57 protein-coding genes, 2 tRNA genes, 1 riboswitch and 1 other annotated feature (2 of these 61 running past the window's edge) are annotated in these 57671 nt (G+C 31.6%); of the genes, 42 read left to right on the top strand and 17 right to left on the bottom strand.

Features of this window, described 5'->3' with window-relative positions; translation table 11 throughout:
- Together BN1075_RS09415 and BN1075_RS09410 are read left to right on the top strand one after the other, a co-directional pair.
- Positions 1-17: transfer RNA gene (locus tag BN1075_RS09415), tRNA-Phe, on the top strand (it extends 59 nt beyond the left edge of the window).
- A 4-nt stretch (positions 18-21) separates the two neighbouring features.
- Positions 22-96, top strand: a tRNA-Cys gene (locus BN1075_RS09410).
- Between the two features lie 39 nt (positions 97-135).
- On the opposite strand, the gene BN1075_RS09405 is transcribed toward BN1075_RS09410, so the two are convergent.
- Positions 136-1287, bottom strand: a complete 1152-nt coding sequence (locus BN1075_RS09405) for a zinc-binding metallopeptidase family protein (RefSeq protein WP_040192844.1) — start codon at positions 1285-1287, stop codon at positions 136-138.
- Positions 1288-1573: 286 nt separating this feature from the next.
- Between BN1075_RS09405 and BN1075_RS09400 the strand changes: the two genes are divergently transcribed.
- The 8 genes from BN1075_RS09400 (at position 1574) to BN1075_RS09365 (ending at position 7237) form a co-directional block, all read left to right on the top strand.
- Entirely contained in the window at positions 1574-1780 is a 207-nt protein-coding gene (locus BN1075_RS09400) for a sigma factor G inhibitor Gin (RefSeq protein WP_040192843.1), read from the top strand.
- On the top strand, positions 1762-3210 hold the full coding sequence (locus BN1075_RS09395; RefSeq protein ID WP_040192842.1) for an aminotransferase class I/II-fold pyridoxal phosphate-dependent enzyme: 1449 nt from the start codon (positions 1762-1764) through the stop codon (positions 3208-3210). Before BN1075_RS09400 ends, BN1075_RS09395 begins: the two co-directional genes overlap by 19 nt.
- 44 nt (positions 3211-3254) lie before the next feature.
- Entirely contained in the window at positions 3255-3878 is a 624-nt protein-coding gene (tmk, locus tag BN1075_RS09390; protein WP_040192841.1) for a dTMP kinase, read from the top strand.
- An 18-nt stretch (positions 3879-3896) separates the two neighbouring features.
- Entirely contained in the window at positions 3897-4226 is a 330-nt protein-coding gene (locus tag BN1075_RS09385) for a cyclic-di-AMP receptor (RefSeq protein ID WP_040192840.1), read from the top strand.
- Between the two features lie 110 nt (positions 4227-4336).
- On the top strand, positions 4337-5266 hold the full coding sequence (locus tag BN1075_RS09380; protein ID WP_040192839.1) for a DNA polymerase III subunit delta': 930 nt from the start codon (positions 4337-4339) through the stop codon (positions 5264-5266).
- A gap of 1 nt (position 5267) precedes the next feature.
- Entirely contained in the window at positions 5268-6176 is a 909-nt protein-coding gene (locus tag BN1075_RS09375; RefSeq protein WP_040192838.1) for a PSP1 domain-containing protein, read from the top strand.
- Positions 6177-6186: 10 nt separating this feature from the next.
- On the top strand, positions 6187-6390 hold the full coding sequence (locus BN1075_RS09370; RefSeq protein ID WP_040192837.1) for a cation transporter: 204 nt from the start codon (positions 6187-6189) through the stop codon (positions 6388-6390).
- A 169-nt stretch (positions 6391-6559) separates the two neighbouring features.
- Positions 6560-7237 carry a LysM peptidoglycan-binding domain-containing protein gene (locus BN1075_RS09365; RefSeq protein ID WP_040192836.1) on the top strand — a complete coding sequence of 226 codons (678 nt, stop codon included), beginning with the start codon at positions 6560-6562 and terminating at the stop codon, positions 7235-7237.
- Between the two features lie 183 nt (positions 7238-7420).
- Here the strand turns inward: BN1075_RS09365 and BN1075_RS09360 are convergent, their stop codons facing one another.
- Positions 7421-8080: a type II toxin-antitoxin system VapC family toxin gene (locus BN1075_RS09360; RefSeq protein ID WP_040192835.1), complete on the bottom strand. Its 660-nt coding sequence runs from the start codon at positions 8078-8080 to the stop codon at positions 7421-7423.
- A 608-nt stretch (positions 8081-8688) separates the two neighbouring features.
- On the opposite strand from BN1075_RS09360, the gene BN1075_RS09355 reads away from it, so the two are divergent.
- The 3 genes from BN1075_RS09355 to BN1075_RS20755 all read left to right on the top strand — a co-directional run bounded on the left by BN1075_RS09355 (position 8689) and on the right by BN1075_RS20755 (position 11608).
- Complete coding sequence (locus BN1075_RS09355) at positions 8689-9438, top strand: tRNA1(Val) (adenine(37)-N6)-methyltransferase (protein ID WP_040192834.1); 750 nt, start codon at positions 8689-8691, stop codon at positions 9436-9438.
- Positions 9439-9479: 41 nt separating this feature from the next.
- On the top strand, positions 9480-10322 hold the full coding sequence (gene rsmI / locus BN1075_RS09350; RefSeq protein WP_040192833.1) for a 16S rRNA (cytidine(1402)-2'-O)-methyltransferase: 843 nt from the start codon (positions 9480-9482) through the stop codon (positions 10320-10322).
- A gap of 173 nt (positions 10323-10495) precedes the next feature.
- Entirely contained in the window at positions 10496-11608 is a 1113-nt protein-coding gene (locus BN1075_RS20755; RefSeq protein ID WP_052406491.1) for a C40 family peptidase, read from the top strand.
- A gap of 192 nt (positions 11609-11800) precedes the next feature.
- On the opposite strand, the gene BN1075_RS09340 is transcribed toward BN1075_RS20755, so the two are convergent.
- Positions 11801-12049, bottom strand: a complete 249-nt coding sequence (locus BN1075_RS09340; protein ID WP_040192832.1) for an AbrB/MazE/SpoVT family DNA-binding domain-containing protein — start codon at positions 12047-12049, stop codon at positions 11801-11803.
- Positions 12050-12821: 772 nt separating this feature from the next.
- On the opposite strand from BN1075_RS09340, the gene BN1075_RS09335 reads away from it, so the two are divergent.
- The 11 genes from BN1075_RS09335 to BN1075_RS09285 all read left to right on the top strand — a co-directional run bounded on the left by BN1075_RS09335 (position 12822) and on the right by BN1075_RS09285 (position 22272).
- Positions 12822-13454, top strand: coding sequence for a DUF1836 domain-containing protein (locus BN1075_RS09335; RefSeq protein WP_042387126.1), 633 nt, complete (start codon positions 12822-12824; stop codon positions 13452-13454).
- A 138-nt stretch (positions 13455-13592) separates the two neighbouring features.
- A complete protein-coding gene (locus BN1075_RS09330; protein ID WP_040192831.1) occupies positions 13593-14477 on the top strand; it encodes an HD domain-containing protein in 885 nt (294 codons plus the stop codon).
- Between the two features lie 897 nt (positions 14478-15374).
- Positions 15375-16298 carry an aspartate carbamoyltransferase gene (gene pyrB / locus BN1075_RS09325; RefSeq protein ID WP_040192830.1) on the top strand — a complete coding sequence of 308 codons (924 nt, stop codon included), beginning with the start codon at positions 15375-15377 and terminating at the stop codon, positions 16296-16298.
- A gap of 22 nt (positions 16299-16320) precedes the next feature.
- The gene (locus BN1075_RS09320; RefSeq protein ID WP_040192829.1) at positions 16321-16755 is read left to right on the top strand and encodes an aspartate carbamoyltransferase regulatory subunit; all 435 of its coding nucleotides are present in this window, start codon (positions 16321-16323) and stop codon (positions 16753-16755) included.
- A gap of 14 nt (positions 16756-16769) precedes the next feature.
- Positions 16770-17963 (top strand): dihydroorotase, encoded by a 1194-nt coding sequence (locus BN1075_RS09315; protein WP_040192828.1) that lies wholly within the window; start codon positions 16770-16772, stop codon positions 17961-17963.
- A gap of 16 nt (positions 17964-17979) precedes the next feature.
- Positions 17980-18855 carry an orotidine-5'-phosphate decarboxylase gene (gene pyrF / locus BN1075_RS09310; protein ID WP_040192827.1) on the top strand — a complete coding sequence of 292 codons (876 nt, stop codon included), beginning with the start codon at positions 17980-17982 and terminating at the stop codon, positions 18853-18855.
- 67 nt (positions 18856-18922) lie between these two features.
- Complete coding sequence (locus BN1075_RS09305) at positions 18923-19672, top strand: dihydroorotate dehydrogenase electron transfer subunit (RefSeq protein ID WP_040192826.1); 750 nt, start codon at positions 18923-18925, stop codon at positions 19670-19672.
- Between the two features lie 10 nt (positions 19673-19682).
- Positions 19683-20579 carry a dihydroorotate dehydrogenase gene (locus BN1075_RS09300; protein ID WP_040192825.1) on the top strand — a complete coding sequence of 299 codons (897 nt, stop codon included), beginning with the start codon at positions 19683-19685 and terminating at the stop codon, positions 20577-20579.
- A 48-nt stretch (positions 20580-20627) separates the two neighbouring features.
- Positions 20628-21200, top strand: coding sequence for an orotate phosphoribosyltransferase (gene pyrE / locus BN1075_RS09295; RefSeq protein ID WP_040192824.1), 573 nt, complete (start codon positions 20628-20630; stop codon positions 21198-21200).
- Positions 21201-21432: 232 nt separating this feature from the next.
- Positions 21433-21654 carry a hypothetical protein gene (locus tag BN1075_RS09290; RefSeq protein WP_040192823.1) on the top strand — a complete coding sequence of 74 codons (222 nt, stop codon included), beginning with the start codon at positions 21433-21435 and terminating at the stop codon, positions 21652-21654.
- Positions 21655-21777: 123 nt separating this feature from the next.
- Positions 21778-22272 (top strand): YhcN/YlaJ family sporulation lipoprotein, encoded by a 495-nt coding sequence (locus tag BN1075_RS09285; RefSeq protein ID WP_040192822.1) that lies wholly within the window; start codon positions 21778-21780, stop codon positions 22270-22272.
- 76 nt (positions 22273-22348) lie between these two features.
- Here BN1075_RS09285 and ispF read toward each other — a convergent pair whose 3' ends face one another.
- The 4 genes from ispF to cls form a co-directional block, all read right to left on the bottom strand.
- Positions 22349-22825 carry a 2-C-methyl-D-erythritol 2,4-cyclodiphosphate synthase gene (gene ispF, locus BN1075_RS09280; RefSeq protein WP_040192821.1) on the bottom strand — a complete coding sequence of 159 codons (477 nt, stop codon included), beginning with the start codon at positions 22823-22825 and terminating at the stop codon, positions 22349-22351.
- 545 nt (positions 22826-23370) lie between these two features.
- Complete coding sequence (gene rluF / locus BN1075_RS09275) at positions 23371-24099, bottom strand: 23S rRNA pseudouridine(2604) synthase RluF (protein ID WP_040192820.1); 729 nt, start codon at positions 24097-24099, stop codon at positions 23371-23373.
- Positions 24100-24132: 33 nt separating this feature from the next.
- Positions 24133-24699: a hypothetical protein gene (locus BN1075_RS09270; RefSeq protein ID WP_040192819.1), complete on the bottom strand. Its 567-nt coding sequence runs from the start codon at positions 24697-24699 to the stop codon at positions 24133-24135.
- A gap of 86 nt (positions 24700-24785) precedes the next feature.
- Entirely contained in the window at positions 24786-26240 is a 1455-nt protein-coding gene (cls, locus tag BN1075_RS09265; protein ID WP_040192817.1) for a cardiolipin synthase, read from the bottom strand.
- Between the two features lie 224 nt (positions 26241-26464).
- Here cls and BN1075_RS09260 point away from each other — a divergent pair, with 224 nt between their 5' ends.
- Both BN1075_RS09260 and BN1075_RS09255 read left to right on the top strand, forming a co-directional pair.
- Positions 26465-27322 (top strand): YitT family protein, encoded by an 858-nt coding sequence (locus BN1075_RS09260; protein WP_040192816.1) that lies wholly within the window; start codon positions 26465-26467, stop codon positions 27320-27322.
- Positions 27323-27429: 107 nt separating this feature from the next.
- The gene (locus tag BN1075_RS09255; RefSeq protein ID WP_040192815.1) at positions 27430-28908 is read left to right on the top strand and encodes a leucyl aminopeptidase; all 1479 of its coding nucleotides are present in this window, start codon (positions 27430-27432) and stop codon (positions 28906-28908) included.
- 58 nt (positions 28909-28966) lie between these two features.
- Here BN1075_RS09255 and BN1075_RS09250 read toward each other — a convergent pair whose 3' ends face one another.
- Together BN1075_RS09250 and BN1075_RS09245 are read right to left on the bottom strand one after the other, a co-directional pair.
- On the bottom strand, positions 28967-29152 hold the full coding sequence (locus tag BN1075_RS09250) for a hypothetical protein (protein ID WP_040192814.1): 186 nt from the start codon (positions 29150-29152) through the stop codon (positions 28967-28969).
- A 98-nt stretch (positions 29153-29250) separates the two neighbouring features.
- Entirely contained in the window at positions 29251-29457 is a 207-nt protein-coding gene (locus tag BN1075_RS09245; RefSeq protein ID WP_040192813.1) for a hypothetical protein, read from the bottom strand.
- Between the two features lie 200 nt (positions 29458-29657).
- On the opposite strand from BN1075_RS09245, the gene BN1075_RS09240 reads away from it, so the two are divergent.
- Both BN1075_RS09240 and BN1075_RS09235 read left to right on the top strand, forming a co-directional pair.
- Positions 29658-30233 (top strand): nucleoside recognition domain-containing protein, encoded by a 576-nt coding sequence (locus BN1075_RS09240; protein WP_040192812.1) that lies wholly within the window; start codon positions 29658-29660, stop codon positions 30231-30233.
- A 12-nt stretch (positions 30234-30245) separates the two neighbouring features.
- A complete protein-coding gene (locus BN1075_RS09235) occupies positions 30246-30776 on the top strand; it encodes a spore maturation protein (protein WP_040192811.1) in 531 nt (176 codons plus the stop codon).
- Between the two features lie 35 nt (positions 30777-30811).
- Here the strand turns inward: BN1075_RS09235 and BN1075_RS09230 are convergent, their stop codons facing one another.
- The gene (locus tag BN1075_RS09230) at positions 30812-32191 is read right to left on the bottom strand and encodes an MATE family efflux transporter (RefSeq protein WP_235777772.1); all 1380 of its coding nucleotides are present in this window, start codon (positions 32189-32191) and stop codon (positions 30812-30814) included.
- A gap of 370 nt (positions 32192-32561) precedes the next feature.
- Positions 32562-32811 (top strand) — a binding site (T-box leader).
- 82 nt (positions 32812-32893) lie between these two features.
- Between BN1075_RS09230 and metG the strand changes: the two genes are divergently transcribed.
- The 8 genes from metG (at position 32894) to BN1075_RS09190 (ending at position 41470) form a co-directional block, all read left to right on the top strand.
- Positions 32894-34834, top strand: a complete 1941-nt coding sequence (gene metG, locus BN1075_RS09225) for a methionine--tRNA ligase (protein ID WP_040192810.1) — start codon at positions 32894-32896, stop codon at positions 34832-34834.
- A gap of 109 nt (positions 34835-34943) precedes the next feature.
- Positions 34944-35705 (top strand): TatD family hydrolase, encoded by a 762-nt coding sequence (locus BN1075_RS09220; protein WP_040192809.1) that lies wholly within the window; start codon positions 34944-34946, stop codon positions 35703-35705.
- 289 nt (positions 35706-35994) lie between these two features.
- Positions 35995-37020 (top strand): 3D domain-containing protein, encoded by a 1026-nt coding sequence (locus BN1075_RS09215; protein WP_040192808.1) that lies wholly within the window; start codon positions 35995-35997, stop codon positions 37018-37020.
- Positions 37021-37175: 155 nt separating this feature from the next.
- On the top strand, positions 37176-37718 hold the full coding sequence (gene rnmV / locus BN1075_RS09210) for a ribonuclease M5 (protein ID WP_040192807.1): 543 nt from the start codon (positions 37176-37178) through the stop codon (positions 37716-37718).
- A 1-nt stretch (position 37719) separates the two neighbouring features.
- Complete coding sequence (gene rsmA / locus BN1075_RS09205) at positions 37720-38562, top strand: 16S rRNA (adenine(1518)-N(6)/adenine(1519)-N(6))-dimethyltransferase RsmA (RefSeq protein ID WP_040192806.1); 843 nt, start codon at positions 37720-37722, stop codon at positions 38560-38562.
- Positions 38563-38665: 103 nt separating this feature from the next.
- Positions 38666-39889, top strand: coding sequence for a hypothetical protein (locus BN1075_RS09200; RefSeq protein ID WP_040192805.1), 1224 nt, complete (start codon positions 38666-38668; stop codon positions 39887-39889).
- Positions 39890-39993: 104 nt separating this feature from the next.
- Positions 39994-40575, top strand: coding sequence for a hypothetical protein (locus BN1075_RS09195; RefSeq protein WP_040192804.1), 582 nt, complete (start codon positions 39994-39996; stop codon positions 40573-40575).
- Positions 40576-40666: 91 nt separating this feature from the next.
- Positions 40667-41470: a YhfM domain-containing protein gene (locus tag BN1075_RS09190; RefSeq protein WP_052406490.1), complete on the top strand. Its 804-nt coding sequence runs from the start codon at positions 40667-40669 to the stop codon at positions 41468-41470.
- A 65-nt stretch (positions 41471-41535) separates the two neighbouring features.
- Here BN1075_RS09190 and thiT read toward each other — a convergent pair whose 3' ends face one another.
- The 4 genes from thiT to BN1075_RS09175 form a co-directional block, all read right to left on the bottom strand.
- A complete protein-coding gene (gene thiT / locus BN1075_RS09185) occupies positions 41536-42198 on the bottom strand; it encodes an energy-coupled thiamine transporter ThiT (RefSeq protein WP_040192803.1) in 663 nt (220 codons plus the stop codon).
- Positions 42199-42283: 85 nt separating this feature from the next.
- Positions 42284-42381: riboswitch (TPP riboswitch) on the bottom strand.
- 51 nt (positions 42382-42432) lie between these two features.
- On the bottom strand, positions 42433-42606 hold the full coding sequence (locus BN1075_RS21555; protein ID WP_156132780.1) for a hypothetical protein: 174 nt from the start codon (positions 42604-42606) through the stop codon (positions 42433-42435).
- Between the two features lie 142 nt (positions 42607-42748).
- Positions 42749-42949, bottom strand: a complete 201-nt coding sequence (locus BN1075_RS09180) for a cold-shock protein (protein WP_040192922.1) — start codon at positions 42947-42949, stop codon at positions 42749-42751.
- A 203-nt stretch (positions 42950-43152) separates the two neighbouring features.
- Entirely contained in the window at positions 43153-44583 is a 1431-nt protein-coding gene (locus BN1075_RS09175; RefSeq protein ID WP_052406489.1) for a C40 family peptidase, read from the bottom strand.
- 420 nt (positions 44584-45003) lie between these two features.
- Here BN1075_RS09175 and BN1075_RS09170 point away from each other — a divergent pair, with 420 nt between their 5' ends.
- Entirely contained in the window at positions 45004-45564 is a 561-nt protein-coding gene (locus BN1075_RS09170; RefSeq protein WP_081911537.1) for a folate family ECF transporter S component, read from the top strand.
- Between the two features lie 17 nt (positions 45565-45581).
- Here BN1075_RS09170 and BN1075_RS09165 read toward each other — a convergent pair whose 3' ends face one another.
- A complete protein-coding gene (locus BN1075_RS09165; protein ID WP_040192802.1) occupies positions 45582-46214 on the bottom strand; it encodes an MBL fold metallo-hydrolase in 633 nt (210 codons plus the stop codon).
- A 528-nt stretch (positions 46215-46742) separates the two neighbouring features.
- Here BN1075_RS09165 and ileS point away from each other — a divergent pair.
- Both ileS and BN1075_RS09155 read left to right on the top strand, forming a co-directional pair.
- Complete coding sequence (ileS, locus tag BN1075_RS09160) at positions 46743-49844, top strand: isoleucine--tRNA ligase (protein WP_040192801.1); 3102 nt, start codon at positions 46743-46745, stop codon at positions 49842-49844.
- 138 nt (positions 49845-49982) lie between these two features.
- Positions 49983-50975 (top strand): LacI family DNA-binding transcriptional regulator, encoded by a 993-nt coding sequence (locus BN1075_RS09155; protein WP_040192800.1) that lies wholly within the window; start codon positions 49983-49985, stop codon positions 50973-50975.
- 47 nt (positions 50976-51022) lie between these two features.
- Here the strand turns inward: BN1075_RS09155 and BN1075_RS09150 are convergent, their stop codons facing one another.
- A complete protein-coding gene (locus BN1075_RS09150; RefSeq protein ID WP_040192799.1) occupies positions 51023-52510 on the bottom strand; it encodes a 4Fe-4S dicluster domain-containing protein in 1488 nt (495 codons plus the stop codon).
- Between the two features lie 187 nt (positions 52511-52697).
- On the opposite strand from BN1075_RS09150, the gene BN1075_RS09145 reads away from it, so the two are divergent.
- Entirely contained in the window at positions 52698-53438 is a 741-nt protein-coding gene (locus BN1075_RS09145; RefSeq protein ID WP_040192798.1) for an acyltransferase, read from the top strand.
- A gap of 113 nt (positions 53439-53551) precedes the next feature.
- Complete coding sequence (locus tag BN1075_RS09140; protein WP_040192797.1) at positions 53552-55279, top strand: phospho-sugar mutase; 1728 nt, start codon at positions 53552-53554, stop codon at positions 55277-55279.
- Between the two features lie 114 nt (positions 55280-55393).
- On the opposite strand, the gene BN1075_RS09135 is transcribed toward BN1075_RS09140, so the two are convergent.
- The gene (locus tag BN1075_RS09135; RefSeq protein WP_052406488.1) at positions 55394-56545 is read right to left on the bottom strand and encodes an LCP family protein; all 1152 of its coding nucleotides are present in this window, start codon (positions 56543-56545) and stop codon (positions 55394-55396) included.
- Positions 56546-56790: 245 nt separating this feature from the next.
- Here BN1075_RS09135 and BN1075_RS09130 point away from each other — a divergent pair, with 245 nt between their 5' ends.
- On the top strand, positions 56791-57671 hold the 5' portion of the coding sequence (locus BN1075_RS09130; protein WP_040192918.1) for a mannose-1-phosphate guanylyltransferase. 187 nt of this gene lie beyond the right edge of the window; 881 of the gene's 1068 nt are visible here — the first part of the coding sequence; it begins with the start codon at positions 56791-56793; its stop codon lies off the right edge, out of view.

Genomic DNA, 57671 nt, shown 5'->3' with positions numbered 1-57671 from the left:
TCCTGCTCGAGCCACCAGTTTGGCGCCATAGCCAAGTGGTAAGGCAGAGGCCTGCAAAGCCTTTATTCCCCAGTTCAAATCTGGGTGGCGCCTCCAAAAAGACCTTGTAAAGTAATTTACAAGGTCTTTTTCTTTTTATTTGATACTTTTATAAAGTTCAGAAGTACTTTCACATATTAAATCTTTGCGTTCGATTAGATCTAAGCCTGTAATAGCTAATGCTTCTATAGCTTTCCATATGTTTTCTTTTGAGAATTCTGATATAGTTGCTTCTTTAAATTCTAAAGAAGGACACTTAATAGAAGAATCACTTACTATGTTAATTGATGGATAAATAGTCGCTGTAGTATGGCTTACTGTTCCGATACCAACTGGATAAAGCATCATTTTACCAGATGTTATGTTTATCAATCCACACTCCTTAAGATTAGATTCAAATAATTTGTTTATTACATGATTATCTATTAGTTCTTTACAAGGAAGTTCAAGTAAGGATAATTTACAATCGATATTCATGACCTCTTCAATACATTTAATATATTTTCGAACATTAGATTCAATTTTTTCTCCAATACAATAATTTTTAGTTTTAATTTCAAATCTTACTTTTGCTGATGATGGATATTCATTTAATGCATTATCACATATTAGTTGTAAATGATCCATAAAGCAGTGATTGCATGTATCTTGGATAAGCTGATTTATAAAATGTACATTCTGAAGACATACATCCAGTGAAGATAGATTTGCTTTTCCATTTTCTAACCACAAGTTTGAGTAAGCTAACTCCATAGGAATTGAAGATAATGAAATATTATTTAAACAAGTTACATTATCAGCATGAGGAGCAAAAATAACATCTGTTTCCTCAAATACTTTTTCTCTTGTCATTATAATTTCAGCACCATTTGAATATTTACCAGGACAGCCAATTATAATTATCGAGCCTCCAACTTTATCAATTACATGACTTAAGCCTATTGCAGCACCTATACTCATAGCAGCATTAGCATTATTACCAAATACGTGACCAGATTCATCTCCTGTACTATATTTGCAGATAAAGCATACTTCAGGATGGCCAGTTCCTATTTGAGCTTTAAATGATGTTGAGATATTTTGAAAGTTACTTTCGACTTTAAAATTATATTTTCTTAATAAGTTAGTTATATATTCGCAAGATTTATATTCATTAAAACAATTTTCGCTAATATCATATAAGTATTTATTTAAAGAGAAAATATCCTCTTTTATGGTGCATAAAAAGCTTAGGATGTTTTGTTTCAAAGAAAACCCTCCTTAATGTTTATTTATATAAATATAGATTTCGATGATTTACTACATTAGTATATCCATAAAAATTATGATTTATAGGCTTATTGGAGAATTGTATATAATTATAGAGTGAAATAAATTTTTGGGACAACATAAAAAAAGCCCTTCAATTGAATAAAATATAGTATAAGAGGCGAAAATTTAGATGGTTCTAGTTAAATAAAATTTAGTTAAATTTTATTTTAATAAAAGTTTTTAATAGCTAAAAGCCAAATGATAAATTTTGAGGGGGATAAGTATGTGTAGGACGTGTATTATATGTAGAAAGCCTCTAAATGATGGTATAATTGTATATGGAAAAGGAATTTGTGAAAGCTGTGAGAAAAGGCTATTGATAATAGATGAAGAAACAGATTTCTATGATTTCTATAAAAACTGTATAAAGAAAAATTTAGTACGACTTATACCAAGAGGAGTGAATGAGAATTGCCGAGATTACCAATAGTGGATGCACTATTAAGATATAAAGAGGAGAATAATAGTTATTTTGCTATGCCGGGGCATAAATGTGGAAAAGCATATGAACAAACAGACGAAGGAAGGCTTTTTCTGAGCAATATGATTGATTTTGATGTTACAGAAGTTGACGGTATGGATAATTTTCATAATCCAGAAGGCATAATTAAGGAAGCCCAAAAGGAATTAAGTAATTATTATCAAAGTAAGAAATCTTACTTTTTAGTAAACGGAAGTACATCAGGAAATATGATAATGATTTTTTCTGTGTTTAATGAACATGATAAAATCATTGTAGAGCGTAATTGTCATAGATCTGTATATAATAGTATTGTTTTAAGAAAGTTAAAGCCTATATATATAAGAAACAAAATCAGTGAGAGTTATGATGCTCCTTTTTCTATTGATAAGGAGCATTTGTTTTCTGTTATGGAAAAGAATAAGGATGCAAAGGGAATATTACTTACATATCCCAATTATTATGGATTATGTTCTGATTTAGAAGAGATAATTGAAAAAGCTAGAGAATACAAAATGAAGGTTCTTATTGATAGTGCTCATGGGGCACATTTTGGAGTTTCAGAAGAATTGCCTGTTAATGCTGTTTCTTTAGGAGCAGATATGGTTGTTCATAGTGCGCATAAAACTTTACCAAGTCTTACTCAGACATCATTTTTGCATTTGAATTGTGAGGAGCTAATTGAAAAAGTAGATTATTTTACAAGTGTATTTTCAACTACAAGTCCGTCTTATTTATTTATGGCATCATTAGATTACAGCAGATACTACTTACAAAAGTATGGTACTGAAGCATATGAAAATCTAATAAAGTTAAGTGATGAGTATAGAGAGAAGATAAATAGAATAGGAATTTTTCATGTCATAGGAGAAATGGATATAAATAAAGAATTCAGTAATGAGGAAAGTTACTGTAGCAGAGTGAAAATAGATAAATCAAGGTATATAATTAATTTACCAAGAGGATATAGTGGTCATGCTTTATCAGAGTATTTAAAAACACAAAATATTCAAGCTGAGATGAGTGATCATAGGAACGTTATACTATTATTTGCAACAAGTCATACAAGAAATGATTTTGAAAAACTATATGGAGCTTTAAAGAGATGTAATGTTAGTTTAATTAAGGACGATCATACTATTCCGGTGGATTGTCCTATTCCTATGATGAAAGTTATGCCTTGGGAAGCTATTGAGTTAAAAAAAGAAAGGTGTATGGTGGAGGATGCTTTAGATAAAATATGCGGACAAGCTATTGTTCCATATCCACCAGGAATTCCACTGGTAATGCCTGGTGAATTAATCAGTCAAGAAGTGGGTAAAATTATTAATTATTATATAGAAAATCATGTTACATTACTAGGAATTGAAGAGGGAATGATAACGGTATTAAAGAAATAGAATTTAAGGGTACATAGTATTATACATATTGGAGGAGTTTATAAATGAACAAGGGATTATTAATTGCACTAGAAGGTCCAGATGGTAGTGGAAAGTCTACTCAAATAGCACTATTAGAAAAGTATTTTTTAGATAAGGGGATTGAAGTAGTAAGAACAAGGGAGCCTGGCGGAACTAAAATAAGTGAGAAGATAAGAGAGGTTATTTTAGATAATGATAATAAAGAAATGGATGATATGTGCGAAGCGCTTCTTTATGCAGCCTCTAGAGCACAGCTTGTAAGCCAAGTTATTAAACCAGCAATAGCTGCAGGAAAAGTAGTTTTATGTGATAGATTTGTTTATTCATCTATAGTGTATCAAGGGATTGCAAGAAATCTTGGCGTAGAAAAAATAAAGTCAATTAATGATGCTGCACTTAGTGGATTAGAAGCAGATTTTGTGTTTATGATTACAATTCCTTATGATAAAGGCATTGAAAGGAAACGAAATCAAAAAACTTTAGATAGGTTAGAAAATGGTGGAGATGATTTTCATAAAAAAGTTTTTGAAGGATATACAAAAATTAGTGAAATATATGATAAAATAGAATTAATAGATGGAGACAACACTATTGAAAACATTCATAAGGAAATTATAAGTAAGGTTGAATCCATTGTTAAGATATAACACGTAGGAGGGGTTTAAGTGAAGCTAATAATTGCAATAGTACAAGACGATGACGCTATGGACTTAGTTGACATTTTAACAGAGAATGGGCTAAGGGTAACAAAGCTAGCAACTACGGGGGGATTTCTTAAAGCTGGAAACACAACATTAATGATTGGTGTTGAAGCTGAAAAAGTTGATACTGTTTTAGGTTATATTGAGGAAATATGTAAGGTTAGAAAACAGCTTGTATCATCACCTTCTCCAGTGGCTGGTTCTACAGGAGTATATATTCCATATCCAATAGAAGTAAATATAGGTGGTGCAACTATATTTGTTGTTGATGTTGATAAGTTTTTAAGAGTATAATATACTTAGGCTGATACGATGTACAATAGGCTTGGCTTATTGTACATTTTTCATATAAAAGAAAGTAGTTAAGCTAAAGCGTATTATATAAAAACCACAGGAGGAGAGCCATGATAGGGCATGAAAAGATTAAAAATAATTTAATTGAAGCTATAGAAAATAATAAATTTACTCATGCTCATATTTTTGTTGGAGAGAAGGGTATAGGAAAAAGTATTTTAGCAGATGAGATTTCAGCTAGGTTGCTAAATCTTAATCATCCGCGTGATCATGTTGACATTATTCATTGGACGCTTGATAAGGGAAAGAGTTCTATTGGTGTTAATACAATTAGAACAATAATAGAAGAGTGTAACAAGAAACCATTTGAAGGCGATAGGAAGGTTATAATAATTGATAGTGGGGATAAGATAACTTTTCAAGCTCAAAATGCATTTTTAAAAACAATTGAAGAACCGCCAGCTAATGTATATATATTTATATTATGTGAGGAGCTTGATGGAATTTTAGATACTATAAAATCAAGATGCTGTATACATAAATTAAGACCCTTAGCAGATAAGGAAATGAATGATTTTATGACGAGCAAGTTTCCTGATTTATCAGAAGAGGAGCTTAAGTTAGCAAAGGCTTTTGGCAAGGGTGTACCAGGTCAGGCTGAAAAGCTTATAAAAAATAAAGATTTTGAATTAATAAGAAGTACAATTTGTGAGTTGATTAAAAGAACAAAGGAAATTGATAGTGAAATTTCACTAAGCTATGAGAGCTTTTTTTCAACCTATGGAAGTATGGAGGATGACATACTAGATATAATTATAACTGTGATAAGAGATGTTATTATATATAAAGAAATTGGAGATGAGGATTTATTAATTAATAGTGATAAAACTTCAGAGATCAAAGATTTGGCTAATATATTTTCATCAAGTAAATTAAATGATATGATTAGAATTGTAGAAGAAACACGAAATACTCTAAAAAATAATGTAAACTCATCATTGGCATTTATAACAATGGTTTTGAGAATGCAGGAGGTTTAAAATGATAACAGTAATAGGGGTAAGGTTTAAAAAGGCGGGAAAGATATATTATTTCAATCCTGGTGAGTTAAATATAAAAAAAGGTGACTTTGTAATAGTTGAAACAGCTAGAGGAATAGAATTTGGAGAATGTGTAGTTGGTATAAAAGAGCTTAAGGAGGGAGAAATTGTTGCTCCTCTTAAGAATGTTATTAGAAAGGCTACAGAAGAAGATATAAATTTAAACATTGAGAATAAGTCTAAGGAAGAAGAAGCTCTTAGAATATGCTTAGAGAAAATTAAAGCCCATGACTTAAGAATGAAGTTAATAGATGTTGAGTATACATTTGATAATAATAAAGTTATATTTTACTTCACAGCCGATGGAAGGGTTGACTTTAGAGAGTTAGTAAAGGATTTAGCCTCAATTTTTAGAACTAGAATAGAGTTAAGACAAATCGGGGTAAGAGATGAAGCAAAAATGACAGGTGGTCTTGGCCCTTGTGGAAGAAGCTTATGTTGCTCTACATTCCTAGGAGAATTTGCTCCAGTTTCTATTAAGATGGCTAAGGAACAAAACCTTTCTTTAAATCCAACTAAAATTTCAGGAATTTGCGGAAGACTTATGTGCTGTTTAAACTATGAACAAGAAACTTACGAAGGCATAAGAAAGAGACTTCCTAAGGTTGGTTCTATAGTTAACACACCTTATGGAAAGGGTGAGGTTGTTTCAAGCAGCGTAGTTAAAGAAGCTGTTAAAGTTAAGGTAACATTAAAAGAAGGCGAAGATGATATAAAGGCTGTTGGAATTAATGAATTAACATTAATATCAGGAAGCTTTGAAGATGTTATTAATGATGTGGATATAAAAGAACTAGAAAAACAAATCGAAGATCCATCGATAATTAAGGAACTATTTAAAGAAAATTAGGGGGATAGATATGAAGAGTACTCTAAAAATTTGTGATATGATAACATCAAAAGATGTCACAAGGATTAAGAATGCTATATCTACTAATGAAGGTGTAATTGCTTGTGGTATTCACAAAGCAAAGAAGGAAGCAGAAATAGTTTATGATAATAATTTTATATCTATAGAAGAGATAATTGAATCTATAGAAAATGAAGGATATATGGTAATTTAATTTTAAAACCTAGAAAAAGCTTTTAGGAAGATTGTAGTTTGAACTGCAATCTTCTTTTTTTATAAAAAAATATAAAAAAATATTAAATTGACATTCCAACATGTATAATTTTTACCATTTTGGTCCATAAATTAAATATAATTCATTAATTTTATGAGAGGTGTTAATAATGAAATTTAAAAAACAAATAGGAATAATTATAAGCTGTATAGCAATATTAGCTGTAGTATTTCTTGCAGTTAGCTACATTGGAGATAAAGACAATACTGCTTCAAATAAGAACGATTCAAACGTAATTGAAACAGGATCTAATACTAATGACAAAACTGATAAAGAAACAGCTAATGAGACATCTAATGATGAGACTACTACAGTAAGTAAAACAGATGATGAAAAAGAAACAGCACAAAAGGAAGAAGATTCTAAAGTAAGTGAAGGTATTAAAGAAGGGTACTATACTGTTAAAGAAACAGATACATTATTTAGTATTGCAAAAGCTTATATGCCTAATTCTGATCCAACAAAGGTAGTAGAAACAATAAAACAAAGAAATAATTTAACTGATGATGTAATTTCACAAGGGCAAAAGTTAATTATTTCTTATGAAACAGCATTAGAAAATCAAAGCAATGATTCTAAAGATAGTGCTACTGCAACAGGAGATCATGCAAGTCATAAGAGTTATGTTGTAAAAGAAGGAGATACATTATTTAGTATTGCACAAAAGAATATGACATCAATGAATGTTATGGATGCTGTAGAAGCTATAAAAGCACATAATAGCATAGGAGATTCTGATGTTATTAAGGTAGATCAAAAAATTTGTATTCCAGCCTCAGAGCAATAGTTTATTAAAGCTTTGAATTGGAAGATAGAAATAAAAACAAAAAATATAACTAAAGAGTCTGTTAGATAACTAATAACTGTGCAAAAAACAAACGAATAAAAACAAATGAATAAGAATTAAATATAAAAATTAAATATAATGATTAAAAGTATTAAAGGTATAATCACTAGAGAATGTAGTGTGTTATATCTTTAATACTTTTACAGAATCACAATCAGCGTAAATAAAGTCACTATCTAAAGTTAAAAGGTATTCAATGTTATTACATATGCAGGATGCCAAATGGGTTGCATCATTTATAGAGAGCATATTCTTAACCATTAATTCTTTAGTTTTAATCATACACTGTTTATTAATATCAACATAGGAGTACTTAACTGTGTTTTCAAGTTGATTATGCATGGCAACGGCAGTTTTATAATATATGCTAAGAAGATCACGTTTTTTAGTATTTTTAGATATATTGTCAAAGTATTTTTTATAAGGTATCTCTCTTAATTTATCAATTCTCTTATCCTTTATGATTTTTTTATCATATTTACTGAAGGAGGATATAATATCCTTTATATTAGTTTGAGAGTTAAATGGATTTCTTTTATCCATTTTATGACGTATATCAAGCATAAAAACCCTATACATAATTTGATTTAATACTTCAGCAGATATTATATTTGTTATAAATAGTTTGGTTTTTTTATTTATTAATATCCTAAATACTTCAATGCATTCTGCATGATGAATGTCATCATCATATACTAAACTAAGTAAAAAGGATGCATCCAGGAGTATGGTAGTATTGGAGTTAAAATCTATAGAGTTAAAAGGATATATTAGTATTTCCATAATGCAGTCCTTTCCGTTATATTACTTATATTAAGTTTATTAAGCTTATTGAATCCTTATTACATGTAAATATATAAATTAATCATTTTATATAATATGATTGTCATGAATTAAGTGCATGTATAATTAGGATTTTAGTGGAAACAATATTAATGACAAGTAAATCATAAATATAAACCCTTAAAGCAATATGCAGATGAAGAATTTATGAAGATAAATTTAAAGTCGACATATTGCTTCCCCCTATATGTAATATAGATTCCTTAAGTATGTAAATGCTTAAGGAATTTTTACGTTATACTAAATTCAATATAAAGAACTGTTGTAAGATGTGAGATACTTTCTAAAAATGTTCCATAAGATGAAAAAACAAAGATATTAGTATATAATAGGAGAGATACTTTAAGTTTGTATTTCAAAAGGATTCTACTGTTGGTTAATTTGATTAGATGAAATTTGACAGTGAAGATTTTTGAGTTAGTTACAAAGAAAGTAGCTTGTTGAATATTTACTAAAAGGTTTGTAATAAGAATAAGAGGCTTCATTATATTGGTTTATAATTTAAATAAGTTGATAATAAAGTAAGGATGTAAGAAAGGAATAAAAAAATGAATCTTGTTAGAGATGATGAAACTTTAGATGATTTACAATTGAAGGGAATACATATAATACAAAAAAAGAAAGGCTTTAGATTTGGAGTAGATGCAGTTTTACTCGCTAATTTTGCAAAGGTTAAGAAGAATGGAACAGTCATTGATTTATGTAGTGGAACAGGAATTATTCCATTTATTATAAAAGGAAAAAGCCAATGCGGGCTAGTTAGAGGTATAGAAATACAAAAGGAATTTGCAGAAATGGCAAATAGGTCTTCAGAGTACAATAAATTTGAGGATGAAGTTAAATTTATTGAAGGAGATTTAAAGGATAAAAAGCTGCTAAAAGAGTTGGGAAGAGTTGATGTGGTAACTGTTAATCCACCGTATAAGCTTCATAATGCTGGAATACTGAATGAGACGGATAGAAGCACAATAGCAAGACATGAGGTATGTTGTAAGCTAGAAGATGTTATTTCTGCAGCGAGGGACTTATTAAAGGATAATGGCAGGTTTTTTATGGTCCATAGACCTGAACGATTAGTTGATATTTTATCATTAATGAGAAAATATAAAATAGAACCTAAAAGATTAAGATTTGTACACCCTAAGCCAGGCAAAGCACCAAACATTGTCTTAGTTGAGGGTCAGAGAGATGGCGGAGAATTTCTGAAAATAGAAGATCCATTATATGTACACCTAGAGGATAATTCATATTCTAAAGAAATCCAAGAGATGTATAATTCACAGTCACTGGGGGTATAGAAAGTTATAACTAGTCTGAAGAGTATTAGGAGGAATAGAGGATGAGTGGAAAATTATATTTAATACCTACTCCAATAGGGAATTTAAAGGATATAACATTAAGGGCATTAGAGACATTGAAAAGTGTAGATTTAATTGCATGTGAGGATACTAGACAAAGCTTGAAGCTATTAAATCACTTTGGAATAAAAAAGACATTAGTTAGCTATCATAAGCATAATGAAAATGGTAAAAGTGAGGATATAATCAAAAGGTTATTAGAGGGTCAGAATATAGCAATTATTAGTGATGCAGGAACACCGGGAATATCAGATCCAGGTGCAGTAATAGCTAAAAGATGTATAGAGGAAAATATTGAGTTTGAGGTTTATCCAGGAGCTACAGCAATAACAACAGCTTTAGTATACTCAGGATTAGACACAGATAAATTTATCTTTGTAGGATTCTTATCCAGAGAAAATAAGGATAGAAAAGAAACTATGAACAGCTTAGTCGATAGACAAGAAACAATCATTTTATATGAAGCACCACATAGGATTCAATCAACATTAAGCTTTATAAGAGAAGTTCTTGGAAATAGAAGGATAGCTGTATGTAAGGAGCTTACTAAGTTACATGAAACTATTCTTAGGGGTACCGTGGATGAGTGCATAAAGTATTATGAGGAGAATGCACCTAGAGGTGAATATGTAATTGTTATTTCAGGAAAAAGCAAAGAAGAGATTATAGAGGAGAAAAAACTTCAGTGGGAAGAACTTACAGTGGAAGAACACATAATGAAGTTTATTAGTGAAGGGAAGAATAAAAAAGAAGCTGTTAAATTAGTTGCAAAGGAAAGAGGCTTACATAAGTCCGAGATTTACAAGTATTCTTTAGATTTGTAGGGTTGATTTATAATATTTTTAGTAATTAAGTTTATTTTTAAGAATATATTTAATATATAGCCATATGAATATATATGGCTTGTCTTATTTTTTGAAGTAAAATACTTGTAGTAGGTATAAATATAGTGTTATAATTGTAAGAGAAAAGTAAGAATTAGAGGGGGGGATTTTTTTTGAAAAAGAAGAGCATATCACTAGTACTTGCTTTAGCTTTAAGTTTTGCATCGATTAGTACTGGTGTGCTTGCTGACCCATATAGTGATAAGGCAGCATACGAGCAGGAATTAGCAGAAAATAAAAAGAATTACAAAAGTGCCCAAGAGCAAGTTGATGAGATTCAAGCTAAAATACAAGAAGTCAACTCTAGAATGGAAGATATAACTAGTGAGATAGAGGGTTTAGAGAAAGAGATTTCGGGTGTTCAAGGTAAGATTGATGAGAGCAACAAGAAGGTACAAGCTACAGAAGAAGATATAGAAGAAGAAAGTGATTTATTTGGTAAAAGAATGAGAGCTATGTATATCAATGGATTGGATAGCTATGTAGAGGTTCTTTTAGAAGCAGATAGTTTTTCAGATTTTTTATCTAGATTAACTAATATAAAAACAATTATTAATCATGATACTATGGTTATTAATAACTTAGTTGAAAAGAAAGAAGTAATTGTAGCTGAAAAAGCTGTTATAGAAGAAGAAAAGGCTAAATTAGATGTATTACAAGCTGAAAATAATGCAAAATTAGACGAGCTAGAAGCTCAAAAATCAGAAAAAGAAGTAGCTCTTTCTGAAGCAGAAAAAAATAAAGATTTATTTGAAGCAGCTATGAAGGAGTCAGAGCAACAATTAAATCAGACTTTAGCATTAATTAGTTCATACACTGGTGGAGGAAATGACAGACCTAATAGAGGTGATAGTTTTGTACCACCAAGCGCAACAGGTAATGCTATAGTAGATTATGCTATGCAATTTTTAGGTGTTCCATATGTTTGGGGCGGAAGTAGTCCAAGTGGATTTGACTGCTCAGGATTGACAAGCTATGTTTATAGAGCTTGTGGAATAAGCATAAATAGAACTGCTGATGCACAGATGCATCAAGGTACTTATGTTCCTAGAGATCAATTACAACCTGGAGATTTAGTATTCTTCGGTTCAGGTGGATATGCATATCACGTTGGTATATACGTTGGAAACAACAGTTATTTACACGCACCACAAGATAATGAAGTTGTAAAAATATCAACAATGGCATATCGTCATGACTATCTACAAGGTAGAAGATATAACTAAGAGTTATTTGAGACCAGCAACAGTGTTGTTGGGCTTTTTATGTCTTAAAGTAAAGAGATGCTTCTTTAACGTACATTAAGTTCACCTTTTAGTTATATGAACTTAATGCTTTCAATGAACTGAAAGGTAGTTTCTTATAAATATATACGGATGAAATAAAAAAACGTTACGGGTTTCGTAACGTTTTTTTATCTATTTTCCTTGTTTCTTTAAGTCTGAAAGACAGTTTGTACATATATTTTTGCTTTTGTAGTTAACTACATCACGAGCATCACCGCAGAATATGCAAGCTGGCTCATACTTTTTTAGAATTACTTGATCACCATCAACATATATTTCAAGAGCATCCTTAACATCTATGTTTAATGTTCTTCTTAATTCCACTGGAATAACAATTCTACCTAGTTCGTCCACTTTTCTTACAACACCTGTTGATTTCATAAAAATTCCTCCTATATTTTCAATCCAATCAATAAAAATATGTTTTATATTCCATATTATTGAATTTAATACCATATTATTAATAATAGTACAAAGATATTTAAAAGTCAATAAATTTTGATAAATTTTCTTGTTTATATTACAAGAATTGTAATAAATGTGATGTCGGTTAAAGCTGAATTATAGTCTATTATGCATACAATGTATATATTTATAAATTATGTAGAAAGTATTACAGGATTATCGACAAAAATGGAATAATATATTAAATGAAGCTCGTATAAGTTATCAGATGATGGAGTAATTTGTAGTTTTAAGAAATTTGAAGGGAAAACAATAGGAATATTCATAGTTATATACAGTAATATCTGGATTTATACACAGCCCATCTGTGGATAATGTTAATAATTTTTGTGGATATCAATTAACTTTAGATATATCAACAGTTATTTTAAGATTATAATTAACATTGATTGTTGATATATTACAAGTATTTTTAAGTAAAATTGTGTTTAATGTTGATAAAGATTGTTTAGAATTAATATATGAAGGTATATGTTTAAAATCATTCAATTTAAAATTAGATTTAATTAGGTTATATAATATGAAATTAGTAGTAAATTATATATAATTAATTAATATTCTAGAAAAGGGGCTAAGATGTTTGTAAAAATATAGGTTATAATTTATAATAATCTTAAAGAATGTATATATAATTTAAAGAATTTCATAAACTTTTATTATAGATTTTAAGCTTAAGTGAGGTGTAACGATGAAATATAATGAAGGTAATAATAAAGATATTTTTGATGATATACTATTGAGAATTTCTGAAATAACAAATGAAACTACAGATAAAAGTTCTATCTCTTATGATGATTTACCACAGTATGATTTATTTTTATCACAAGTAAAAGATTATTTAAATGATAGATTCGATCAAGATAATTTTACAAATAGCATTCTTCAGAATTACATTAAAAGTGATGTAGTATCAAAACCAGAGGATGGAAGAAAACGAGGTTATACAAAGCTACATTTGGTTCAGTTAGTTCTTATTGCAAATATGAGACCAATTTTGACAACAGATGAAATAAGAAGTGTATTTAGATTAGCTTTCAATGATATTAATAGTAGAGAAGATGATATTTTATCATGGGAAGATACTTATAAGATGTTCGGAGAACTTCAGGAAAAAAGTCTTGCTATGGATTTGAAATTTATAGCTGATGAAGAGGCTAGAAAAAATATATTTAATAAATACCTTGAAAAGTATGAATTTAATGCAGAAGAAAAAGAAAGAATAATGATTTTTTTAGTGGTTATGAGTTTAGTTGCTCAAGCTAGTAATATAAAGAAATTAGTAACTACTTTAGTTAAAGAATATGGAGATAAGTATAATTAAAGGAAGCTCCTTTTCATATACATTCAAAGGAGTATGTTCCACTTAGCCAAATCAAAGATTTGGCGTGTCACTAATATGAATAAAAAAATCATCTCAGGTAAAAACATAATATTAAGTGTTTATAGAGGAGATGATTTTATGAAGTCTATTTATTTAAAAGATATTATAAATACAATGGATTCCCAGGAAATAAATATTGAACTGATTGTTAGAGAAAAAAATGTTGGAGTTAACACTATAGAATATATTTTAGGAGATATAACAGGAGATATTAAGTATAATTCAAAGACAAATTTTGATGCAGGAGAGATAGTAACAGCTGTTTGCAAAAATAATGATATAAAAAATGCATATAAATATGAAGGGAATTATACCTTAAAGGATTTCATGCCATATTCACCTAAACATATAGATACAATAATGAAGGAACTTGAAGAATTAACAACTAATACATTTACTGACCAGGAAGCTATTAGATTAGATAATTATTTTTTTTCTAATAAGGGTTTTATTAAGTTATTCTCAACAGGTATAGGCGGTTTTGGACATCATATATATATTGGAGGATTAGCTGAGCATACTTTAAATGTAGTTTATTGGACAAATAGCTTAGCTGAAAGGTACCATTGTAAATATAGAGATATAGCGGTGTTATCTGCAAAGCTTCATGATATAGGTAAAATATATGAGTATAGCCATGTGGGAGCTTTCAAAAGTACTTTTAGGGGAGAGATGGAAGGTCATATTGTTATAGGAATTGAGATGATTGAAGAGGCTTTCAAAAATGATAGCTTTAGTTATAGTGAGGATTTTAAAAATAGAGTTAAAGGATGTATAGTACAGCATCATGGAATGCCAGAGTATGGATCTCCAAAGAGTCCCAATACAGAAGAAGCATATATGGTACATTTTGCTGACTACATTGATGCTACTATGAGTAAAATCTCCAAGTTGAAATCTGAAACGCCAGAAAATAGCTGGTCAGCATTTAATGAGGAGTTGAAAACAAAAATATTTATATAAACAATAAAGGCTGTCTATTATTTAGACAGCCATTTTTGTTTAATGAATGTAGCTGAATAAATTAACTACAGCTGCTTTCACCAAAAGCCTTTGAAACTACTTTAAAGGTTTCTCCAAAGAATGTTTTTTGGTAAGATACTGTACATTCTTCAAAAACAAATTCTTCATCTTGGTTTGCTACAAAATCTATTCCATCTACATTTACTAATGTATCATCTTCCTTTTGTTCATCCAGAACAACACCTAACTTTGGGCCTCCTCAGCCAAAACCTGCAATAGTTAATCTTACAGCTGATTTGTTTTGTTCTTTAAGAGCATTAGTTAAAGCAGTTTTTGCTGCATCTTCTAAATGTATTTTCATGTAATATTCCTCCTTAATTTGATATAATATTATAAATTAACATAAATTGAAGTTAATTTAATTCAAAACACATGTTACATTGGAGAAAACATGTCTAGTAATAATAATTACATTTTACTTTCTTTTAATTTACAATTCAATAAAAATATTTTTGTAATAGAATAGTTTTAATATAATATAAATACGTAGAAATACATATTTAAATATGTTGACATACTTATTTTTTTAGAGTAAACTGTGATTAATAAGTTTGTGTTATTCAAATCAAAGATTTGGAAGTCCACTAAAATTTAATATAAATCCTTTTAAATACAGTACAGAGATACTGGCAAGGGAAGAATGAATAGATTGTATTATAATATTATTATGCACAGAACTATGAGTAGGATGTGTAGAAATATAAGGTTGTTTATGATGCAATTTGAAATTGTTAAGATATGAATTGATTTCAAAGCTTTCCTTTAATTAGGAAAGCTTTTTTTATTAAAGTAATTACCTTTAAATTATCCCAGAGAGGTTAAAAAGGAGTGTTTTAAATGTTAAAAGGAAAAAATGTAATTGACCCAATGGATCTTTCACTAGAAGAGTTAGATGAAATTCTTAACTTAGCGGATGAGATTATTGCAGAGCCTAACAAATTCACACATGCATGTGACGGAAATGTATTAGCAGCTTTATTCTATGAACCAAGTACAAGAACGAGATTAAGCTTTGAAGCAGCAATGTGCAGATTAGGTGGAAAAGTAATAGGATTTTCAGAGCCTAATGCAAGTTCAGTAGCAAAGGGTGAAAGCATAGCAGATACGATAAGAACAATTGCATGTTATGCAGATGTGGCTGTAATGAGACATCCGAAAGAAGGGGCTCCAAGAGTTGCAGCACAATATAGTGATATACCAGTGATAAATGCAGGGGATGGCGGACATCAGCACCCAACTCAAACTCTAACAGATTTACTTACAATCAGAGCAACTATGGGAAGATTAGATAATCTAACAATAGGATGCTGTGGAGATTTAAAGTTTGGTAGAACGGTTCACTCTCTAATAAAGACTTTAAGCAGATATGAAAATAATAAATTTATTTTAATATCACCAGAGGAGCTTGAAATACCTGAGTATATAAGAAGAGAAGTTTTGGAAAAGAGAAACATTGAGTTTAAACAAGTAAGAACCATGGAAGAGGCTATGGATGAGTTAGATATATTATATATGACTCGTGTGCAAAGAGAGAGATTTTTCAATGAAGAAGATTATATAAAATTAAAAGATACTTATATATTAGATAATGAAAAAATGAAACTGGCAAAGAAGGAGATGATAGTTCTTCATCCACTACCAAGGGTAAATGAAATTTCTTATGAAGTAGATAATGACCAAAGGGCTATTTATTTCAAGCAGGCTAAGTACGGAATGTTTGTTAGAATGGCATTGATTCTAAAGCTATTAGGAATTTATTAAGAGTGTAATGGAGGAATGAGCTATGTTAACTATAAATAGTATAAAAGATGGTATTGTTATAGATCATATCAAAGCTGGCGAGGGAATAAAAATATTTAACTTTTTAAACCTACATGAGGCAGACTTCTCAGTAGCACTTATAATGAATGCTTCAAGTGAAAAATGTGGCAAAAAAGATATCATAAAAATTGAAAACAAAATAGATTTAGATTTAAAAATTCTTGGAGTTATAGATCCAGATATAACAATAGATATAATTGAAAATGAAAAAATAAAAGAAAAGATAAAACTAAAGCTTCCAGAAAAGGTTGAAAATGTTATAAAGTGCAAAAATCCTAGATGTGTAACATCTATAGAGCCAAACATAAAGCATATTCATTACTTAGTAGATGCGGAAACTAAGGAATATAGCTGTCACTATTGTGATGATTTACAAAGGATTAATTCATTATACTAGGAGGAAATTGCATTATGGATTTATGTATTAAAAATGGAACAGTCGTTGACTGGAGTGGGACATTTAAGGGTGACATATATATAAAGGACGGAGTTATATGTGAACTTGGGAGAGAATTAATAAAGGATTGTACTACAATAGATGCAAATGGATTAGTTGTGATGCCTAGTTTTGTAGATTTACATGTTCATTTTAGAGAACCAGGATTAACATATAAAGAAGATATTGAGACTGGTTCAATGGCAGCTGTAAGAGGCGGATATACAATGGTAAATCTAATGGCGAATACAAATCCTGTATGCAGCACCATGGAAACTGTAAAGTATGTAGAGGATAAAGGTAAAGAAATAGGGCTTGTTGATATAAATCAGGTGGTATCAATAACAAATGAATTCAGTGGGGATGATATAAGCCATCTTGATAAATTCGAAAAAGGTGATATTAAGGTAATATCAGAAGATGGTAAGGATGTTATGCATAGCGAAGTTATGCTCAATGCCATGGTTAAGGCAAAGGAAAAGGATATTACGGTAATGTGTCACTGTGAAAATCATAACTTATCAAGCATTGATATGAGGCTTGCAGAGAACACAATGACTTGGAGAAATATAACACTTGCTAAATATGCAGGTTGTAAGGTTCATTTCTCACATGTCAGCACAAAAGAGTCTATGGAATATATCATAAAGGCAAGAGCTAAAGGTCATAAAGTTACTTGCGAAGTGGCACCTCATCATTTAGCCTTAACAGATGATGAATGCAACTATAGAGTAAATCCTCCGATAAGAAGCAAAGAGGATGTAGATTACTTAATAGAAGCTATTAAGGCAGGAGATGTAGATGCAATTGCTACAGACCATGCACCACATAGTGAAGATGACAAGGAAAAGGGAGCCCCAGGGATCTCAGGAATAGAAACTTCCTTTAGTGTATGCTATTCAAAGCTAGTAAAAGAAGGTCATATAAGCTTAAATCAGTTAAGTGAGATAATGAGTAAAAGACCAAGTGAAATTTTAGGTGTAAATAAAGGGATGATAGACATCGGATATGATGGGGACTTAGTACTTCTAGATTTAGATAAAGAGTATGAGATAAATAGATTTGATTTTGTATCAAAGGGAAAAAATACTCCATTCCAAGGTAAAAAGGTTTATGGAGAAGTAGTAAAAACAATTAAAGGCGGAAAGATTGTTTATTCAAACAAATAGATGAGGAGATATGAAGATGATTATAGATAGATTATTTAAAACAGTAGCAGAAAAAGGACATGTTTGTGTTGGGTTAGACACAGACATAGCATATATTCCAGAGAGCTTTAAAGCAAAATATGAAAACATAGGAGATGCGATATTTGAGTTTAACAAAGCTATAATAGATGCAACAGTGGATGTAGCTGCATGTTTTAAACCACAAATAGCATATTATGAGACTTATGGAATAGATGGATTAAGAGCTTACGCAAGAACAATGCAGTATTTAAAGGAAAAAGGAGCTCTTTCTATAGGAGATATAAAAAGAGGAGATATTTCTAGAACTGCAGAGATGTATGCTAAAGCTCACTTTGCAGGAGAATTTGAGGCTGATTTTATAACTCTAAGCCCATACATGGGATTAGACAGTATAGAGCCATATCTTCCATACCTAAAAAGTAATGAAAAAGGAGTTTTTGTTTTAATAAGAACTTCAAACAAAGGAAGCAAAGATATTCAATATGTTGAAACTGCTGGAGATAGAAGAGTTTACAATGTTGTTGGAGAGTTAATAAACAACCTTGGAAAAGAGTACATGGGAGAGTGCGGATATAGCTCAGTTGGTGGAGTTATAGGATGTACTCATGTTGATGAAGGAATAGAAATCAGAAAAGATTTAGACAGCACTTTCTTCTTAATACCAGGATATGGTGCACAAGGTGGAAAAGCTGAAGACGTGGCACTTTACCTTAAAGAAGGAAATGGCGGAGTTGTAAACTCATCTAGAGGCATCATGCTTGCATATAAAGGTAAAGAAGATGGAGAAACAAACTTTGCTAAATATGCAAGAGAAGAAGTTATAAGAATGAGAGATGAAATCTTAGGAGCAATAGCTAACTTAAAGAAATAGATAAATTAAAATGCCATACAGTATTTGTATGGCATTGAATTAAAATAGGTTATTAGGAGATTACGATATGGGAAAAAGTTATGAATATAATGTGTGTAAAGTAATAGAGAATAAGAAAATTTCCGAGGGAATATTTAAACTTACTGTTGAAGGAAAGTTTGAAGCAAAGCCAGGACAGTTTTATATGCTAAGAAGTTGGGACAAGGAACCACTATTATGGAGACCTATTAGTATTCATAATATAAGTGAAAATTCCATAGAGTTTTTATATCAATTAGTTGGAGATGGAACTAAGCTTTTAAGCAAATTAGAAGCAGGGGACGACGTGAAGGTTGTTGGACCATTAGGAAACGGCTTTAATTTAGATGAAATTAAAGGAAGAGTAGCGGTTGTTTCAGGTGGAATTGGTGTTGCACCGATGAGATATCTGGTAGAAGGAATAAAAAAACATACTGAAGCTGAAGTAGAGGTATTCTCAGGATTTAGAGATGAGGTCTATGGAATAGAAGAAATTGCAGCTTTAGAGACTTCAGTAAAGGTATCTACAGAGGATGGAAGTGTTGGTACCAAGGGATTTGTTACAGCGCTATTTGATCCAAAGGATTTTGATTTAGTTTTATGTTGTGGACCAGAAGTTATGATGTATAACGTAATTAAATTATGCAGAGAAGCAGGTACTAAAATATATATATCTGAAGAAAAGAAAATGGCTTGTGGAATAGGTGCATGTTTAGTGTGTACTTGTAAAACTGTTAAAGGAAATAAGAGAACTTGTAAGGATGGTCCTGTATTCGATGGGGCTGAAATAGAGATTTAAAGGAGAGATTATGCTTAAAGTAAATATTTGTGATGTAGAATTTAAAAATCCGATAATGACTGCTTCAGGGACCTTTGGATTCGGGGAAGAATATGCTGAGTTTTATGATTTATCAAAGCTTGGTGGAATATGCAGCAAGGGTCTGACTTTAAATGAAAGACAAGGTAACTATGGAATCAGAATAAAGGAAACTACAGGTGGAATGTTAAACAGTGTGGGCCTTCAAAATCCAGGAGTTGATACTTTCATAGAAAGAGAAATTCCAAAGATGAGAAACTACAATACTAACATCATTGCAAATGTTGGTGGTGGAACTGTAGAAGAGTATATAGCAATAATAGAGAAACTTAATGATAAGGATATAGATATGGTAGAATTAAATATATCATGTCCTAATGTTAAGCATGGTGGAATGGCACTTGGAATAAAAGCGGATGTAGCTCATGATGCTGTTAAGGAAGTAAAGAAGATATGTAAGAAACCACTTATGGTTAAATTATCTCCTAACGCTGAGAACATTGTTGATATGGCAGTAGCATGTGAAGAAGCAGGTGCTGATGCTCTATCTCTTGTAAACACATTCCAAGGAATGTCTATAGATTATAAGAAGAGGAAGGCTGTATTTGACAATGTCTATGCAGGGTTCTCAGGGCCAGCTATAAAGCCAATAGCCTTAAGAATGGTACATCAGGTTGCAAAAGCTTGTAAAGTGCCTGTAGTGGGACTTGGTGGAATTACAAATTGGGAAGATGCTATAGAATTCATAATGGCAGGAGCTACTGGAATTCAAGTAGGAACTGCAAATTTCATAAATCCATTTGCACCAATAGAAATACTTGAGGGCATAGAAAACTTCTTAATTAAAGAAGGTGTTAAGGATATAAATGAAATTATAGGAATTATATAGTAAAATATAAATTGAATAAACAAATGATTTTATTGGGAGGAATAAATTATGGAAAACAAAATTATAAATATATTAAAAGAGTGTGATGCACTATTAGAGGGACATTTCTTATTATCATCAGGAAAACACAGTAACAGATACTGCCAATGTGCAAAGTTACTTCAACACCCAGATAAAGCTGCGGAGGTTTTAGCGGTAGTTGCAGAAAAGGTTAAAGATTTAAATGTAGATATGTTGGTTGGACCAGCTATGGGTGGAATTATTGTTGCATATGAATTAGCGAGACAACTTGGAAAACCAGGAATATTCACTGAGAGAAAAGACGGGGAAATGACTTTAACAAGAGGATTTGAAGTTAAGCCAGGTCAAAGAATATTAATAACAGAAGACGTTGTAACAACAGGAAAATCTTCAATGGAAGTTGCTAAAATATTAGAAAGCTATGGAGCTGAAGTTATAGGTATTTGCTGTATAGTTGACAGAAGAGCTGCTGATTGTGAAGTAGCACTTCCAATCTATAGTGCAGTTAAATTAGAAATAGAAAGCTTTGATAAGGAAGAATGTCCATTATGTAAAGAGAATATTCCATATGTTAAGCCAGGAAGCAGAAATATAAAATAAGATACTATTTATTAAGTTTATAATGTAAATAAGATAACAGCCTAGAATTCTTTCATGAGAGAGTCCTAGGCTGTTTCATTTTAGGGAAATAATCTATGGGAATTATTAATTACCAAATGTCTTAACAATGCAGTGAAAGATTTAATTGATTTCTTACAATTTGAAGTCATAATTTGAAGAAAGTCATAATAATATATATCAGTAATTAACAACTTTTGTAAGGAGAGGCAAGATGATTAATAAAATTCCTGATGTAATATATGATAAGAATGGAAATCGAATTAGGGTAATAAAGGCAAGTGAGATTTTCTTTAGTAGCAAAGGCCGAAAGGGATATGTACTTCATATTGAAAGAGAAGAGAGGATAACAAGTATAAGCGAGTTTGATTTGACTGAAGAGGATGGTAAATATATAATTACCAGAGATGTTTTGAAAAACAGCCATGATTTGTAGTTAGTGTTAAATATATTCAGATGTAAATCGTATAAGCATATACTTTAATTTATAAGCCACACTAGTAATAGCTATTTAAATATTATGAAGGATTATTATAAATGATATGTGGAGGCTTATAGGATGAAGAAAAATAAAAACTGTTTTTTAGTAAAGTGTTTATTGCTGATATTAACTATAAACTTATTTATGATTACAGGATGCAATGAGCAAGGAGACAAAAGTGACAGTGTTGGCGCGGGGCCAACTATTGAAGATATGGGGAATGCAAATATTGATAAAGATAAGGATGAAGTTATTAAGGATGCTATTAGGATGAGTGAAGGCTTAATGCTTAGATTAAATGATATATCAGGAATCACTACATCAATGGTGTTTATTAATCATGAGGCAGTATTGGTGGCAGTAAAGCTTGAAGCTGGTATAGAGCTTTCAACAGAATTACGTGATGTTATATCAAAAGAGGTATATGAAATATATCCAGAGGCTAAGACTATAGCAATAAGTGATGATGAGTATGTTTATAAATCTATTGATAAGTTATTAAGATCTTATAAAGAAAATGATCCAGTAGAAGAATTGTTGAATGATTTGAAGGAAATAATAAAGGAATTATAAAAAATAGGTGGAGTAATCTTAGAACAAGATATACTCCACCTATTTTTTATATTATTAAAGATTTATAAAATCAATGTTATTTGACTTTGTGAAGTAAGCATATAGATTGAGATGAAATACCTTCTTCAGTACCAGTGAAACCTAGGCCTTCTTCAGTAGTAGCTTTAATATTCACTTGATCAACATCTATATCTAGTATTTTACTTATATTTTCTCTCATAAGCTGAATATGAGGAGCCATTTTAGGTCTTTGAGCTATTATAGTTGCATCTATATTACCAATAGAATATCCTGAGTTACTTAAGAGGGTTTTAACTTCCTTTAACAATTCAAGGCTGGAAATCCCTTTGAAATTGTCACTAGTATCCGGAAAGTGTTTTCCTATATCACCTAAGGCTGCAGCACCTAGTAAGCTATCCATTATAGCGTGTAATAGAACATCGGCATCTGAATGGCCAAGAAGTCCAGTTTCATGAGGAATTTTAACCCCTCCAAGTATTAAATCTCTGTTAGGAACGAGTTTATGTACATCATATCCCATACCAATTCTCATATATAAAAACCTCCTAAATAAGAACTTGAATATTATTTTTATTTTATTAATGTAAAATAAGTTTAACACAGTATTAGTAGTATATGTAGTTGATTTAGAAATTTACTAAGCAATAACTTTGTAGAAATAGGGTATAATCTGTAGGATTGTGTGGAATTATAAGCATATAATTTTTAAGGTAAAAAGTGGGCGTATAAAAAGTTATAAACATGTTATACACATTCCTGTGGATAATGTGGGTAAGTTTAATGAAGATTTTAAAGTTGAAATTGGTGAAAAATCACAATATTCTTTAAAATATTAACTTTTTTATAAATTTTACTGATATCAACATTAAATTCACCATGTTATACACAAGCTATATGTGGATAATGTTAATAACTTAATAAAAATGCACACATATATTCTTGCTTAAGTATTAAAATTTTTTTAGAATGTGTATAACTATATAATTACTAACAGTGGCTGTTAGTATATTTTTATGTAGAAATTTGCAAAATAAAAGCTAGATTTAAAGCTACGAAAAGCTTTAAATCTAGCTTTTTTTATTCATGAGTTTTTTTTGAGCTCTCAGTAAGAGCAAGAAGTTCTTGAACTTCCTTTTCAGAAAGATAACGCCATTTTCCTATTGGAAGAGAGCTTAAAGATATATTCATAATACGAACCCTTTTTAAGCTGCTTACGCTGTAACCTAAGTATTCACACATTCTTCTGATTTGGCGGTTTAAGCCTTGGGTTAGTACAATATTAAAGGTGCATTTTCCTATTTTTTTTACTTTACATGGTTTAGTAATTGTATCTAAAATAGGTACTCCACCTTCCATAGCAGCAATAAATTCTTTAGTGATAGGTTTATCTACAGAAACAACATATTCCTTTTCATGGTTATTACCTGCTCTAAGAATTTTATTAACTATATCACCGTCGTTAGTCAGGAAGATTAAACCTTCAGAAGGTTTATCTAATCGCCCGATAGGAAATATTCTTTCTGGGTAATTCATAAAGTTTATAATATTCCCATCAACATGAGTTTCTGTTGTACAGGTTATGCCTACTGGTTTATTTAAAGCTATATAAACTTTATTTATTTTAGGTTTTATTGCAATGCCATTAACAATGACCGTATCTGTATTACTTACTTTAGAGCCAACAACAGCCTTTTCTCCATTGATGGATACTTTACCGGCTTCAATAAATTTATCGGCTTCTCGTCTAGAACATATTCCGCTTTCGCTTATATATTTATTTAATCTAATTAGATTTTCAGTTTCCATATAATTGTCACCACCTAAAATTTCAACTTTTTATTAATCAAAGGTATTATTGTTACGGTTTACTATTACTTCATAGTTGAATTGATAGGCATATTCCTTGAATTTAGTAAAGTCTATAGGCTCTTCACCTTTATCTTTAGTAACATAAATATGTATTTTACCCATTGACCAAAAGTCTTGAGGCGGTAATATTTCTTGTTTATAAGCTAAATCAAAAAGGAGAATAAGACCATCATTCACTTCATTTCCTTTGATTGAAGTAAACTGTTCATTAGTTAGCGCAATGTCACCAACATCAGTAACACTAATAATTTTATTATTATTCACACCAACTTTAGTATTACCATCAATAGTAACAATAAAGCTTGAAGTTGCAGAAAAGAAAATGAAGTATAAGGTTGTCGTTAAAAGTACACATATAGCTATTATTATAGAAATAATTTTGACTTGATTTGTTCTATCTATATATTCAATACCTGTATAAACTCTTCCTTTAATAGGATCCATTTCATTTCTTTCCAAGGTTACAAACTCTTTAGTATCAGTTACAATATAAACTTTTTCTTCATCAAAGTTAATTACTTTACCAGTTATCTTCATACTAATTACCTTCCATACCTTTTATATATCAAATATTATTTTACAATAAAATCATAATATTTGGAAGGATAATGAAGATAAACTGATTAAAGTATTGGTGAAAGCAATCTATAAACAGATTCCTTAAACCTAACCAGAGGTGTCCTTTTATCATATAATTCTTGAGTAAGAAGTGTGCTGCTAAGAATATCCTCCATAAATGCCTGGTCAATTTTTCTCGTTACGGTTTCATCATATATTATAGCGTTAACTTCAAAATTTAAATTAAAACTTCTAATATCCATATTTGCTGTACCAACAGTACACATTTTACCATCAATAGAAACCATTTTACTATGAATAAAACCATTATCATAAGTGTAGCAATGAGCACCACATTCAACTAGTTCCCAGATATAAGATTTAGACGCCCAATGAATGAAGGGGTGATCAGGTTTGCTTGGAATTATAATTTTAACTTCAACACCAGATAAACATGCAATCTTCAGAGCTGTTTGAATACTTTCATCAGGTATGAAATAAGGTGTTTCAATATAAATACTATTTTGAGCCTTATTAATAAGTTTTAGGTAGGTATTTCTAATTGAGCACCAATCAGAATCAGGACCACTAGAAATTATCTGCACAGCAGTTTGTGCTGTGTATTGTTTTTTAGGGAAATATTTTTCACTCATAAAGAAATCTTGATTACTTGCAAATCGCCAGTCCATAAGAAAGCGAACCTCAAGATAGTTTACCGAATCACCTTGTAAGTGAAGATGTATATCACGCCAGAAGCCAAATTTTTTAGATAAACCTAAATATTCATCTCCGATATTAAGCCCTCCGATAAAGCCATGCTCTCCATCTATAACACATATTTTACGGTGATTTCTATAATTAATTCTAATATTAATATATGGGATAAAGGGCGGGAAAAAGCAATACACTTCTCTACCGGCTTTTTTTAAGGGATCAAAAAAGTGTCTTTTATTATGAAGACATCCCATACCATCATATAAAAGTTTAACTTCAACTCCATGTAGTGCCTTATCTACTAAAAGGTTAAGAATTTCTGTACCTAAGTTGTCATCTTCAAAGATGTAATATTGTATATGAATAAAATTTTTAGCGCTTTTTATGCAGTCGATTAATAGTGGAAATTTTTCTATACCATTGTTAAGAACATCAACTTTATTATTATTAGTAACTACGAAGTTATCACTGGCTAAATTTAGATTAATCACATCGTGAAATTCAATTAGAATAGGGTTTTGGATCATAATAGTATCATCATTAATGAGCTTTTTTTGTTCATCAGAAAATCTAATTAAAATGGATTCCTCTTCTTTTTTTAATACAAAAAATTTCTTGTGTCTTAAATCCTGACCAAAGAAAAGATATAAAATAAAGCCTAAGATTGGAACAAAAAGCATTATCATTAACCAAGTCCAAGTATTATTCGCATTTCTACGTTCGAATATAATTACCACTATAGCAAATGCAATATTAAGAATAAAAATGAAGTTGAGTATGTTTAAAAACATTGTGTAACTATCCATAATAATCTCCTTGTATATGGAAAAAATGTATAAAAGTATAATGCGTTTTATTTTAATTTTATCATACTAAACAAAAAATACATACATTCAATATAAATTTGCTTTAATTATATTCTGCATAATATTATAATTAAATTTAGTGTTTACTTTAGATTAAAATCTATGCTATAAAAACAGTTTAAATATAGCAAAGTTCATACTTTGAGGTAGTGAAAGGAGAAGCTATGAGAAATATCCTAAGGAAGAATGAAGTTAAGAATTATTCAATGATAATGTTAGGAATAACTATATTAGCTATAGGGATTAATGTGTATTATTCACCACAGCAATTGGTTACAGGAGGGGTATCAGGATTATCTATTGTATTAGATTATGTATTTAGCATTCCGCTTTGGTTAACAAATATAATTGTTAATTTACCGTTATTTATTATTGGGATTAAGATTAAGGGAATGGAATTTGCCAAGAAGGCTATATTTGGCACTTTATATGTATCTGTTGCTCTTTGGTATACAAGCTTTATTCCACCAGTACATTCAGATTTACTTATAGCAAGTGTTTTTGGTGGATTATTTGTAGGAACAGGTGTTGGATTAGTTTTAAGGTCATCAGCATCAACAGGGGGAACTGATTTATTAGCAATAATATTAAAACATTACTTAAAAAAGGTTCCTATAAATCAAATACTATTATGCATTGATGGTTGTATTATTGTTATTGGACTCTTTGTTTTTGGTGTTGAAAAGGCCATGTATGCGTTAATTTCAATATTTATTGTATCTAAAGTTGTAAATACTTTAGTTGAAGGAGTTAATTACTCTAAAGGGGTTCATATCATCTCTGATAAATCACAAGAAATTTCCGAAGTATTAATGACTCATATTAATAGAGGAATTACAAGTCTTAACGGAAAAGGTGTTTATACAGGAAGAGAAAGAGATATACTATTTATTGTTTGTTCAACTGAAGAGTTAGTAGAAATTCAGAAGCTGGTTAGAGAAGTAGATGATAAGGCTTTTATAACAGTTACTGATGTGAGAGAGGTAATGGGACGAGGGTTCACAGAGCCACAACATGATTAACATTTTTAAGTTAAATTTATATACGTTTATATTTAATTTAAAGGAATTTAGATGAAAGCCTAGAAAAGATTATAGAGGGAAAATTTAATTCTAGGTGGTGTATCGAAATGAAAATAAAATTACAAAGGTATAAAGACGTAGAAGGTGCAAATATTTCGAAAGTAGTTATGGTGTTTGAAGATACGGAAACTACGTCTTGCGATGGTTTAAAAGAGATTTTAAGGTGCCTTAAGGAAGAAAAGCATTTTAGTGGAAAAAAGAATGAAATATATACATTGACTAATGTAGAAAATAATCGTGTTGTAAAAAGTATTCTTATTGGATTAGGGGAATATAAACATCTCAGTATAGATTTAATAAGAAATGTGAGTGCTAAGGTTATGAAGGAAATAACAGCACAAAAAATTACAAATGTAGCCATGTATATAGATCAATTTACTAGTAATACTCCTGAATTAATAAAGGCAATGACTGAAGCTATATTAATGTCTGCTTATAGATTTGATAAATATAAGAGTGAAAAAGTATCAGAAGTGTTGAAGGAAGTAACTCTTGTAGTAAATAATGAAGCGGATATAAATGTATTAATGGACAATGTTAAGGAAGGACATGCTATTGCAGAAGGAAACTTGTTAGCGAGAGAGCTAGTTAATGAGCCAGCTAATATTTTAACTCCAGCAGAGCTTGCAGAAAGAACAGTAACAGTAGGAAAAAATTGTGGATTTGAAGTAGAAATCTTTGATAGAAAAGAAATAGAAAACTTAGAGATGGAGGCTTTTATTTCTGTAGGTAAAGGCTCTGCTAATGAGCCTAAGCTAATAGTTATGAGGTATATGGGAAATCCAGAAGATAAAAATAACATATTAGGGTTTGTAGGAAAGGGGTTAACTTTTGATGCTGGTGGATATTGCCTTAAAACTGCACCTACAGTGTGGCAGATGAAAACTGATATGGGTGGTGCCGGAGCTGTAATTGGAGCTATGTCCTCCATTGCTAAAATGAAGATAAAGAAAAATGTTGTTGCAGTGGTCGCAGCCTGCGAAAATTTAATTTCAGGAACAGCATATAGACCAGGTGATATTATAAACACTATGAATGGCAAGACAATAGAGATTCTTAATACAGATGCTGAAGGAAGATTAACTCTAGCTGATGCAGTAACCTATATCATCAGAAGAGAGGGCGCATCTAAAATTATTGATATAGCAACACTCACAGGAGCTGTAGGTGGAGCTTTAGGTAATGTAGTAACTGGAGTTGTTTCGAATAATGATGAGCTTTACAGTAAACTGGAGGCAGCTTCTAAAAAATGTGACGAGAAGGTATGGAGATTCCCAGCTTTTGATGAGTATAAAGCCTTGCTAAAGGGAAATAATGCTGATTTAGCTAATATTACTGCACCTGTTGGTGGTGGAGCAATAACTGCTGGACTATTTGTTGGAGAGTTTGTGGAAGAAAAGCCATGGGTTCATCTTGATATTGCAGCAACTGCTTTTTCAGAGGGAACTCCTAATAAAGAATATTTTACAAAAGGTGCAACGGGTATCGGTTCAAGACTTTTATATGAATTAGCAAAAATAGATTAAAATAAGAAGCACAACTACAATTTGATGTAGTTGTGCTTCTTTTATGTAAACAATTAGACTATAAAATACCTTCATTTTTTAGAACTGCTTCTATTTCACGAACCTTATTTGATAGAGATAAAAAGTTTTCTTTAATTATCTCATCAGATATAGAGTCTGTTTGGATAGTTTCTTCTAACTTCTCAATAGTAGAAAGGGCTTCATCAATTTCCTTTTGCGCTTGCTTTAAGTTGCTTTCGTTCATAAAAAATCTCCTTTTAAATTAAATTCTATTTACTTCTATCTTAAATGTTATCATTGAGAAGATTTAAATTCAACCCAAATATGTTTTTAAAGAAGGGTTTATTGAAAGCTGTGTGAAGCGGAATTTGGAAGTGGTGCATCAATTTTGCTGCTATGAAGGGTATAAACATCACCATTAATTAAATCAACTACTTCGACTAAACCACTGTTATCATAGATTTTTCTTATAAAAATTTCTCTATTGTTATAAGTAGCAGTGGCTCCAGGACTTTGATTTTTCATTTCAATAATTTTATTTAAATCCACGCACATATCCTCCTTATGTTGTTTTTTATAGTATTTCCCAAAAGGAAAATTTTATAATTAAAAATATGAATTAAACAAATTTCTTTAAAATTAAATAATGGACAAGTATTCCTCATATACATGGTTTAGAAACGAATAATATTAATGGGTATTATCATATTAAATTGAATAGTAATAAAGTTTTATGGGGGGTACTTGGAATGATTAATGTTATATGGTTTGGAATTTTATTTATAGGAATAGTTTTTGGACTAGCATCTGGTAATGGTGAACTTTTATCTAAGACTATTGTTACAACAACTGAGGATACTGTACAGTTAATTGTTCAATTACTCGGGATGATGTGTCTTTGGTGTGGCGTAATGAAAATTGCTGAGAAAAGCGGGTTAACAGATAAATTAGCAAAGGGATTGAAGCCAGTGCTTAGGTTGATTTTTAAGGAGGCTGGTCAGGATGATAAAGCTTTAGGTGCAATTGTAATGAATATTACTGCAAATATGTTTGGTTTATCAAATGCGGCAACACCTTTTGGAATTAAAGCTATGGAGGAAATGGATAGATTAAACGGTCATAAGGAAAAGGCAAGTAATGATATGGTTTTATTTTTAATATTAAATGCAGCATGTATTCAATTTGTACCAACTACAGTAGTTTCAATTAGAGCAGCTGTTGGGTCAGCAAATCCAGGAGCAATAATATTGCCAGCATTATGTGTAACTACTTCAGCTTCAGTAATAGGTATAACCTTATGTAAGCTGTTACAAAAGCATTTTTAGGAGGAGAAGGCTATGGGTATATTTAGTTATATATTAAAGGGAATAATTCCAATAATTATAGGTGCAGTAGTATTGTATGGGATAATAAAAAAAGTAAAGGTGTACGAGTGCTTTATTGAAGGTGCAAAGGATGGAATGAGTGTGTGTCTTAGGATTTTTCCATATTTATTAGCTATGCTTATAGCGGTGAACTGCTTTAAGGCATCTGGAGCAATGGATTATTTTATTAAATTAGTAAAACCAGGTGTGAATTTAGTTGGAATACCTCCGGAAATAGTTCCATTAGTGTTAATAAAGCCTTTATCAGGAAGTGGTGCAGTAGGAGTCTTTACAGATTTAGTTAAAAGTTATGGTCCAGATTCATATTTAGGATTTTTGTCTTCAATTATTATGGGAGGTACAGAAACAATTTTTTATACTCTAACAGTATATTTTGGTGCTGTTGGAATTAAAAAAATTAGACATAGCTTATGGGTAGCTTTAATAGTAGATTTATGTGCAGTTCTGATTGCAGTAAATTTAGCGGCATTTTTAATTAGATAAAAGGAGCTTAAGCTGATGCTTAAGCTCCTTAGTTTTTAAAGTATGTTTTCGTTATTGATAGGTTTTAATTTTTTATTATAGAAAATATAAAGTAAGCTTCCGTCTACAGTCCATTGAATTAGGCAGATAAACCAGAAGGTTGTAATCGGTGATTCAAGGATATATATGAAGATAAATACTAAAGGTAGTCTTATAAGCCAAGAGGTAAGAAAGGCTATTTTAAATGGAGTTTTAGTATTACCATACCCTTTAAAAATACCTCCAACAATCATTGAAATTGCAATCATTGGCTGCTCTGCGGCAGCAATCATAAGACAAGCGGCTCCAAGAGTGATTACTTCTGTGCTTTCACCACTTATAAACATCCTAATAAGTTGTGTTGGGAAAATCAGAAATAACAAAGTAAACACAAGCATAACACTCAGACCAAGAATACCAGCAGTTCTTCCATATTCACGTGCTTTTTTATAATCTCCTTCTCCAACCTTGTTTCCGACTAGTGTCGTTGCAGCTACGGCAAATCCCCATCCAGGCATGAAGGAAATATTCTCAAGGGTCAGGGTTATTTGATTTGCTGCAAAGGCGACTGTACCAAGATGCATAATCATCATGCTGGTTAATAGGCGTGCGATACTGTATGCAGCCTCCTGCATGCCGGCTGGAATAGATAATAAGGTTATATCTTTAAGTTTGAAACCACAAAGCTTTTTTAAGTATTTAGCATGAATTTTTATTTTTGATTTTTTATAAGTATAGATAGCTGAATAAGTAAAACCAGCTATGTTGGCAATAGTTGTGGCTAGAGCTGCACCAGCTACACCTAATTCGGGAAAGCCGAACAAACCAAAAATCAGGATTGCATCTAGAGTTAGATTTACAATAAGCATTACAATTGATACCAACATAGGTGTCTTTGTATTTCCATAAGATCGGTTTACAGCTGCCAACATACTGCTAAGCATATTAAAAGGAAGTCCAATACAAACAATGTTGATATATACTTTTCCAAGGCTTATGATGCTTGGCTCAGCACCTGCTATTATTAATAATTTCTTGCTGAAGAAAAAAATAAAAATAGTAGTTATAAAGCTGACGATAGCACCTAATCCAACACCAATGGTTGCATATTCTTCGGCGATATTATATTCCTTAGCTCCATATCGTCTTGCAACTATAGAGGTAATACCAACAGATAAGCTTTGAGCAACAAGGATATTTGTGAAGGTGTAGATAACTTCGCAGGATATTCCCACAGTACTAACTGCCAAATCACCACCATATTGTCCGATCATCATGGTATCTACAGTCCAAATCATAGTATATAACATCATTTCAACAACTGCTGGTAATGATAGTTTTAATACATCTTTTACAGTAGATTTATTTAAAGATAGATTATTTCTTATAAATTCCAAAATTGATTCCCCTCCTTAAGAAAAAGTATAATGATATATCATATAAAGTGATAAATATCGAATATTCATGGTTTATATTTAAATAAATGTAATTTAATACAAATACCACATATATAATCATAATTCATATTTGAGTAAAAAAATAGGTGTGGAATGAAAAATAAAGTGTTAATAAAATATTTTATTATGGCAATAAGATTATATCGTTGACATATTATAGCTATAGTATTATTATTTAAGTGACACTCTAAATCTTTGATTTAGATAGTGGGAGTTAAGTGAATGTCCAAATTTATGATTTGGTTATAGGAACTTACTCTTTGAGCATTCCACCGAATGAATATGAGGAGGAGCTTCAATTTTAAATTTTAATAATGCTATGAAAAGAAGAGTACTGAGGGGAATTTTCTACAGAGAGCTAGAAAAGGTGAAAGCTAGCGTTAAGGAAGCTTAGGAATATGGTCTTGGAGCAGATTTTCTGAAGCTTAAGCCTAGGAAGATAGGGCAGTCACCCTTACATGACAAAGTAATAAAAATCCATTGGATGGAGTTACTTATTAAGGTATTTTTCGTGAGAAAGGTATAAATTAGAGTGGTAACGCGTATATAACGCCTCTATGTAGAACATATTCTACATAGAGGCTTTTTATTTTTAATTAGATAATTTTTATAAATTTAGATAGAACTAGAGGAGGAAAATATATGTCAAAGAAACCATATTATATTACTACTGCAATCGCATATACTTCAGGTAAACCGCATATTGGGAATACTTATGAAATAGTTTTAGCTGATAGTATAGCAAGATTTAAAAGATTACAAGGATACGATGTTCAGTTCCAAACAGGAACAGATGAGCATGGTCAAAAAATTGAGTTAAAGGCTCAAGAGGCTAATATTACACCACAGGAATTTGTTGATGGAGTAGCAGGACAGATTAAAGGAATCTGGGATTTAATGAATACATCTTATGATAAATTTGTTAGAACAACTGATGAATATCATGAAAAGCAGGTTCAAAAAATCTTCAAGAAGCTTTATGAGCAAGGAGATATATATAAAGGTCATTATGAAGGAATGTATTGTACACCATGTGAGTCTTTCTTCACAGCATCTCAATTAGTTGATGGAAAATGTCCAGATTGCGGAAGAGAAGTTGAGCCAGCTAAGGAGGAAGCTTACTTCTTAAAGCTTAGCAAGTATACTGATAGATTAATCGAGCATATAAATACTCATCCAGAATTCATTCAGCCTGAATCTCGTAAAAATGAGATGATGAATAACTTCTTATTACCAGGATTACAAGATTTATGTGTATCAAGAACATCATTTAAATGGGGTATACCAGTAGATTTTGATGATAAGCATGTTGTATATGTATGGCTTGATGCCCTTTCAAACTATATAACAGGACTTGGATATGATTTAGATGGAGACCATTCTGAGCTTTATACAAAGTTCTGGCCAGCTGATTTACACTTAATTGGTAAGGATATTCTTCGTTTCCACACAATTTACTGGCCAATAATGTTAATGGCCCTTGATATTCCGCTACCAAAGCAAATCTTTGGTCACCCATGGCTTTTACAAGGTGATGGAAAGATGAGTAAATCAAAGGGGAATGTTATATATGCTGATGATTTAGTAGAATTCTTTGGTGTTGATGCAGTTCGTTACTTTGTCCTTCACGAAATGCCATTTGACAATGATGGTGTGATAACTTGGGAGCTTGTTGCAGAAAGAATCAATTCAGACCTTGCTAATACTTTAGGAAACCTTGTTTCTAGAACAGTTACAATGGTTGAAAAGTATTTTGAGGGAGTAATTCCAGCACCAGTGGTTAAGGAAGCTGTTGATGAAGAGCTTATTTCATTAGCACTTGCAACACCTAAAAAAGTAGCAGATAAAATGGAGCACTTAAGAATTGCAGATGCTTTAGATCAGATCTGGAACTTAATTAGAAGAACAAATAAATATATAGATGAAACAACTCCTTGGGTTCTTGGAAAAGATGAAACTCAAAAGGACAGACTTGCTACAGTGCTTTACAACTTATGTGAAAGCATAAGATTTGTATCAAGCTTACTTGTACCTTTCTTACCAGAAACAAGTGTAAAAATAAATGAGCAGCTTAATATTTCAAAAACAGATTTAGAAAGCTTAAATTCATTTGATGGAACTGTAGCCGGAACTAAGGTTAACAGAGGTGCAGCTATATTCCCAAGATTAGATGTTGAAGCTATAGTTGCTGAAATAGAAAAAAGAAAAGCAGAGCAAGAAAAGGCAGAGGCAAAGAGAGAGATTACTCCAATCAAAGAAGAAATAACTATAGACGATTTCGAGAAAATTGATTTAAGAGTAGTTAAAGTTTTAGAGTGCGAGCCAGTTAAAAAGGCTAAGAAACTTTTAAAACTTAAAGTTGACTTAGGTGGAGAAGTTCGTCAGGTTATATCAGGAATTGCAATGCACTACAAGCCAGAAGAGTTAGTAGGTAAAAATGTTGTTCTTGTAGCAAACCTTAAGCCTGTAACTTTAAGGGGCGAATTGTCACAAGGAATGATTTTATGTGCTGCGACAGATGATGATTCTAAATTATTTGTAGCAGATCCTGGCGAAATTGAGTCAGGTTCAATAGTGAGATAAAAAAAGAATACAAGGGTTCATCATAAAGTTTATGATGAACCTTTTTTGTGGGTAAAATTTATAGTATGTGGTAAAATATTTAACATATAAAGAAGAATGGAGAATGATTATGATATTTGATTCACACGCACATTATGATGATGAACAATTTAATGAAGATAGAGCAGAATTATTGAAGTCACTAAAGAACAATGGAGTTGTTGGAATTATTAACTGTGGTTCAAGTTTAGAGGGACTAGAAATGTCAGTAAAGCTTTCGCAGGAGTATGACTTTGTACATGCGGCGGCTGGAATTCATCCTGAAAATGCAGATGAGTTTAATGAAAGTGTAAAAAGAAGAATAGAAGAGCTTTCAGAAGCTAAAAAAATAGTTGCAGTAGGTGAGATTGGATTAGATTATTATTGGGAAGAGAATCCACCGAAGGAAGTTCAAAAACAGGTGTTTAGAACTCAAATGGAAATAGCTAAACAATATAACCTTCCAGTAATAATTCATGATAGAGAGGCCCATGGAGATACTTTAGCAATAATGAAGGAGTATCCAGGGGTTACAGGTGTGGTTCATTGCTTTTCAGGAAGTGTTGAATTTGCAAAAGAATGTATTAAACTTGGATATTATATTGGAGTTACAGGTGTTGTTACCTTTAAGAATTCAAAGGTTATAAAGGAAGTTGTTAAGAATATACCAATTGAAAGGCTTTTAGTTGAAACAGATTGTCCGTACATGGCTCCAACGCCACATAGAGGCAAGAGAAATCAATCTGATTATATAGAATACATAATGAAAGTAATAGCTGAAATTAAAGGTTTGACTGTTGATGAAATAAGTGAATTTACAATATTTAACACTAAAAGCTTGTTTAAAATTTAAAAATAGTATATAATCTAAAATGTAACTACTATAACACCTGAAGATTTATCAAATAAAAGATAGAATAATTGAGCTATAAAATGCATATGTATATTACAAATAAGCGATTATCACCTTAATAAACCTAGAAACCATATTGATAATTTCTGATAGCTATCATTTTATATTTTTTATAATATGCATTACTATGCATATAGTTCAATGTGTTGACGATTGGAGTGCTAGTTTGACATTAAATATGACTTAATATATAATAGCGAAGTACTCTTGTCTGAGGGAGGTAATCTTTATGATAAACAATTTCAAAGATAAATTGAAGAATGTTTCTTCAATTTGGCCAAAGACGGTGTTCGTTGTTGTGTTAATTCTATTAAGTGCCACAGTAGCAATGTATAGTTTGAAGAACACTATAGATGTTGTAATTGATGGACAGACAGTAGAAATAACTACGCTATCTAAAAATTTAAAAAATATTCTTAAAGACAACGGCATAACAGTTGCAGATAAGGATAAGATATCTGTAGCATTAGACAGCAAAATTAACGATGGTGACATAATTTATATTGATAAAGCAGTTAATGTTGAAATAGTTATAGACGGAGATATTATGCCTATAACTTCTGCTGAAAAAACTATTAAGGACATGCTAACAGCGGAAAATATCACTGTTGGTGAAGAGGACATGATAGAACCTTCAGTAGATCAAGCTTTAAAGTCTGGAATGACAATTGAAATTACCAGGGTAAACAAAGAGCTTGTAACAGAATTTCAACCAATTGCTTTTGACACTGAAACAAAAAACAATTCTGAACTTAAACAAGGAATAGAACAAGTAGTACAAGAAGGATCTGAAGGTGAAAGAAAAATCATAACAGAGGTTGTGTATGAAAATGGAAAAGAAGTTAGAAGAAGAGTTGTTGAAGAAACAGTAAGCAAAAATCCTATAAATAAAGTTGTTGAAATAGGTACAATGGCGGTTGTAAGACCTTCTCGTGGTGATAGTAATGTAGAATACGCATATTCAAGCGTTTTATCTTGTGAATCTACAGCTTATACCGCAGATAGAGGAGACTCAGGTACTATAACAGCTACAGGAGCTACAGTAAGTCGTGATCCAAATGGATACAGTACAGTAGCAGTTGACCCAAGAGTTATTCCATTAGGAACTAAGCTTTACATCGAAGGATATGGACTAGCTATCGCCGCAGATACAGGTGGAGCAATTAAAGGAAATATAGTTGATGTATACTTTAATACCTATGAGGAATGTGTTAGTTGGGGTAGAAGACAGGTTAATGTATATATTTTAAAATAGGAGCATATGCTCCTATTTTTATTTGTCTATTATTTTTGTATAAATTTAAAGAGGCTATGATATAATTACAATAGATTGATCACAATAAAAATGATAATATAAATTATTTACGTAAGCGTAAGCTATATACATATAGGATGATATCGGAGGATAATATGATTAAGGAAGTAATAGTTGTTGAAGGAAGAGATGATGTAACAGCAGTGAAGAGAGCTGTTGATGCAGAAGTAATTTCAGTTAGTGGGTTTGGAATAAACAGTAAGATAATTGATAAAATTAAAGAGGCAAACAAGAGACAGGGTGTGATTGTATTAACAGACCCAGACTTTGCCGGCGAAAAAATAAGAAGAATAATTTCTAAAAGAGTTCCAGATATAAAACATGCATATATAACTCAAAGTGAAGGGCGTAAGGGGGATGACATAGGTGTTGAAAATGCATCTCCAGAAACAATAATAAAAGCTTTAAATGGTGCTAAGTGTGAATTGAAAGAAAAGAGAACTGAGTTTACTATACAAGATATGCATTTCTTTAAGCTTACAGCGGATAAGGATGCTAGAAAAAGAAGAGATGCAGTCGGAAGAGAATTAGGAATCGGTTATTGTAATACTAATCAACTTCTAACTAGATTAAATAATTATGGTATTTCAAAAGAGGAATTCATTGAAGCAATGAACAAGATAGATAAGGAGATATAGAATGAGCAGATTAGATACAAGAGATTTGGTTGAAAAGTATAATTTTAGGTTTACGAAGAGTTTAGGACAAAACTTTTTAACTGATGAGACAGTTTTAGATGATATAGTTAATGGTGCAGAAATATCTAAGGATGATTATGTTATAGAGATTGGACCAGGTGTAGGGACTTTAACTAAGGAGTTAATTCAAAGGGCAAGAAAGGTTACAAGTATTGAGCTTGATTCAAAGCTTATACCAATATTAGAAGCTGAGCTTTCAAGTTATGATAACTTCAACTTAATTCATAAGGATGCCTTAAAGGTTGATTATAAAGAGCTTATTGGGGATGAGAAAAATGTTAAAGTTGTTGCTAATCTGCCATACTATGTAACAACACCAATTATAGCTAATTTATTAAACGAAGAATTAAACATAAAATCTATCACCATAATGATACAAAAAGAAGTTGCGGAAAGAATAAATGGGGAACCATGTACAAAAGAGTATGGTGCATTTACTCTGCTTTGTAAGTATTATTGTGATACAAAGATAATAAGATTAGTTCCACCAAGCTGCTTTATACCTTCACCAAAGGTTGATTCTATTGTTATAAGATTAGATAAGTTAGATAAGCCAAGGGTTGAAGTTGAGGATAAAAAATTATTCTTTAATATAGTTAAACAGTCATTTAATATGAGAAGAAAAACTTTATGGAATAGTACGAAGAGTTTAGGTTTAGAAAAAGACTTGCAAGAGAAAGCTTTTGCAGATGCAGGTATCGAGCCAACAAGAAGAGGTGAAACTTTAACTATACAAGAATTTGCTAATTTGGCAAATGCAATTAAGAATGTGAAATCTAAATAAATTTTTATTAAAACTCCTTTTACTATTGTAAAAGGAGTTTTTTATCATTTTTTATTTATATGCCTCATATATATATTGTATAAATAAAAATGGAGGTAATAGTATGCCGTCTAAAAAAAGCTATAATAGATTTTTTATCATATTGCAAGAAGATCAAAAGGGGTATGGAGTGGATATAAATAAAACCCCATCAGGCTATGCAAAGCTTGAAATGAGAAATGATAGGGCTAAGACGTCTTTTTATGTTCAAGATATTAAAAAGCAAAATGGACCATACTATATGGTTTTGATAGCCCAAGGGATTGGTGGCACTAGAGAACTTATAAATCTTGGACAGATTAATATAGATGAAGGTGGAAAAGCTGATGTTAGCAGTGAGCATGAGGCTAGCAATATTGCAAATACTAATATTAGCATGGACAAAGTTCAAGGAGCTGGAATCTGTAAAATTAATGGAACCAGAATCAATCCTGTAATGGTTGGTTTCATTTGTGGTGAGGAGTTAAAGAATTGGGCTACATATCCTATTGCAAAGAGTGGCGCAAAAGTTACAAAAACAACAACTATGAAAACAACAAAAACAACTACAATTATTGAAGTGCCTTCAGAAGAAATATCTGAAAAAGAAGTTAAGAAGGAAGCTACAGTAGTTGAAGAAAAGAAAAAAGATACAATAGAAGATAGCCGCTATAGAAAGGAACCAGAAGATGAAGATTCAAATGAGGTTGCTAAAATTGAAGAAACAAGCAACGTAGAAGATGAACCAATAGTAGAAGGTGCAGCTCAAGACTTTGATGAGTATGAAGAGCAAATTGAAAGATTAAAAGAGTATAGAAAAAAGCACAATTCAAGGCAATGTGATGACGAACATGAACATCATGACCATAATGATAAGGATGAATATCCAGTTGGGCCAATGGGAGAATTCTTTAAGAATGTTATAAGGGGACTAGAGAAGGTTGGAAGAAAGGATAGCATTAAAAATTGCACATGGTATAAGGCACATGTGGAAAATTTAGATGCAATGTATTGTGAAAATGATTATAACAAGTATTCAGTTATATTTTATCCAATGATTTGTTACTACCCATATATAGCAAAGTATAAACATTTTATGATTGGATATAAGTGTGATGATGAGGGTGTGCTTAAATATATAATTTATGCAATACCTGGGACAAGAGCGTTAATAGATCAGCCATATGAAGGTAAGACTGGATTTGTAACATTTATGAGTGATCCTGAAAATAGTGAAAAAGGTCATTGGTTGATGTACTATGATGTAAAGAAAAATTCAGTGGTTGTACCTGTGAAAACATCAAAATAAGTATATGGTATGTATATAAGCAGAGTAAACTCCTATTTTTAAGGGAGTTTATTCTATTTTTTGAATGTAGTACATAATATATAGTAAAAGGAGGGGGACAAAGGATGTACGTAGATAATGGGGGAAAAAAAATAGGACTAGCTTTGATTCTAGTAGGATTAATGATAGTGATTATAGGATTCGGAAAACATTTTGAGGAAAGCTTAAAGGTGGCAACTTTGACTCAAAATAATATGGTTAGCTTTAAAGATTATGAAGTTTTAGAGGGGGAAATAAAATACAAGCTTCCTATAGATTGGATATGCGCAGAAAAAGTAAGCATAAACAGCAGTGAAGTCTATAAAAATGAATTTATGTCAGAAGATACAAATATTTATGGTTCAATAGAGGTTGTGAGTGGAACCAATGGTGTTGAAGAAGCAATGGAACAATGCCTTGCAGGGATTAAAGACATGGGAATAAATAAATATGACAGGGATACATTAAGAATTAATAAAATGAATGTTGAAACTGTAGAGTATGATATAAAGTTTACTAATAATAGTGTTAAGCATGCATATGAATATTATGTGCCTTATGAAGACAATATGGTTAAGGTAACCTTTATTATTAGTGATGAAAAATCCAGAGAAAATACTAATGTAGTATTTGAAAACATAGTAAAGACTTTTTCTTTTGATAATTAGTGTTACATTTGCTTTCATTGGGAACAAATATTATAATAAACATAAGAAAACTGAGAAATGCTTGAGGGTGTTTTCAAGATGGAGGAAAGTTGTGAGGAAATTTAGGAAATCTTTAGCTATAATAATGTTAATGTCAGCTATGATGATTCTTTCTGCCTGTAGTGTAGGTGGTAATGAGGATTTTGAGTATATGAAGCAAAGAAATATTATGCAGGTAACTATTCAAAGTACAAGAGATAAGAAATATAAGTTTTCAGTTACGGATACAAACCTTATTAATGATATATATGAAATACTATCTAGTTCTACAGTTGTTGAAACCAAATCAGAGCTAGAACCAGATTATATTTTAGAGATATATGAGAGTCCAACAGAAGTTAAAACATTTAATTATGTTGCAGGCTTAGATAAAACAGATGGAGCTAATTTATATGATGGAGATAGTTATTATATTGTATCTAAGAGATTAGACACTGATATCATTAGAAACTTCACTAACATTAGAAAACCAATTGATTTTGAAAGTGTGTACTACAATTCAATAATAAATTGTTTAAGTCAGTATAAAGATGATACTAAGACTAAACAAAAAATTGGTGTTGATATAATAAATGATATAGAAATATCAAGATTCCAGATTTCTACAGATATTGAGAACTTTAAAAAGCTTCTAAAGAAAGAGGAAATTAGTTATATTAATAGTGAAGAAGATAATCCAGATGCTGAGGTTATTGCAAAGGTTAGAACAAAAGGTTTTACAAGTAAAAAGTATAAAGCTGTTGTCACCTTTGAAAATAAGACAGATGGAACTAGTGTAGAGTATTATATAAATTGTATATATAGTGATGGTCAGTGGAGTATAAAAGCTACAGATACTAAACCAGAAGAGTTTTAACATAATATACAAAGCCGCAGAGAAAGTTATTCTTTGCGGCTTATTTATATTTAATATAATTTTTATTAAGTATTCATAGATTTTTCAGCTCTAGGTGGTACTAAGTGCTTAGTTAATCTATTTACATCAATTACAGAGCATATTCCCATACAAATAGCACAGTTTAGTAAGTTATAGCTTCCATTGTACACAAGAGAGTAAATAAGCGGTGTCATATTATAATCAGCTGCATAGCTGCCCCAGAAAATAACTCCAGCAATATAGTTAAAGATAAACATTACGAGGAAGCCAGCACCAATTGCTAAAAACTTATTCTTCTTGAAGAAGCCAGAAAGTCCTATAGCCATGAAGGGAAGAGTGTAGTCAAATAAAACTTGAATAGGATGCAGTATATAAGCAGGTCCTATGACAAAGTTTAGTACACTATAAACAAAGCCAGTAAATATTCCAATTATCGGTCCATAGATTAAGGAAATTAAAATTATCGGAAGCATTGCAGCTAAGTTAGCACTACCACCAAAGGGAAGTTGAAATAGCTTAATAAAGCTTAAGATTACTGACATTGCTACGGCTAGAGCTATGTGACTAATAAGTCTTGATGAAAAATTGATTTTTTTTACTTTAATAAATACACAATATAAAATTAGTATACCTACTAAGGTTGCGATACTTGTCCAACTGGACATGATGCCTTGGATGTTTTCTAAAATTCCACTTAAAAATTTCATGAGAAGTCCTCCTTTAAATTTGTGCTAAGGACTAGTAAAAAAACCGTGCTCATAAAGAACACGGTTAAATAACTAAGTATTAACTTGCGGTTATTAATCGCTTCCCTACGCTAGCATTATCTAGGTCAGGTAAAGGGTTAATGAAAATTCATTTCTCAGCCTATGGCACCCCTAGCACTATATTTTATCTTCAACAATATTTTAACATATTTACATAAAAGTTTCAATGTTGAGTTAAAAGTAGTCTATATATTTTTCATTAGGTGTAGATTCAATGGTTGTTATGCTTACAAGATTATCAATAGTTATGTCATTAGGCAAAACTGAGAATGGAACAGATTTTGTTGTGCCATCTTTAAATTCGATGGTAACACTAGATTCCAGTATTTCTTTAATTTTTCCAATCATATTAAAACTCCTTTGTTAGAAATAGAATATTATTAGTATTTAATATTATTCTATAAATATTCAATAAAAGGGTTTATTTAATAATAAAAGGCAGAAATAAATTTTATAATTTATTTCTGCCTTAATGGATAGATAATACTATTTATAGTTTTGTAACGTTTGATGCTTGAGGACCTCTGTCACCATCTACTATTTCAAATTGAACTTTTTGTCCTTCTTCAAGAGTTTTGTATCCATCACCTTGAATGGCAGAGAAGTGTATAAATACATCTTCACGACCTTCTACAGACAAAAATCCAAACCCTTTCTCGCTATTAAACCATTTAACTGTACCTACTTCCATATAAATCTCCGCTATAGCTAAAAAAACACTAGCTACCCTCTTCAACATACTCAGTTTTGCGATGCTACTCCTGTTGGTCTCGTACTCTAGGGTTATAACCTTCAAAAGCGAAGGATTAGCGGAATCTCCTTTCAAAATATTTGACCATTATCTAATCTAGATAACAGTTATAGTTTTCTCAATAAGAAGATTTTTATACTATATTATTTAATTATTCTTTTGGCAACATAGTATGCGTTACTATAGTATGCTGAGTTAAGATTTGAAATTCTTACAACATCACCAGGCTTTGGTGCATGGATGAATAAATCATTGCCTTTATATATTCCAACGTGAGAAATATCATTAGGATCAGACTCATTAGTTGTGAAGAATATTAAGTCACCAGGCCTTAAATCGTTTCTATTAACAGTTTTACCTTGGTGTACTTGATAGTAAGTTGTTCTCTCAAGGGTTATGCCCAATTGCTTATATACATACTGAACTAAACCAGAGCAATCAAAACCAACTGGAGTAAACCCACCCCATAGGTATGGAACTCCTAGATATTTTTCAGTTTCAGCAACAACGTTAGCACCGGTATATATGCTTTCAACAAGAGGTGTTTCTCTTACAAGAGGATTTGTAGAATCACCTTCATTAGCTACAGTTACGTAACCTTCGCTTACATATCCAGTAGTTGAACCTACCTGTACTTTATACCATCCAGAAGTATAAGAAATTATCGGAAGTCTACTTCCATATCTAGCAGTTGATATTATAGAATAATTAGTTCCAGCACCTGAACGTACATTTAAAGCATCTGCAGTAACAATAGCAACCTTACCATTTACGTCATGAGATGGTTGGTCAGGAGCAGGAGTTTCATTTGAACTAGAATTTATTTTAATATAATCTGCACTTACGTAGCCGTATGTATTATTATATTTAATTTTATGCCAACCGTTAGAAGTTTCAGTTATTTCCACCTTTGCCCCAGATCTTAAAGTACCAACAATGCTATTGCTTGTACTAGCACCAGAACGGACATTTAGTACATCAGCATTTACAGTTCCTGTATTTATTACAGTAGAACCATTGTTTGAGGAACCAGAATCTGATGGTGGAGGAGTAGGAGTTGATGTAGAACTAGTAGTGATGTAATCAGCACTTACATAGCCTGTCCCACCATTAAATTTAATTTGATGCCATCCATTTGATGTAGAAAGAATTTCTACTTTAGCACCGCTGTAAAGTGAACCAATTATTTTATTACTTGTACTAGCACCAGCTCTAACGTTTAGAGCATCAGCATTAACAGTTCCAGTAGAAGTTACAGCTCCAGCTGAATCAAGTTTAACGTAATCGCTAGATATCCAGCCTGTTGAATTATTATAGCTTACTTTATACCAGCCACTACTCATTTCGATTATAGATACCTTTGTATTTTGTTTCAAAGTTCCAATAATACTGCTAGAAGTATTAGGATTTGCTCTAACATTTAGAACATCTGCAGTTACAGTACCAGTGGTAGCAGAACGAGATGTCAGGGTAGAGCTATCACCTGGGTCTGCTAGTGCGACAGTTTGAACAGAAGCAGCTATGGCAGCACCGGCAGCTAATGTTCCAAGGACTTTTAAAGTGTTATTTTCCATAAAACTACCCAACCTTTCAAAAATAGTTATCTTATTATAATAAATACCGTTAATACCTAAATTATATTCCGACTTAGATGGAAATACAACAAAATATTACAATAAAATGGATTAGAATGTATTTGAATTAATATATTCTTCATGAGCAATGTTTTTTCATTGATGTGGAAATTTCTGATTAATATTTATGGAAGGCATAAATTTACGTTAGTCAAATTAAAGATTTGGAGGAATATTTAAGGAAACTCCTTCTCATGTTTATTCGAAGGAGTAAGTTCGCATTAGCTAAATCAAAGATTTGGATGTTCACTTAATGAAAAACATTGAATAGATGAAGGGGATAAATTATAATTAGTATGAAAATCATTTTAATTACATATTTTATATGGAATTATATTCGATCTTGGGGATTAAAAGGAGATGAGTATTATATTAAATTTACAAAATAATGACACAAGAGATGAGATGGATATAAAGAAAGTCAGTGTGGTGAAAAAGGTTGTATACATGGCTATGTTTATAGCAATTACTGATGTTTTATCTAGATTCTTATCAATACAGCTACCTTTTTTAAAGTTTACATTCTCATTTATTCCAATAGCTTTAGCTGCAATGATATTTGGACCAGTATATGGTGGACTTGTAGCAGGGATAGAGGACTTAATAGGAGCAATGTTATTTCCAACAGCAGCATTTTTTCCTGGGTTTACTTTAAGTGCTGCTCTGGTTGGTGTTATATATGGACTAGTCCTTTATAAAAAACCAAAAACTACAACTAGATTTATAATTGCAAACACAATAATAGCAGTAGGAGTTAATATTATTTTAAATACATTATGGCTTGTTATCATGTATAATAAGGGTTTTATAGCATTAGCAAGTACTAGAATTATTAAAGCATTAATAATGATACCAGTTGAGGTTATAATGCTTAAACTTTCATGGAGATATATTGGTGAAAAATTAGAGAAATCAATATAAAACTCTAAGAAATAATCTTAGAGTTGAAGGAGTCTTACTTGATTTCTAGCTGGGGGAAGTTCATCTAAAACTAAAGTATTCGAGTTTAAATTCATAGCATTTTTCATAAGTGATATGAATTTTTCTATTCCTTCACCAGGGAAGCTTAATTGAGACGTTTTATAATGCATAGGAATCACAAATTTACTTTGGATTTTTCTACACAAAGAATAAGCAACTTCAGCATCAAGAGTAAAGTTACTACCAATGGGAATGAAGAGGACATCGATGGAGCCAAGCAAATCTATTACGTCATCTGTTAGCATGTGACCAAGGTCACCGAGATGACAAAGTCTGAAATTGTCAGCTTCGTAAGTGAAAATTATATTACTTCCTCTTTTAAGTCCGTTTACTTTATCGTGGTATGAGGGAAAGCCTTGAATTTTAATGTCATAGGAATCATAAGTTCCAGGGGATGTTAAAGATAAAAAACCTGGATTAATCTCTTTAGTGAAATTGTGATCAAAGTGATTATGACTAATTGTTACGATATCTACAGAACCTTTATATGGTGAATTTCCAAGTGCAGGGTCAAAGGGATCTATTAAGATTTTTGAGCCCTGTGATGTTTCAAGAAGAAAACAAGAATGTCCAAGCCAGGTGATAACCATACTATTACCTCCAAATAATTAATATATTTTTAAGTATGAATAGTATCGTAATTTTTATTCAAGAATGCAGTAAAAGTAATGTAAATATTAAAAGGCTTTACATTGAAAATTTTATGTAATATAATTAATACAAAAATAATTTTACCGTAAAAGAATATAAAGGCTAAGAATAGGAGAGTACTTTAATTACAAACTTAAAGAGAGTGGGAAAATGGTGGAAACCCATAGGGAGAGTTAAAGGAAAATCACCTAGGAGCCGAGAACTGAAATAATAAGAGATAGCTTCGTTTGATTTTGTTTGAAGGGGTACTCATAGAGTAAGTTTTTCCGTGTTTCTGCGTTAAAGAATAGGATATGTTAGTATCTGAATTGAAAGCACTGTAGGTGGTATAAGCGAATCAACTTCGTCCTTTAGTAGGGCGGAGTTTTATTTTTAATCTATTATATTTGGAAATAGGTAAAATAAAGTTAAGTTTTGTTAAGAATAGTAACAGACGTACGAATAATGTATAAGGAGGAAGAAAGGGTATGTACAAGAAAATCGATAACACAAAGTCATTTATGGATATTGAAAAAGATATACTAAAGCTTTGGGAAGAAAAGAATGTAATCCAAAAGAACTTTGACTTAAATGATGATGGTGAATTTTTCACATTTTATGATGGTCCACCAACAGCGAATGGTAAACCACACATAGGACACGTTATAACAAGGGTTATGAAGGATATTATTCCTAGATATAAGGTTATGAAAGGCTATAAGGTTTTAAGAAAAGCTGGATGGGACACTCATGGACTTCCAGTAGAGCTTGAAATTGAAAAGAAGCTTGGAATCTCTGGTAAACCACAAATCGAAGATTATGGTGTAGAGGCTTTCGTTACAGAGTGTAAAGATAGCGTATTCTCTTATGTTGAAATGTGGAGAGAAATGTCTGAGAGATTAGCATACTGGGTTGATATGGAAAATCCATATGTAACTTACCACAATGATTATATAGAATCAGTATGGTGGGCTTTAAAGAGAATGTGGGATAAAGACTTACTATACAAAGGTCACAAGGTAATGCCTTACTGTCCTAGATGTGGAACAACTTTATCTTCTCACGAGGTTGCTCAAGGATATAAGGATGTTAGAGATAGTTCAGCTTATGTTAAGTTCAAGCTTAAAGGTGAAGATAAATATATATTAGTATGGACAACAACTCCTTGGACATTACCAAGCAACGTTGCTTTAGCAGTAAATAAGTCTTATGACTATGTTGAAGTTTTACATGAAGGAGAGCACTTAATTCTTTCTAGAAGCCTATTAAATAAACTTAATGGAGAGTATGAAGTTATTGCTGAATTCAAGGGAGAAGAACTTCTTGGAAAAGAATATGAGCAAATGTTCAAGTTCGAAACTCCAGAAGAAAAAGCTTTCTATGTTGTTCATGGTGATTTCGTAACATTATCAGATGGTACTGGTATAGTACACATAGCACCTGCATATGGAGATGACGATAACCAAATTGGAAAGAAATATGGTCTTCCATTAATAAACTTAGTTGATGGAGAAGGTAAATTTGTACCTGCAGTAACTCCATGGGCTGGAATATTTGTTAAGAAGGCTGACGAGAAGATATTAGCATTCTTAAAAGAAGAAAATATTCTTTATAAGAGTGAGAAGTTCTTACACTCATATCCACACTGCTGGAGATGTGACACACCACTTCTTTACTACCCAAGAGAGAGCTGGTTTGTTAGAATGTCTTCTGTTAGGGATCAATTAATAGAAAACAACAACAAGATAAACTGGATGCCTGATAACATCAGAACAGGAAGAATGGGTAAATTCCTTGAGAACGTAATTGACTGGGGAATTTCAAGAAACAGATACTGGGGTACTCCACTTCCAATATGGGAATGTGAATGCGGACATAGAGAAATGATTGGAAGTGTAGCTGAGCTTCATGAAAAAGGTATAAATGTACCTGAAGGAATAGAGCTTCACAAGCCATACATTGATAATGTTAAGCTTGACTGTCCTCACTGTCATAAAGAAATGACAAGAGTTGAAGAGGTTATTGACTGCTGGTTTGATTCAGGTTCAATGCCGTTTGCACAGTACCACTATCCGTTTGAAAACAAAGAGTTGTTTGAAGCTAACTTCCCAGCACAATTTATATCAGAGGCTGTTGACCAAACAAGAGGATGGTTCTATACATTACTTGCAATTTCAACAACAGTATTTGAGAAGAATCCATTTGAGAACTGTATCGTATTAGGTCACGTTCTTGATAAAGATGGAATCAAGATGTCTAAGCACAAAGGAAATGTTCTTAGTCCATTCACAGTACTTGAGAATGAAGGAGCAGATGCTTTAAGATGGTACTTCTATACAACTAGTGCACCATGGCTTCCATCAAGATTCTATGAGGATGGAGTTATTGAAGCACAAAGAAAGTTTATCGGAACGTTATGGAATGTATACTCATTCTACGTGTTATATGCTGACTTAGATAAGTTCAATCCAATGGATTATAAAGAGTTTAAATCTGAAAATGTAATGGATAAATGGATGATGTCTAAGCTTAACACTTTAGTTAAAAACATCGATGAGCATTTAGAGAACTACAGAATTACTCAAGGAGCTAAAGAGCTTGAAGCTTTCGTTGACGAGTTATCTAACTGGTATGTAAGAAGAAACAGATCTAGATTCTGGGGTGAAGAGCTTACAGAGGATAAGATTGGAGCATACATGACTCTTTACAGAGTACTTACTACTTTTGCAAGAGTTGCATCTCCATTCATACCATTTATAACTGATGAGTTATATCAAAATTTAGTTGTTGCATTTGATAAGGAAGCACCAGAAAGTGTTCACCTATGCAGATGGCCAGAATACGTAACAGCTGAAGTTGATAAGAAGTTAGAAGAGGAAATGGATACTGCTTACAAAATAGTTCAGCTTGGAAGAAGTGCTAGAAATGGTGCTAACATAAAGAACAGACAGCCACTTGGCAAAATGCTTGTGTCTGTAGCATCACTTCCTGAATACTATGGTGACATCGTTAAGGAAGAGCTTAACATTAAAGAAGTTGAGCTTGGAGCTGACCTTTCTAAGTATGTTAACTTTGAGATTAAGCCTAATCTTCCAGTACTAGGAAAAGCTTATGGTAAGATGATACCAGGAATAAGAAAAGCTATTGGCGCTATGAACCAAATGGATCTTGCACAAAGAATAAATAGTGGAGAAATAGTAAAAATAGATGTAGATGGAACTGAAATAGAGCTTAACAAAGAGAACTTACTTGTGACAATGCAAGGTCTTGAAGGATTTGCATTTGCAGGTGAGGGAGAGCTTGGAGTAGTCCTTGATACTAATATTTCTGAAGAGCTTAGAGAAGAAGGACATATAAGAGAAGTATTAAGTAAGATTCAAAATATGAGAAAAGAAAGTGGATTCGAAGTTTCTGATAAAATTTACTTATACTTTGCAGGAAACGAAGCACTTGAAAGTATCATAAAGAAATTTGAACAGCAAATTATGAGAGATACTTTAGCTCTAGAAGTAACTTATAATAGTGAAAAAGCTGTAAATGAAGTTAAAATAAATGGAGAAAAGTTACTTCTTCAAGTAGAGAGAGCTTAATAAGCTTATACAGGAGAATAATTTACTACATTATAGGAATAAATAAATTTAACTAACTGAATTTGATTTTCAGTTAGTTAAATTGTATAATTAAGGTAAATATAATTTAGGGGTATAAGAAAGAAGAGGGGTGAAATAATGGCAGCATCAATTAAGGATGTAGCAAAAGAAGCTAATGTTTCCATAGCTACAGTTTCGAGAGTTCTAAACGATATAGACGTTGTTAACCAAGAAACAAAGCAGAGAGTTTTAGATGCAATTGAGAAGTTAGATTACAGACCTAACATTTTAGCTAGAAGCCTTAAAACTCAAAGGTCAAGCACTATAGGAATTATAATTCCTGATATATCAAACTCACTTTATCCAGAAATCGTTAGAGGTGCAGAGGATTTAGCTAGTATATATAATTACAACATAATGCTTTGTAACACCGATTTAGATAAAAATAGAGAGAAAGAAAGCTTTAATATTCTTAGAGAAAAAATGGTAGATGGAATAATCTACATGGGAGATTCTCTAGATGCAGATATAAAAGCTGCAATTAAAAATTCAGGAATTCCAGTTGTATCTGTAGGTACAATGGATGATGAAGACGAAGTGCCAAGTATAGGTATAGATAGTTATTCAGGAGCAAAAGAAGCTGTTGAATATTTAATATCACTTGGAAATAAAAACATAGCATATATAGGTTATGATAGAGAAACAGCTTTAGAGCATGAAAAGATTTATGCTGGATATAGAGATGCTATGTCAAATGCTGGACTTTTAAATGAAAACTTAGTTTATCGCGGAAACCTTAAGTATGAACAAGGAATTGCTGGTATAAATAAGATTACTGAAAGTCAACAGGTTGATGGAGTTATTTGCGGCTGTGACCAAATGGCTATAGGTGTTATAAATGCATTAAGAGAAAAAGGAATAAAGGTTCCTGAAGATGTTAATGTAATCGGATTTGATAATATTGCACTAGCTGCAGTATATCATCCAAAATTAACTACAGTAGCTCGTCCTTTATATGACATGGGTTCTGTTGGTATGAGACTTCTTATTAAGCTTATTAATAAGCTTCCTATAGAAGAAAGCTATTACAGATTACCATATGAGTTTGTAAAGCGAGATTCTTGTAAGTAATTAAATATGAATATAAAAAAGGTGGATTTTTAAATCCACCTTTTTATTTATCTTTCCATATCAATAGTTTCAGCAGAAGTACAAGCTGAGTTATCTGCCACATTTTTTATAGTAGAGGTCTTACTTTCCTTTAAGAAGGCTGTTCTACTGAAGGTAGGGGTTGAAAATACACCAGCACCATTAATACAGCCGCCATTACACATCATACCCTCAATAAAGTTTCCAGGAAGTCTATTTATTTTAGCAAGGGTTAAAACCTTTTTAATCTCTTCAGGGCCTGAAACCTTAAGAGGTTTAAAGGTAGTGTCAATATTTTCACTTCTCACATAGTTTTCTATTGAAGCTGTTAAACCACCAGCGATTGCAAAGCCACGTCCAAATACAGAACCTTCATTAATATCCATCTCATCACAAAGAGCAGGATCAATATCAAAAGCATCAAGCATTGCAGATAATTCTTCAAAGGTAAGCACATAATCTACTGCACCTGCAACCTCTGGTCTTGTAATTTCAGCTTTTTTTGCTGTGCATGGACCTATGAATACTATTCTTAGCTCAGGGTCTTCAGCTTTTAATAAACGAGCAGTTGCTATCATTGGAGATATAGTTTTTGAAACCTTAGAAATTTCACTAGGGAATTTCTTTTCAATATAATTTAAGAAGCCTGGACAACAAGAATTTGTCATATAGGTATCTTCATTTTCCATTCTTTCTAAGAATTCTTTAGTTTCATGTATGGTAACAATATCAGCACCACAAGATGCTTCTACCATATCTTTAAAGCCCATTTTTAATAAAGCAGATTTAATTTGTCCTAGTGAAACATTAGGACCAAATTGTCCAGAAATAGATGGAGCAACAATTACTGACATTGGTCTTTCACGTTTAAGGCGTTTTGTAACAGGAACTACGAAGCTTTTATCAGAGATAGCTCCAAATGGACATGCATTCATACATGCACCGCATTGAATACAGTCTTCATTATTTATAATAGCTCTTCTGTCATCGTAACTTACACTTAGAGCTCCAGTTGGACATGCAACTTTACAGGGCCTAAGAACCTCAGATATTGCATTATAAGGGCATGCCTTTTTACACAAGCCACATTCCTTACAGAAGTCTTGATTTATATAGGCTTTACCACCAACTGTCATCATTGCATTAGCAGGACATACTTCCTTGCATTTATGAGTAAGACATCCCCTACAGGCTTCTGTTACTGTATATTTATTTATTTGGCATCTATCACAGGCAGATTCTATTATGTACATTATTTGATCTGTGTATCGAATATCTATAAGCTTACTGTATTCATCATCAATTGGCATATATCCTGCTGCAAGCTTTGCACGCTGATTAACAATAGCTCTTTCTTTATATACACAGCAGCGATAAGTTGGATTACGCTTGTCTATAATAAACTTGTGAATATTAAATATTTCTTCAGTAGTAAGGTTATTATTCATTGCAAGAATAACGATTTGTTTAAGAACCTCATGTTTAATTTTTTTTAACGTAGTTTCAAATGTGAACATATAAACCCCCTTGATTGCTGTATATTCAAAATTATCTAAATTAATTATATCATTAAAAAAGAAAGATACAATAGAGATATTGTTAAAAAAATAACTATCATTATTATAGTGTAATATATTCTACCGGTGAAGAGTAAACTAATACGAGGATTAAATGTAGTAAGTTTTATATAAAGGAAGTGTAGCAGTGAATTATATTTCTGACAAGGCTGTAATTGGAGAAAAGGTTGCAATAGGAAAATTTTCTGTAATAGAAGATAGAGTTGTAATAGGGGAAAATTGTATTATTGGACATAATGTTGTGATACATGAAGACACAATAATAAAGGATAATGTAAGAATCGATGATAACACAGTTATAGGAAAAATACCCATGAGAAGTGTAAATAGTATTTTTAAGGATGAGGATAAATTAAGTCCTTGTATAATAGGTGAAGGTTGTTTAATTGGAGCTTGTGTAATTGTATATAGAGGGGCAGAGATTGGGGATAAAACTTTAGTTGCGGATGGAGCTGCAATTAGGGAAAATGTCACTGTAGGAGAAAGAACCATTATAGGAAGAGGAGCGACAATTGAAAATTTCTGTACTGTAGGCTCTAATTGTAAGATACAAACTAATGTATATTTAACTGCATATTCAACAGTAGAAGAAAACGTATTTATAGCTCCGTGTGTTGTTACTTCCAACGATAATTATGCTGCAAGATCTAAGGAACGATTCGGAAAATTTAAGGGTGTTACTATTAAAAGGGGCGGAAGAGTTGGAGCAGGGGCTGTTATTCTTCCAGGAAAAATTATTTGGGAAGAAGGATTTGTAGCGGCAGGAGCACTAGTAACAAAAGACGTTCCTACCCGCAAAATAGTTATAGGAAGCCCTGCAAGGGTATTAAGAGAAGTGCCTGAAGATCAACTATTAGAAAATCAGTAATATAAAATATGGAAAAATACATGGTTGTATAATATAATTTAAATAGTATCTTATTGCCTATAATTAAATTTTAACATAAAAGATAATATAAATACGAAGTTGGAGGGAAAAGAATGGAGTACAAAAATAAGTATGATTTATGGATGAATTCAGCATCTATAGATGAGAATACAAAAGAAGAGTTAAGAGCTATTTCAGATGAAAAAGAGATAGAAGATAGATTTTATAAGGATTTAGAGTTTGGTACAGGTGGACTTAGAGGAGTAATAGGTGCTGGAAGCAACAGATTAAATATATATACTGTTGGAAAAGCAACTCAAGGTTTTGCTAATTACTTAAACAATCATGGAAAAAGTCCTAAGGTTGCAATTGCGTATGATTCAAGAAATATGTCTGCAGAGTTTGCAGAATATGCTGGAAGAGTTTTAGCGGGAAATGGTATTAAGGTTTATTTATATGATAAACTAACACCGACTCCAATGCTTTCTTTTGCTGTTAGAGAACTAGGCTGTGATGGAGGAATAGTATTAACTGCATCACACAATCCTAAGGAATATAATGGATACAAGGTATATGGAAGCGATGGGTGTCAGGTTACAGATGTTGCGGCAAATGAAATAATAGGATACGTTAATAAGGTGGATACATTTAATGACGTAGTAGTTATGGGTAAAACTGAATCTATTGAAAATGGATTTATAAATTACATTGGGAATGAGATGTATGAGGCTTATATTGAGAGAGTTAAAGGTCTTACAATAAGAGATGAATTAGTTGAGGAACATGCAGCAGATTTAAAAATAATATATACACCTATCCATGGAACAGGAAATATTCCAGTTAGAATGATATTAGATAAGCTTGGATACAAACAAGTTGAGATTGTAAAAGAGCAGGAGCTTCCTGATGGAAACTTTTCAACAGCACCATATCCTAATCCAGAGGATAGCAAGGTATTTAAATTAGCATTAGAAATGGCTAAGGACTTTAATCCAGATATTATTCTTGGAACAGACCCTGATTGCGATAGAATTGGTGCGGTAGTTAAAGATAATAGCGGAGATTACAGAGTATTGACAGGAAATCAAGTTGGAGTTCTTTTAACTCATTATATTGTTTCTTCTTTAAAAGATATAAATAAGTTAACTCCAGCAGGAACTATAATAAAGACAATAGTTTCAACTGATATGGTTAAACCAATCTGTAAGGATTATGGTGTTAAACTTGAAGAAGTATTAACTGGATTTAAGTATATCGGTGAGCTTATAAAGAATTTTGAAAGTACACCAGACGAGAATAAATTCTTATTAGGATTTGAAGAAAGTTACGGATACTTAGCAGGAGACTTTGTTAGAGATAAGGATGCTGTTGTAGCAGCAATGCTTATTTGCGAAATGACTCTTTACTATAAATCAATAGGAAAAACTTTATATGAAGGTTTAATTGATTTATATAATAAATATGGATACTATAAAGAAAAACTTATATCTATAGAATTAAAGGGTAAAGAAGGACAAGAAAAGATTGGAGAAATTATAGAATTCTTCAGGAATGAGGATATTAAGACCTTTGGTGATTATAAAGTTGCTGTTAAAGAAGATTATAAATTAAGTACTAGAATAAATATTGAGACTAATAGTGAAGAAGAAATAACTCTTCCAAAATCTAATGTACTTAAATTTATATGTAATAATAGCTGTTATTTTGTAGTTCGTCCATCAGGTACAGAACCGAAGATGAAGATTTATTTAGGTGTAACTGGTGAATGTGAAAAGTCAGCAGAGGATAATCTTAAATACCTAGAGGAAAATGTATTAAAGAGTATAAATAGCTTGCTATAATTGCATTTTAAAGTATTGTTTTAGTGAGTTTAAATTGCTTTGCCGAATTAGTATAAGGTGAGGCAGTTTAAGATAAAAAGATGTTGAACATTAAAGGTTCAACATCTTTTTCATTTAAGGGATAGTTATTACTGGCACTTCCTTGAGGTCTTCATTGAAGTCATTTATAGTCGGTGAAGTTAAATTATCTTTATTATTAGAGGGATTAGATGTTTTAGTATTTGAGCTATCTTCACTATATTCATATTGAGGAGTATAAACAGGTTGATTAGCATTTAAAAAGATCTTGTTATCGTTAAAAATATATTCAAACATCTGCTCTTCCGTATAGTCAGCATCGTACCATAGATAGTAAGTTCCGTTTATTTCAGCATCATTACAATATTCATCTCTAGGGAAACGCTCCTGCTCTATTGTAGCTGTACTCATTGATAAAACATTAGCCGCAAGAGTTAAAATTTGTTTGTTTGATAAGCTGGTTTCAACATAAGGAAGAAGGTTTTTGGACATGCTAACAAGTTCCTTAGGGCCAGCTGATGATATTTTATTAAATATTTCATTTAGGATTTTACGATGTCTGCTTGTTCTATCAAAATCGTTATGGGAAGTATTACGGATTCTACAATATCCAAGGGCTTGAAAGCCATCTAAGTGATAGGTGCCAGTGGAATTAAGTTTAACAGGCCTAGGATCAGAGCCAATTAGGCTGTAAGCACTTTTAAGATGTTCAGTTAAACCATCCAACTCTTCTTGAGATAAATTAATATCTATGCCATTTAAAGCATCCACAATTTCAACAAGTTCATCAAAATTTACTTTAACGTAATCTGTAATATTTAATCCAAAATTTTGATTTAAAGTCTTAATGGTAAGCTCTGCACCACCATAGGCATAAGCGTGATTAATCTTATCATTGCCGTATCCTGGGATGTTAACATAGGTGTCACGCATAATTGATGTGATTTTAAGCTTGTTATGTACAGGGTCAAGAGTACCTATCATTATTGCATCGCTTCTACCTGAGTCTTCACTAGACTCATCTACACCCAATATTGCGATATTAACTATATCTGCAATTTCGTCAACTTCAAGACGCTTAGAAACATCATCACGGACTCCTAAGTTAGTCCTATCGAGTACACCTCGGCTTATTTTAGAAAGAAAACTGTTTCCTGTTAAAAAGGAAATACAGATAATTGTTATTATAATTATAAAACAAGAAAGTATAACTTTAGAAAAAGTTTTACTAGGTGAATCTTTACTCATAACGTACCACCTCCGTTATAAATTATCGTCAATAAAATATGTTTTAAACTTTTTAATACGATGTTTATTAAGAATAATAACTAAAAAAAGGTAACTCATGGTACTTGCTTTCAGCGAAATGAGCTCATGTTAATTAAACAAATAGGGAGACAATCCTAAGGGAAACATATGAGGTGGAAATTTTCATTAACACATTTGAATTTATATTCATACTATGTAAGGAAACAATTAAAAAGGTGATAGGCGTGCTATATGCATTAATATTGGCAGGAGGAAAAGGCACAAGGCTGTATCCTTTGTCAAGATCTAACAATCCAAAGCAATTTCTAAAGGTTTTGAATGAAGATAGTTTTTTGACCAACACTGTGAAGCGTATTGAGCCATTAGTTAACAAGGAAAATATATTTGTAGTTACAAACAAGGAGTATATAGATAAAATACATGAGGAATTACCGCAGATTAAGAAAGAAAATATATTTGTAGAACCAAGCAATAAAGAAACTGCAACCTGTATCGGTTTAGCTGCTGCTAAGCTGTCAAAGATGGATCAGGATGCAGTAATGATAGTATTACCATCAGACCACTATATTGAAGGTGAAAAAATATTTACTGACACAATTAAAAGTGGCGTGGAGCTGGCAGAAAAGAAGAGAGGTTTAATAACTGTAGGGGTAAACCCTACAAGGCCAGAGACAGGATATGGTTATATTGAAATGGGTGATCCAGTTACAAATAATATGGATACTTATAGGGTTGCTAGATTTACAGAGAAGCCAAATATTGAGGTTGCTAAGGATTTTATATTAAAGGGAACTTATCTATGGAATTCTGGTATGTTTATTTGGCGAGCAGATGTATATTTGAGAGAGATGCAAAAGTATTTACCAAAGATGTATACTTCAATGAGTGAGATTTATAAACATGTAGGTGAAGCTGACGAGGATGAAGTAATAGAGAGAGAGTATAAAGTAATTGATGGTATTTCCGTAGATTTTGGAATAATGCAGAAGACGAGGAAGGCTTATGTGATACAAAGCAAATTTCAATGGGATGATATAGGTAGCTTTGCAGCATTAGCAAGATTTATAGAGGAATCAAAGGGCAATAGAGTCCTTGGAGCAGCATA

It is taken from the genome of Clostridium culturomicium (genome assembly GCF_000821305.1).
GTDB lineage: Bacteria > Bacillota > Clostridia > Clostridiales > Clostridiaceae > Clostridium_J > Clostridium_J culturomicium.
The sequence above is the reverse complement of the archived record's forward strand: the minus strand, read 5'-3'. Positions and strand labels throughout refer to the sequence as shown.

Coding starts and splice junctions, on each gene's coding strand:
- BN1075_RS09400 (WP_040192843.1), top strand. CDS start 1,574: ATGTGTAGGACGTGTATTATATGTAGAAAGCCTCTAAATGATGGTATA.
- tmk (WP_040192841.1), top strand. CDS start 3,255: ATGAACAAGGGATTATTAATTGCACTAGAAGGTCCAGATGGTAGTGGA.
- BN1075_RS09380 (WP_040192839.1), top strand. CDS start 4,337: ATGATAGGGCATGAAAAGATTAAAAATAATTTAATTGAAGCTATAGAA.
- BN1075_RS09375 (WP_040192838.1), top strand. CDS start 5,268: ATGATAACAGTAATAGGGGTAAGGTTTAAAAAGGCGGGAAAGATATAT.
- BN1075_RS09370 (WP_040192837.1), top strand. CDS start 6,187: ATGAAGAGTACTCTAAAAATTTGTGATATGATAACATCAAAAGATGTC.
- BN1075_RS09365 (WP_040192836.1), top strand. CDS start 6,560: ATGAAATTTAAAAAACAAATAGGAATAATTATAAGCTGTATAGCAATA.
- BN1075_RS09360 (WP_040192835.1), bottom strand. CDS start 8,080: ATGGAAATACTAATATATCCTTTTAACTCTATAGATTTTAACTCCAAT.
- BN1075_RS09355 (WP_040192834.1), top strand. CDS start 8,689: ATGAATCTTGTTAGAGATGATGAAACTTTAGATGATTTACAATTGAAG.
- rsmI (WP_040192833.1), top strand. CDS start 9,480: ATGAGTGGAAAATTATATTTAATACCTACTCCAATAGGGAATTTAAAG.
- BN1075_RS09340 (WP_040192832.1), bottom strand. CDS start 12,049: ATGAAATCAACAGGTGTTGTAAGAAAAGTGGACGAACTAGGTAGAATT.
- BN1075_RS09335 (WP_042387126.1), top strand. CDS start 12,822: ATGAAATATAATGAAGGTAATAATAAAGATATTTTTGATGATATACTA.
- BN1075_RS09330 (WP_040192831.1), top strand. CDS start 13,593: ATGAAGTCTATTTATTTAAAAGATATTATAAATACAATGGATTCCCAG.
- pyrB (WP_040192830.1), top strand. CDS start 15,375: ATGTTAAAAGGAAAAAATGTAATTGACCCAATGGATCTTTCACTAGAA.
- BN1075_RS09320 (WP_040192829.1), top strand. CDS start 16,321: ATGTTAACTATAAATAGTATAAAAGATGGTATTGTTATAGATCATATC.
- BN1075_RS09315 (WP_040192828.1), top strand. CDS start 16,770: ATGGATTTATGTATTAAAAATGGAACAGTCGTTGACTGGAGTGGGACA.
- pyrF (WP_040192827.1), top strand. CDS start 17,980: ATGATTATAGATAGATTATTTAAAACAGTAGCAGAAAAAGGACATGTT.
- BN1075_RS09305 (WP_040192826.1), top strand. CDS start 18,923: ATGGGAAAAAGTTATGAATATAATGTGTGTAAAGTAATAGAGAATAAG.
- BN1075_RS09300 (WP_040192825.1), top strand. CDS start 19,683: ATGCTTAAAGTAAATATTTGTGATGTAGAATTTAAAAATCCGATAATG.
- pyrE (WP_040192824.1), top strand. CDS start 20,628: ATGGAAAACAAAATTATAAATATATTAAAAGAGTGTGATGCACTATTA.
- BN1075_RS09290 (WP_040192823.1), top strand. CDS start 21,433: ATGATTAATAAAATTCCTGATGTAATATATGATAAGAATGGAAATCGA.
- BN1075_RS09285 (WP_040192822.1), top strand. CDS start 21,778: ATGAAGAAAAATAAAAACTGTTTTTTAGTAAAGTGTTTATTGCTGATA.
- ispF (WP_040192821.1), bottom strand. CDS start 22,825: ATGAGAATTGGTATGGGATATGATGTACATAAACTCGTTCCTAACAGA.
- rluF (WP_040192820.1), bottom strand. CDS start 24,099: ATGGAAACTGAAAATCTAATTAGATTAAATAAATATATAAGCGAAAGC.
- BN1075_RS09270 (WP_040192819.1), bottom strand. CDS start 24,699: ATGAAGATAACTGGTAAAGTAATTAACTTTGATGAAGAAAAAGTTTAT.
- cls (WP_040192817.1), bottom strand. CDS start 26,240: ATGGATAGTTACACAATGTTTTTAAACATACTCAACTTCATTTTTATT.
- BN1075_RS09260 (WP_040192816.1), top strand. CDS start 26,465: ATGAGAAATATCCTAAGGAAGAATGAAGTTAAGAATTATTCAATGATA.
- BN1075_RS09255 (WP_040192815.1), top strand. CDS start 27,430: ATGAAAATAAAATTACAAAGGTATAAAGACGTAGAAGGTGCAAATATT.
- BN1075_RS09250 (WP_040192814.1), bottom strand. CDS start 29,152: ATGAACGAAAGCAACTTAAAGCAAGCGCAAAAGGAAATTGATGAAGCC.
- BN1075_RS09240 (WP_040192812.1), top strand. CDS start 29,658: ATGATTAATGTTATATGGTTTGGAATTTTATTTATAGGAATAGTTTTT.
- BN1075_RS09235 (WP_040192811.1), top strand. CDS start 30,246: ATGGGTATATTTAGTTATATATTAAAGGGAATAATTCCAATAATTATA.
- metG (WP_040192810.1), top strand. CDS start 32,894: ATGTCAAAGAAACCATATTATATTACTACTGCAATCGCATATACTTCA.
- BN1075_RS09220 (WP_040192809.1), top strand. CDS start 34,944: ATGATATTTGATTCACACGCACATTATGATGATGAACAATTTAATGAA.
- BN1075_RS09215 (WP_040192808.1), top strand. CDS start 35,995: ATGATAAACAATTTCAAAGATAAATTGAAGAATGTTTCTTCAATTTGG.
- rnmV (WP_040192807.1), top strand. CDS start 37,176: ATGATTAAGGAAGTAATAGTTGTTGAAGGAAGAGATGATGTAACAGCA.
- rsmA (WP_040192806.1), top strand. CDS start 37,720: ATGAGCAGATTAGATACAAGAGATTTGGTTGAAAAGTATAATTTTAGG.
- BN1075_RS09200 (WP_040192805.1), top strand. CDS start 38,666: ATGCCGTCTAAAAAAAGCTATAATAGATTTTTTATCATATTGCAAGAA.
- BN1075_RS09195 (WP_040192804.1), top strand. CDS start 39,994: ATGTACGTAGATAATGGGGGAAAAAAAATAGGACTAGCTTTGATTCTA.
- thiT (WP_040192803.1), bottom strand. CDS start 42,198: ATGAAATTTTTAAGTGGAATTTTAGAAAACATCCAAGGCATCATGTCC.
- BN1075_RS21555 (WP_156132780.1), bottom strand. CDS start 42,606: ATGATTGGAAAAATTAAAGAAATACTGGAATCTAGTGTTACCATCGAA.
- BN1075_RS09180 (WP_040192922.1), bottom strand. CDS start 42,949: ATGGAAGTAGGTACAGTTAAATGGTTTAATAGCGAGAAAGGGTTTGGA.
- BN1075_RS09175 (WP_052406489.1), bottom strand. CDS start 44,583: ATGGAAAATAACACTTTAAAAGTCCTTGGAACATTAGCTGCCGGTGCT.
- BN1075_RS09170 (WP_081911537.1), top strand. CDS start 45,004: ATGAGTATTATATTAAATTTACAAAATAATGACACAAGAGATGAGATG.
- BN1075_RS09165 (WP_040192802.1), bottom strand. CDS start 46,214: ATGGTTATCACCTGGCTTGGACATTCTTGTTTTCTTCTTGAAACATCA.
- ileS (WP_040192801.1), top strand. CDS start 46,743: ATGTACAAGAAAATCGATAACACAAAGTCATTTATGGATATTGAAAAA.
- BN1075_RS09155 (WP_040192800.1), top strand. CDS start 49,983: ATGGCAGCATCAATTAAGGATGTAGCAAAAGAAGCTAATGTTTCCATA.
- BN1075_RS09150 (WP_040192799.1), bottom strand. CDS start 52,510: ATGTTCACATTTGAAACTACGTTAAAAAAAATTAAACATGAGGTTCTT.
- BN1075_RS09140 (WP_040192797.1), top strand. CDS start 53,552: ATGGAGTACAAAAATAAGTATGATTTATGGATGAATTCAGCATCTATA.
- BN1075_RS09135 (WP_052406488.1), bottom strand. CDS start 56,545: ATGAGTAAAGATTCACCTAGTAAAACTTTTTCTAAAGTTATACTTTCT.